This window comes from Nocardia sp. NPDC050697 (assembly GCF_040654395.1).
Taxonomy (GTDB): Bacteria; Actinomycetota; Actinomycetes; order Mycobacteriales; family Mycobacteriaceae; genus Nocardia.
The window spans coordinates 1-57,276 of the sequence record NZ_JBFAHY010000005.1 but is presented as its reverse complement, the minus strand read 5'-3'; the positions used below and the strand labels follow the sequence as shown (position 1 = coordinate 57,276).

53 protein-coding genes and 1 pseudogene are annotated in these 57,276 nt (G+C 70.8%); 39 read left to right on the top strand and 15 right to left on the bottom strand.

Annotated features, from left to right (window positions below; genetic code table 11):
- Nucleotides 1–146 precede the first annotated feature (146 nt).
- From AB0H71_RS18815 to AB0H71_RS18780, 8 genes are all read left to right on the top strand, one after another.
- Nucleotides 147–1,016: an alpha/beta fold hydrolase gene (locus tag AB0H71_RS18815; protein WP_357022151.1), complete on the top strand. Its 870-nt coding sequence runs from the start codon at nt 147–149 to the stop codon at nt 1,014–1,016.
- Nucleotides 1,013–2,041, top strand: a complete 1,029-nt coding sequence (locus AB0H71_RS18810; RefSeq protein ID WP_357022148.1) for a VOC family protein — start codon at nt 1,013–1,015, stop codon at nt 2,039–2,041. Before AB0H71_RS18815 ends, AB0H71_RS18810 begins: the two co-directional genes overlap by 4 nt.
- Entirely contained in the window at nt 2,038–3,792 is a 1,755-nt protein-coding gene (locus AB0H71_RS18805; protein ID WP_357022145.1) for a bifunctional 3-(3-hydroxy-phenyl)propionate/3-hydroxycinnamic acid hydroxylase, read from the top strand. The genes AB0H71_RS18810 and AB0H71_RS18805 overlap by 4 nt, the downstream gene beginning before the upstream one ends.
- 9 nt (nt 3,793–3,801) lie before the next feature.
- Nucleotides 3,802–4,620 carry a fumarylacetoacetate hydrolase family protein gene (locus tag AB0H71_RS18800; RefSeq protein ID WP_357022142.1) on the top strand — a complete coding sequence of 273 codons (819 nt, stop codon included), beginning with the start codon at nt 3,802–3,804 and terminating at the stop codon, nt 4,618–4,620.
- The gene (locus tag AB0H71_RS18795) at nt 4,617–5,558 is read left to right on the top strand and encodes an acetaldehyde dehydrogenase (acetylating) (RefSeq protein ID WP_357022139.1); all 942 of its coding nucleotides are present in this window, start codon (nt 4,617–4,619) and stop codon (nt 5,556–5,558) included. The genes AB0H71_RS18800 and AB0H71_RS18795 overlap by 4 nt, the downstream gene beginning before the upstream one ends.
- Nucleotides 5,555–6,565, top strand: a complete 1,011-nt coding sequence (gene dmpG, locus AB0H71_RS18790; protein ID WP_357022136.1) for a 4-hydroxy-2-oxovalerate aldolase — start codon at nt 5,555–5,557, stop codon at nt 6,563–6,565. The genes AB0H71_RS18795 and dmpG overlap by 4 nt, the downstream gene beginning before the upstream one ends.
- A 42-nt stretch (nt 6,566–6,607) precedes the next feature.
- The gene (locus tag AB0H71_RS18785) at nt 6,608–7,738 is read left to right on the top strand and encodes an amidohydrolase family protein (protein ID WP_357022134.1); all 1,131 of its coding nucleotides are present in this window, start codon (nt 6,608–6,610) and stop codon (nt 7,736–7,738) included.
- A gap of 126 nt (nt 7,739–7,864) precedes the next feature.
- Nucleotides 7,865–8,023 (top strand): hypothetical protein, encoded by a 159-nt coding sequence (locus tag AB0H71_RS18780; protein ID WP_357022131.1) that lies wholly within the window; start codon nt 7,865–7,867, stop codon nt 8,021–8,023.
- A gap of 129 nt (nt 8,024–8,152) precedes the next feature.
- On the opposite strand, the gene AB0H71_RS18775 is transcribed toward AB0H71_RS18780, so the two are convergent.
- On the bottom strand, nt 8,153–8,719 hold the full coding sequence (locus AB0H71_RS18775; RefSeq protein WP_357023249.1) for a TetR/AcrR family transcriptional regulator: 567 nt from the start codon (nt 8,717–8,719) through the stop codon (nt 8,153–8,155).
- Here AB0H71_RS18775 and AB0H71_RS18770 point away from each other — a divergent pair.
- The 3 genes from AB0H71_RS18770 to AB0H71_RS18760 all read left to right on the top strand — a co-directional run bounded on the left by AB0H71_RS18770 (nt 8,628) and on the right by AB0H71_RS18760 (nt 11,463).
- The gene (locus tag AB0H71_RS18770; RefSeq protein WP_357023325.1) at nt 8,628–8,849 is read left to right on the top strand and encodes a hypothetical protein; all 222 of its coding nucleotides are present in this window, start codon (nt 8,628–8,630) and stop codon (nt 8,847–8,849) included. The genes AB0H71_RS18775 and AB0H71_RS18770 overlap by 92 nt on opposite strands.
- A gap of 66 nt (nt 8,850–8,915) precedes the next feature.
- Nucleotides 8,916–10,748 (top strand): FAD-dependent monooxygenase, encoded by a 1,833-nt coding sequence (locus AB0H71_RS18765; RefSeq protein ID WP_357023246.1) that lies wholly within the window; start codon nt 8,916–8,918, stop codon nt 10,746–10,748.
- Nucleotides 10,705–11,463: a flavin reductase family protein gene (locus AB0H71_RS18760; RefSeq protein ID WP_357022128.1), complete on the top strand. Its 759-nt coding sequence runs from the start codon at nt 10,705–10,707 to the stop codon at nt 11,461–11,463. The genes AB0H71_RS18765 and AB0H71_RS18760 overlap by 44 nt, the downstream gene beginning before the upstream one ends.
- Nucleotides 11,464–11,470: 7 nt before the next feature.
- Here AB0H71_RS18760 and AB0H71_RS18755 read toward each other — a convergent pair whose 3' ends face one another.
- Nucleotides 11,471–11,818, bottom strand: coding sequence for a helix-turn-helix domain-containing protein (locus AB0H71_RS18755; protein WP_357023243.1), 348 nt, complete (start codon nt 11,816–11,818; stop codon nt 11,471–11,473).
- Between the two features lie 116 nt (nt 11,819–11,934).
- Here AB0H71_RS18755 and AB0H71_RS18750 point away from each other — a divergent pair, with 116 nt between their 5' ends.
- The 4 genes and pseudogenes from AB0H71_RS18750 to AB0H71_RS18735 all read left to right on the top strand — a co-directional run bounded on the left by AB0H71_RS18750 (nt 11,935) and on the right by AB0H71_RS18735 (nt 14,646).
- Entirely contained in the window at nt 11,935–12,234 is a 300-nt protein-coding gene (locus AB0H71_RS18750; protein WP_357022125.1) for a transposase, read from the top strand.
- Between the two features lie 20 nt (nt 12,235–12,254).
- Complete coding sequence (locus tag AB0H71_RS18745; RefSeq protein ID WP_357022122.1) at nt 12,255–13,091, top strand: IS3 family transposase; 837 nt, start codon at nt 12,255–12,257, stop codon at nt 13,089–13,091.
- Between the two features lie 190 nt (nt 13,092–13,281).
- Nucleotides 13,282–13,720: pseudogene (locus AB0H71_RS18740) on the top strand (DDE-type integrase/transposase/recombinase); the annotation flags it as partial.
- Nucleotides 13,721–14,046: 326 nt separating this feature from the next.
- The gene (locus AB0H71_RS18735; RefSeq protein ID WP_357022119.1) at nt 14,047–14,646 is read left to right on the top strand and encodes a hypothetical protein; all 600 of its coding nucleotides are present in this window, start codon (nt 14,047–14,049) and stop codon (nt 14,644–14,646) included.
- Nucleotides 14,647–15,420: 774 nt separating this feature from the next.
- On the opposite strand, the gene AB0H71_RS18730 is transcribed toward AB0H71_RS18735, so the two are convergent.
- Both AB0H71_RS18730 and AB0H71_RS18725 read right to left on the bottom strand, forming a co-directional pair.
- Nucleotides 15,421–15,618 (bottom strand): hypothetical protein, encoded by a 198-nt coding sequence (locus AB0H71_RS18730; RefSeq protein WP_357022117.1) that lies wholly within the window; start codon nt 15,616–15,618, stop codon nt 15,421–15,423.
- A 370-nt stretch (nt 15,619–15,988) separates the two neighbouring features.
- Nucleotides 15,989–16,186 (bottom strand): hypothetical protein, encoded by a 198-nt coding sequence (locus AB0H71_RS18725; protein WP_357022114.1) that lies wholly within the window; start codon nt 16,184–16,186, stop codon nt 15,989–15,991.
- A 462-nt stretch (nt 16,187–16,648) separates the two neighbouring features.
- Here AB0H71_RS18725 and AB0H71_RS18720 point away from each other — a divergent pair, with 462 nt between their 5' ends.
- A complete protein-coding gene (locus tag AB0H71_RS18720) occupies nt 16,649–16,999 on the top strand; it encodes an Lsr2 family protein (protein ID WP_357022111.1) in 351 nt (116 codons plus the stop codon).
- 28 nt (nt 17,000–17,027) lie between these two features.
- On the opposite strand, the gene AB0H71_RS18715 is transcribed toward AB0H71_RS18720, so the two are convergent.
- Nucleotides 17,028–17,471, bottom strand: a complete 444-nt coding sequence (locus AB0H71_RS18715) for an XRE family transcriptional regulator (RefSeq protein WP_357022109.1) — start codon at nt 17,469–17,471, stop codon at nt 17,028–17,030.
- A gap of 492 nt (nt 17,472–17,963) precedes the next feature.
- Here AB0H71_RS18715 and AB0H71_RS18710 point away from each other — a divergent pair, with 492 nt between their 5' ends.
- From AB0H71_RS18710 to AB0H71_RS18650, 13 genes are all read left to right on the top strand, one after another.
- On the top strand, nt 17,964–19,058 hold the full coding sequence (locus AB0H71_RS18710) for a ParB/RepB/Spo0J family partition protein (RefSeq protein WP_357022106.1): 1,095 nt from the start codon (nt 17,964–17,966) through the stop codon (nt 19,056–19,058).
- A 114-nt stretch (nt 19,059–19,172) separates the two neighbouring features.
- Nucleotides 19,173–19,466 carry an acyl carrier protein gene (locus tag AB0H71_RS18705; RefSeq protein ID WP_357023241.1) on the top strand — a complete coding sequence of 98 codons (294 nt, stop codon included), beginning with the start codon at nt 19,173–19,175 and terminating at the stop codon, nt 19,464–19,466.
- A 46-nt stretch (nt 19,467–19,512) separates the two neighbouring features.
- Nucleotides 19,513–20,670 (top strand): acyl-CoA dehydrogenase, encoded by a 1,158-nt coding sequence (locus AB0H71_RS18700; protein ID WP_357022103.1) that lies wholly within the window; start codon nt 19,513–19,515, stop codon nt 20,668–20,670.
- Nucleotides 20,667–21,953: a wax ester/triacylglycerol synthase domain-containing protein gene (locus AB0H71_RS18695; protein ID WP_357022100.1), complete on the top strand. Its 1,287-nt coding sequence runs from the start codon at nt 20,667–20,669 to the stop codon at nt 21,951–21,953. The genes AB0H71_RS18700 and AB0H71_RS18695 overlap by 4 nt, the downstream gene beginning before the upstream one ends.
- Nucleotides 21,950–22,243 (top strand): phosphopantetheine-binding protein, encoded by a 294-nt coding sequence (locus AB0H71_RS18690; protein WP_357022097.1) that lies wholly within the window; start codon nt 21,950–21,952, stop codon nt 22,241–22,243. Before AB0H71_RS18695 ends, AB0H71_RS18690 begins: the two co-directional genes overlap by 4 nt.
- Nucleotides 22,240–23,883, top strand: coding sequence for a long-chain-fatty-acid--CoA ligase (locus AB0H71_RS18685; RefSeq protein ID WP_357022094.1), 1,644 nt, complete (start codon nt 22,240–22,242; stop codon nt 23,881–23,883). The genes AB0H71_RS18690 and AB0H71_RS18685 overlap by 4 nt, the downstream gene beginning before the upstream one ends.
- A gap of 59 nt (nt 23,884–23,942) precedes the next feature.
- Nucleotides 23,943–25,433, top strand: coding sequence for a class I adenylate-forming enzyme family protein (locus tag AB0H71_RS18680; RefSeq protein ID WP_357022091.1), 1,491 nt, complete (start codon nt 23,943–23,945; stop codon nt 25,431–25,433).
- Nucleotides 25,434–25,453: 20 nt separating this feature from the next.
- Nucleotides 25,454–25,714 carry a hypothetical protein gene (locus AB0H71_RS18675; protein ID WP_357022088.1) on the top strand — a complete coding sequence of 87 codons (261 nt, stop codon included), beginning with the start codon at nt 25,454–25,456 and terminating at the stop codon, nt 25,712–25,714.
- Between the two features lie 33 nt (nt 25,715–25,747).
- Nucleotides 25,748–26,869, top strand: a complete 1,122-nt coding sequence (locus AB0H71_RS18670; RefSeq protein ID WP_357022085.1) for an SDR family oxidoreductase — start codon at nt 25,748–25,750, stop codon at nt 26,867–26,869.
- Nucleotides 26,866–27,819, top strand: coding sequence for a 2OG-Fe dioxygenase family protein (locus AB0H71_RS18665; RefSeq protein ID WP_357022082.1), 954 nt, complete (start codon nt 26,866–26,868; stop codon nt 27,817–27,819). The genes AB0H71_RS18670 and AB0H71_RS18665 overlap by 4 nt, the downstream gene beginning before the upstream one ends.
- On the top strand, nt 27,816–29,180 hold the full coding sequence (locus AB0H71_RS18660) for a cytochrome P450 (protein ID WP_357022079.1): 1,365 nt from the start codon (nt 27,816–27,818) through the stop codon (nt 29,178–29,180). Before AB0H71_RS18665 ends, AB0H71_RS18660 begins: the two co-directional genes overlap by 4 nt.
- 189 nt (nt 29,181–29,369) lie before the next feature.
- Nucleotides 29,370–31,445, top strand: coding sequence for an MMPL family transporter (locus AB0H71_RS18655; protein ID WP_357022077.1), 2,076 nt, complete (start codon nt 29,370–29,372; stop codon nt 31,443–31,445).
- Between the two features lie 50 nt (nt 31,446–31,495).
- Complete coding sequence (locus AB0H71_RS18650) at nt 31,496–31,954, top strand: SRPBCC family protein (RefSeq protein WP_357022074.1); 459 nt, start codon at nt 31,496–31,498, stop codon at nt 31,952–31,954.
- Nucleotides 31,955–32,014: 60 nt separating this feature from the next.
- Here AB0H71_RS18650 and AB0H71_RS18645 read toward each other — a convergent pair whose 3' ends face one another.
- Both AB0H71_RS18645 and AB0H71_RS18640 read right to left on the bottom strand, forming a co-directional pair.
- Nucleotides 32,015–34,939 carry an RND family transporter gene (locus AB0H71_RS18645; protein ID WP_357022072.1) on the bottom strand — a complete coding sequence of 975 codons (2,925 nt, stop codon included), beginning with the start codon at nt 34,937–34,939 and terminating at the stop codon, nt 32,015–32,017.
- 69 nt (nt 34,940–35,008) lie between these two features.
- Nucleotides 35,009–35,875, bottom strand: coding sequence for an alpha/beta hydrolase (locus AB0H71_RS18640; protein ID WP_357022069.1), 867 nt, complete (start codon nt 35,873–35,875; stop codon nt 35,009–35,011).
- A gap of 161 nt (nt 35,876–36,036) precedes the next feature.
- Between AB0H71_RS18640 and AB0H71_RS18635 the strand changes: the two genes are divergently transcribed.
- Nucleotides 36,037–37,320, top strand: a complete 1,284-nt coding sequence (locus AB0H71_RS18635; protein WP_357023239.1) for a cytochrome P450 — start codon at nt 36,037–36,039, stop codon at nt 37,318–37,320.
- Here AB0H71_RS18635 and AB0H71_RS18630 read toward each other — a convergent pair.
- The 5 genes from AB0H71_RS18630 to AB0H71_RS18610 all read right to left on the bottom strand — a co-directional run bounded on the left by AB0H71_RS18630 (nt 37,260) and on the right by AB0H71_RS18610 (nt 42,010).
- Nucleotides 37,260–38,345, bottom strand: coding sequence for a hypothetical protein (locus tag AB0H71_RS18630; protein ID WP_357022066.1), 1,086 nt, complete (start codon nt 38,343–38,345; stop codon nt 37,260–37,262). The two genes, AB0H71_RS18635 and AB0H71_RS18630, sit on opposite strands and share 61 nt — an antisense overlap.
- Complete coding sequence (locus tag AB0H71_RS18625; RefSeq protein WP_357022063.1) at nt 38,345–38,776, bottom strand: hypothetical protein; 432 nt, start codon at nt 38,774–38,776, stop codon at nt 38,345–38,347. Before AB0H71_RS18625 ends, AB0H71_RS18630 begins: the two co-directional genes overlap by 1 nt.
- 359 nt (nt 38,777–39,135) lie before the next feature.
- Nucleotides 39,136–39,651 carry a nitroreductase/quinone reductase family protein gene (locus tag AB0H71_RS18620; RefSeq protein ID WP_357022060.1) on the bottom strand — a complete coding sequence of 172 codons (516 nt, stop codon included), beginning with the start codon at nt 39,649–39,651 and terminating at the stop codon, nt 39,136–39,138.
- Nucleotides 39,652–39,709: 58 nt separating this feature from the next.
- Nucleotides 39,710–40,306, bottom strand: coding sequence for an MspA family porin (locus AB0H71_RS18615; RefSeq protein ID WP_357022057.1), 597 nt, complete (start codon nt 40,304–40,306; stop codon nt 39,710–39,712).
- 150 nt (nt 40,307–40,456) lie between these two features.
- On the bottom strand, nt 40,457–42,010 hold the full coding sequence (locus tag AB0H71_RS18610) for a hypothetical protein (RefSeq protein ID WP_357022054.1): 1,554 nt from the start codon (nt 42,008–42,010) through the stop codon (nt 40,457–40,459).
- Between the two features lie 53 nt (nt 42,011–42,063).
- Here AB0H71_RS18610 and AB0H71_RS18605 point away from each other — a divergent pair, with 53 nt between their 5' ends.
- On the top strand, nt 42,064–42,990 hold the full coding sequence (locus AB0H71_RS18605; RefSeq protein ID WP_357022051.1) for an alpha/beta hydrolase: 927 nt from the start codon (nt 42,064–42,066) through the stop codon (nt 42,988–42,990).
- Nucleotides 42,991–43,021: 31 nt separating this feature from the next.
- Nucleotides 43,022–43,570, top strand: a complete 549-nt coding sequence (locus AB0H71_RS18600; RefSeq protein WP_357022048.1) for a hypothetical protein — start codon at nt 43,022–43,024, stop codon at nt 43,568–43,570.
- Here the strand turns inward: AB0H71_RS18600 and AB0H71_RS18595 are convergent.
- The gene (locus AB0H71_RS18595; RefSeq protein ID WP_357022045.1) at nt 43,558–43,740 is read right to left on the bottom strand and encodes a hypothetical protein; all 183 of its coding nucleotides are present in this window, start codon (nt 43,738–43,740) and stop codon (nt 43,558–43,560) included. The two genes, AB0H71_RS18600 and AB0H71_RS18595, sit on opposite strands and share 13 nt — an antisense overlap.
- 446 nt (nt 43,741–44,186) lie before the next feature.
- Here AB0H71_RS18595 and AB0H71_RS18590 point away from each other — a divergent pair, with 446 nt between their 5' ends.
- The gene (locus AB0H71_RS18590; RefSeq protein ID WP_357022042.1) at nt 44,187–46,049 is read left to right on the top strand and encodes an exonuclease domain-containing protein; all 1,863 of its coding nucleotides are present in this window, start codon (nt 44,187–44,189) and stop codon (nt 46,047–46,049) included.
- A gap of 134 nt (nt 46,050–46,183) precedes the next feature.
- Nucleotides 46,184–47,521, top strand: coding sequence for a lipase family protein (locus AB0H71_RS18585; protein ID WP_357022039.1), 1,338 nt, complete (start codon nt 46,184–46,186; stop codon nt 47,519–47,521).
- A gap of 3 nt (nt 47,522–47,524) precedes the next feature.
- On the opposite strand, the gene car is transcribed toward AB0H71_RS18585, so the two are convergent.
- Nucleotides 47,525–50,956: a carboxylic acid reductase gene (gene car / locus AB0H71_RS18580; RefSeq protein ID WP_357022036.1), complete on the bottom strand. Its 3,432-nt coding sequence runs from the start codon at nt 50,954–50,956 to the stop codon at nt 47,525–47,527.
- A gap of 116 nt (nt 50,957–51,072) precedes the next feature.
- Here car and AB0H71_RS18575 point away from each other — a divergent pair, with 116 nt between their 5' ends.
- Nucleotides 51,073–52,608, top strand: a complete 1,536-nt coding sequence (locus tag AB0H71_RS18575) for a DHA2 family efflux MFS transporter permease subunit (RefSeq protein WP_357022033.1) — start codon at nt 51,073–51,075, stop codon at nt 52,606–52,608.
- A gap of 45 nt (nt 52,609–52,653) precedes the next feature.
- Here AB0H71_RS18575 and AB0H71_RS18570 read toward each other — a convergent pair whose 3' ends face one another.
- Nucleotides 52,654–53,085, bottom strand: a complete 432-nt coding sequence (locus tag AB0H71_RS18570) for an SRPBCC family protein (protein WP_357022030.1) — start codon at nt 53,083–53,085, stop codon at nt 52,654–52,656.
- 88 nt (nt 53,086–53,173) lie between these two features.
- On the opposite strand from AB0H71_RS18570, the gene AB0H71_RS18565 reads away from it, so the two are divergent.
- The 4 genes from AB0H71_RS18565 to AB0H71_RS18550 form a co-directional block, all read left to right on the top strand.
- Nucleotides 53,174–53,548 (top strand): VOC family protein, encoded by a 375-nt coding sequence (locus AB0H71_RS18565; protein WP_357022027.1) that lies wholly within the window; start codon nt 53,174–53,176, stop codon nt 53,546–53,548.
- 84 nt (nt 53,549–53,632) lie between these two features.
- Nucleotides 53,633–54,718, top strand: a complete 1,086-nt coding sequence (locus tag AB0H71_RS18560) for an LLM class flavin-dependent oxidoreductase (protein WP_357022024.1) — start codon at nt 53,633–53,635, stop codon at nt 54,716–54,718.
- A gap of 50 nt (nt 54,719–54,768) precedes the next feature.
- Nucleotides 54,769–55,320 (top strand): YceI family protein, encoded by a 552-nt coding sequence (locus tag AB0H71_RS18555; RefSeq protein WP_357022021.1) that lies wholly within the window; start codon nt 54,769–54,771, stop codon nt 55,318–55,320.
- 421 nt (nt 55,321–55,741) lie between these two features.
- On the top strand, nt 55,742–57,276 hold a 1,535-nt coding region (locus tag AB0H71_RS18550), incomplete at its 3' end, for an ATP-binding protein (protein ID WP_357022018.1).

Below are 57,276 nucleotides of genomic sequence, written 5' to 3'. Positions count from 1 at the left end.
ACGATGGATCGGAGAAATCATAACTGACAAATCACTCAATAACGATTCGTGCGATCGGGCAAACTTTTGATCGAATCATCAGAATCACCTTGACAGCAGACTCCATCCTGTCTGATGATTTCATCATCAACGCTGTGGAGGTAGCCGTGACAAGCACTGACAACGGAGTCGAGACCGGGCGAACGGTCCGCGTCGGCGACCGCGACATCTTCTTCACCGAGGCCGGCAGCGGCCCGGCCGTCGTGCTGCTGCACGGCGGCGGGCCCGGCGCCTCGGGGCTGTCGAACTACTCGCGCAATATCGACGCCCTGGCCGGGAGATTCCGGGTCATCGTGCCCGACATGCCGGGCTACGGGCGCTCGACCAAGCGCATCGACCAGTCCGACCCCTTCGGCGACCTCGCCGCGGCGGTGGGCGGGCTGCTCGATGTCCTCGGCATCGAGCGCGCGCATCTGATCGGCAATTCCTACGGCGGCGCGGCCGCGCTGCGGCTTGCCCTGGACCGGCCCGAGAAGGCCGACCGGCTCGTCCTCATGGGGCCCGGCGGGATCGGCACCACGCGCGCCCTCCCCACCAAGGGCCTGCAAGCCCTGCTCTCCTACTACACCGGCGAGGGCCCCACGCGAGAAAAAGTCGCCGCCTTCGTCCGTGAGCACCTCGTCTACGACGCGAGCGCCATCAGCGAGGAGCTGATCGACAGCCGCTACCAGGCCAGCCTCGACCCCGAGGTCATCGCGAATCCGCCGCTGCGGCGCCCCTCGGGCCCCGCCGCTCTGCGGACTCTGTGGCGCATGGACTTCACCAGGGACGACAGGCTCGGCAAGCTCGCCCATCCGACGCTGGTCGTGTGGGGCGCCGAGGATCAGGTCAATCGGGCCCGGGGCGCCCGGTTGCTGGCCGAGCGCATGCCGAACTGCGATGTCCATATCGCCGCCCGTACCGGCCACTGGGTGCAGTGGGAGCGCGCCGAGCTGTTCAACTCCCTGGCCACGACCTTCCTGCTGGAGTCACGATGACCGATTCCCTGCGTCCGGGCGGCGACGGCTCGGTTTACGGCGCGGTCCACCTCGGTTACCTGGCGGTGCAGTCGGAGCGGCTCGCCGACTGGGAACGCTTCGGCGCTCTGGCCATCGGCCTGCACGCCGACCGCCTCGACAGCGACACCCTGCGCTTCCGCCTCGACGACCGCGCCTGCCGGTTCCTGATCCGGCGCGGCCCCGCCGAGGACGTCACCGCGCTGGGCTGGCACATCGACGACCACGAGACCTTCGACCGGATCCTGGCCCGGGTCAGCGACCGCGGCGTCCCCATCGAGGAAGGCAGCGCCGAGGAGACCGCGCTGCGCGGTGTGGAGCGGCTGTGGCGCTTCCCGGGTCCGAAGGGCATCGCCACCGAGATCTTCACCACCCCGGTCACCACCGCCGAGCCACTGCGCATGCTCGGCTCGGGCTGGGTCACCGGGGAGGCCGGGATGGGGCACGTGGCGATCGTCTCCCGGGAGCCGGAGTCGATGCACGCCTACTACCGCACCCTGTTCGACTCCAGGCTCTCGGACTTCATCGACGAGAACATCTCCGGGCTGAGGATGAAGATCCGCTTCCTGCGGGTCAACGAACGCCACCACTCGATCGCGGTCGCCAATATCCGCGGGATCAAAATCGACCCCATCCGCACCCGCGTGCAGCACGTCAACATCCAGGCCGCATCGCTCGAGGACATGCTCGCCGCCTACGGCCGGGTCACCGATCTCGGTTTCCGGATGGCGTGGTCGGTCGGGCAGCACACCAACGACCGCGAGCTGTCGTTCTACTGCGTCACCCCGTCGGGCTTCGAGCTCGAGGTGGGCTGGAACCCCGTCGTCATCACCCCCGAACTCGACGCCGCCTGGACCGCGACCACCTACCAGGGCATCAGCATCTGGGGCCACCACACGGCCTCGGAGACCCCGCTGGACAAACTCACCCAGCTGCGCACCGCCGCCTCCCGCCTGCGCACCCCCGAGATCACCGTCCCCGCCCTCACCGGAAGCGTTGCGCTATGACCGAGTTCGACCACGAAGTAGTGATCGTCGGGCTCGGCCCGACCGGGCTCACGCTGGCCAACCTGCTGGCCCGGCGCGGTGTCGACGTGCTCGTGCTCGAACGCGAACCCGAGTACTACGGGCTGGCGCGCGCGGTCTACACCGACGACGAGGGCATGCGGATCTTCCAGACCGCGGGCGTCGCCGACGAACTCGCTGCCGACATGAACATCGACTCCACGGTGCAGTGGGTGCGCGGGGACGGCAAGGTCCTGGCCCAGTTCAACCAGATCGAGCGTCCGCTGGGCTGGCCGGTCTCGAACTTCCTCTACCAGCCCTACCTGGAGAACAGCCTCGAAAGCGCGCTGGACCGGTATCCGCATGTCACCGTGCGCCGGGGCCGTGCGGTCACCGGCTTCGACCAGGATGGGGCCGGTGTCACCGTCGAGCACGCCGCCTGCACCGGTACCGGCTACGGCAAGCGCGAGGCCGAGATCGATGCGCACAGCACCGAACGGGTGCGCGCGAGGTTCCTCGTCGGCGCCGACGGCGGGCGCAGCATCGTGCGCACCGAGCTGGGCATCGACATGTCGGGCACCAGCTTCCCCGAGCGCTGGCTGGTGGTCGACCTGAAGGCGGCCGATGGCATCGATGCCTTCCGGCACCTGCCCTACTTCGACTTCGTCTGCGATCCCGAGCTGCCGATCGTCTCGTGCCCGCAACCCGACGGGCACCACCGCTTCGAGTTCATGCTGCGCGAGGAGCAGACCAGGGAGGAGATGGAGGACCCGGCCACCGTGCGCCGCCACATCTCCCGCTTCGTCGACCCCGACGAGTGCGTGGTGCTGCGCAAGCTCGTCTACACCTTCAACGCCGTGGTCGCCGTCCGCTGGCGCGCGGGTCGGATCCTGCTCGCCGGCGACGCCGCGCACATGACTCCGCAGTTCATCGGCCAGGGCATGAACTCCGGCGTGCGTGACGCCGACAACCTGTCCTGGAAGCTCACCGCCATCCTGCGCCACGGCGCCGACCCGGCGATCCTGGACAGCTACGAGACCGAGCGGCGCCCGCACGCCAAGGCCATGATCGACCTGTCGGTGTTCAACAAGAACATCGTCTCGCTGAGCAACCCGGTCCTGGCCGCGGCCCGCGACATCGGGCTCTCCACCGCGGTCCGCGTACCCGGGCTCGGCGGCTGGATCCGCACCGCGAAGGTCAAGCCCGCGCCGCGCTTCCGCCGCGGCGCCTACCTGGGACAGCCGCGGCCGCTGCTGCGCGGGGTGCAGGGCAGGCTCGCGCCGCAGCCCGAGGTCCGCACCTACGACGGCAGGCACCGCAAACTCGACGACACCCTCGGGCTCGGCTTCGCCGTGCTCGGCTACGGCGCCGACCCGCGCCGCGCCTTCTCCGAAGCCGACCTGGAGGCGCTGCGCGCCCTCGATACCCGGTTCGTGACCGTGTACCCGCTGGGCGGGCGCCCGCAGGGAAAGCCGGGCGAGGGCCGCGACGATATCGCCGACATCGAGGACCACACCGGTGTGCTCACCCGCTGGTTCCGCCGGGCCCGGTTACGTCCGGGCGGGGTCGTGGTCCTGCGCCCGGACCGGTTCGTCTTCGGCACCGCGACACCGCAGGACAGCGCGGCGCTGGTCGCCGCGCTCAACCGCCAGCTGCGGCTCTCACCCCGGGGCAACAAGCCCGGACCAGCCCCCTGCCCGGTACCTGCGGGCACGGCCGACGGCGGCGCTGCCCGGCACCTCCATCCCCTCTGAGGAGACAACGTGACCTCCACCGTGACCGGCGACCACACCGTGCTCGCCGCCGCCCACCGGCTGCTGACCGCCTCCACGACCGGAATCCCGGCCGAACCGGTGCGCGAGCTGATCGGCCGCGACGACGTGATCGCCGCCTACGCCGTGCAGCGCATCGGGACAGTGCGCCGCTGCAATGCCGGTGCCCGGGTGGTGGGCCGCAAGATCGGCCTGACCTCGCCTGCGGTCCAGCAGCAGCTCGGGGTCGACCAGCCCGACTTCGGCGTGCTCTTCGCCGACATGCAGGTCCCCCAGACCCCGCTCGCGCAGCGGCCCCCGCTGCTGCAGCCCAAGGTGGAGGCCGAACTCGCCTTCGTCCTCGCCTCGGACCTGGACCACGACCGGCTCGACGCGGAGCGGGTTCGAGGCGCGATCGCCTACGCGGTGGCAACCCTGGAGATCGTCGACAGCCGCATCGCCGACTGGGACATCTCCTTCGCCGACACCGTCGCCGACAACGCCTCGAGCGGCTGGTTCACCCTCGGCGAACGGCAGCTCACAGTCGCCGAATTCGAGCCGCGCGAGATCGCCATGCGGATGACCATCGACGGCGAGCTCGTCTCCGAGGGCACCGGCGCCGCCTGCCTCGGTGACCCCCTCGAGGCGCTGGCCTGGCTCGCCCGCACCGCCCGCGAGTTCGGCGACCCGCTGCGCGCCGGCGACATCGTGCTCTCCGGCGCACTGGGCCCGATGGCCCCGCTCACGCCCGCAACCGCCGTGCACGCCGAACTGACCCTCGGCACCGACGTCCTGAGCACCGTCGATTTCACCTGGGAGAAGAACATATGAGCCGCACCAAGGTCGCCGTCATCGGCTCGGGCAACATCGGCACCGACCTGATGATCAAGGTGCTGCGCGTCTCCGAGCACCTGGAGATGGCCGCCATGGTCGGCATCGACCCCGGATCCGACGGGCTGGCCCGTGCCGAGCGCCTCGGCGTGCCCACCACCGCCGAGGGCGTGCAGGGGCTGATCGCCATGCCCGGCTTCGACGAGATCGACATCGTCTTCGACGCCACCTCCGCCAAGGCCCACCAGGCCAATGCCGCGGCCCTGGCCCCTTACGGCAAACGGCTGATCGACTTGACCCCCGCGGCGATCGGCCCCTTCGTCGTCCCACCGGTCAACCTCGCCGAGCATCTGGACGCGGGCAACGTCAACATGGTCACCTGCGGCGGACAGGCCACCATCCCGATCGTGGCCGCCATCGCGCGGGTCACGCCAGTGCCCTACGCCGAGATCGTCGCCTCCATCGCCTCGAAATCGGCAGGTCCCGGCACTCGCGCCAACATCGACGAGTTCACCGAGACCACCAGCGAAGCCATCCACGCCGTCGGCGGGGCACGGCGCGGGCGGGCGATCATCGTGCTGAACCCGGCCGAACCGCCGCTGATCATGCGCGACACCGTGCTGGCACTGATCGACGACCCGCAAGCCGATGCGGCGCAACGTATCCGGGAGTCCATCCAGGAGATGGTCGGGTCGGTCGCCGCCTACGTGCCCGGCTACCGGCTCAAACAGCAAGTCCAGATCACCGAGCTGGCACCGGACGAACCGCTGAGCACCCTCGTCGGTGACGACCCGGTGACCCATCAGGTGACGGTCTTCCTCGAAGTCGAAGGAGCCGCCCACTACCTGCCCGCCTACGCCGGCAACCTCGACATCATGACCTCCGCGGCGCTGCGAGTCGCCGAACAGATCGCCACGATCCCGGAGCCGACCCGATGACGACCGTATTCCTCCAGGACGTCACGCTGCGCGACGGCATGCACGCCCTGCACCACCGCATCACCCCCGACCACCTCGCCGCGATCGCCGCCGCCCTCGACGCCGCCGGCGTCGACGCGATCGAGGTCGCGCACGGCGACGGGCTCTCCGGAACCAGCCTCACCTACGGCCCCGGCAGCAACACCGACTGGGAGTGGCTCGAAACCGCTGCCGCCGCGCTGACCCACGCCCGGCTGACGACCCTGCTGCTGCCCGGCATCGGCACCATCGCCGACCTGCGCCGCGCCTACGACCTGGGCGTGCGCTCGGTCCGGGTGGCCACCCACTGCACCGAAGCCGATATCGCCGCCCAGCACATCGGCTGCGCCCGCGAACTCGGCATGGACGTCTCGGGCTTCCTGATGATGAGCCACATGAACACCCCGGCCGGCCTCGCCGAACAGGCGAAGCTGATGGAATCCTATGGCGCGCACTGCGTCTACGTCACCGACTCCGGGGGGCGGCTGACCCTGGACGGGGTCCGCGAGCGAGTCCGCGCCTACCGCGACGTACTCGATCCCGGCACCGAGATCGGGATCCACGCCCACCAGAACCTCTCGTTGTCGGTGGCCAACAGCGTCGTCGCTGTCGAGGAGGGGGTCACCCGTGTGGACGCCTCACTGGCCGGCCTGGGCGCGGGCGCGGGCAACACACCGCTCGAGGCATTCGTCGCCGTGGCCGATCTGACCGGCTGGAAACACCGCGCGGATCTGAACGCGCTCACCGACGCCGCCGACGATCTCATCCGCCCGCTCATGGACCGCCCCGTCCAGGTCGACCGGGAGACGCTGACCCTGGGCTTTGCCGGGGTGTACTCCAGCTTCCTGCGCCACGCCGAGAACGCCTCCGCGACATACGGCGTCGACGTCCGCACCCTGCTCACCGAAGCCGGGCGCCGCGGGCTGGTCGGCGGACAGGAGGACATGCTCGTCGACATCGCCCTGGACATAGGCTCCGCGCGCCGCTAACCAGCCCGCTCCTTTCCCCCCACACACAGTGAATGAGACCCGATGACCCTCCGCCCCTTCGCCGGCCGGCCCACCAGCCGCCGTCGCCTGCTCGGCGGCAGTGCCGCCGCCCTCGGCGCCGCCGCCCTGAGCACCACGCTGCCCACAGCCCAGGCCGCACCGCTACGTCGTCAGCCCCCTCCCACCGGGAACTACCGCATCGACCTGCATGCCCACTTCCTGCCCCCGGACTATCGGGCCTCCCTGCTCGAGCACGGCCACCTGACAATCGGCGGCTACCCGACTCCGCAGTGGTCACCAGAGGAAGCCCTCGGATTCATGGACTACTACGGCATCCAGGCCCAGGCCCTGTCGGTCTCCGACCCCGGTGTGTCCTATCTGCGCGGGCCCGAAGCCAACGACATGGCCCGCTACTGCAATACCTACGCCGCCGACCTGTTCCGCGCCCACCCCACCCGCTTCGGTGCTTTCGCGGTGCTACCCATGCCCGATATCGCGGCCTCGATCACCGAAGCGATCTTCGCCCTGGACACCCTGCGGTTGGACGGTGTGGTGCTGCTGACCGCCTACGACGGGGTCTACCTCGGCGACCCGCGCTTCGAACCGCTGATGATCGCGCTCAACCAGCGCAACGCGTTCGTGTTCGTGCACCCCGCCGCCATCCCCGCCGACGCGAAACCCGAACTGCCGCTTCCGGACTTCCTCGAAGAATTCACCTTCGACACCACCCGCGCCGCCACCCTCATGATGGTCACCGGCCTCACCCAGCGCTACCCGAACATCCGGTTCCAGCTCGCCCACGCCGGCGGCACTGTGCCGTTCCTGTCACACCGGATCAGCGTCGCCTCCCAGACCGTGCTCGGCGACCTGTGGCCCGACAATTTGCCCAAACCATCGGTGCTCGACATCAAGAACCAGATCTCGCGTTTCTACTACGACACCGCGCTCAGCGGCTCACCCGCCGCCATGGCCGCCACGCTGGCCGTCACCAGCCGTGACCACATCGTCTTCGGCTCCGACTGGCCCTTCAGTGCCGCCACCCTGCCGCAAACCGGAAGCCACGACCCGGCCCCCGGGCTGAGCGAGATCTTCGACGCCGAGCAGCGCATGGACGTCGAGCACCACAACCCCCTGCGTCAGCTCCCCCGCCTCGCCGACGCCGTCAGCGGCTGAGAACCGGCATTCTCCCCGCGACGGATCAGCCCGACAGGCCCACCCCGACCTCCGGTCGGTGCGGGCCTGTCGTCGGGGCTGTCGGACGGGCTCTGCGACGTCTTCGGGCAGCGCGCGATCGACGTGGTGAACGAGGGACTGAATCGCTGGGAGACGATCAAGCAGTTCCGCATCCTGCCGCGCGAGCTCACGGTGGAGTCGGGCGAGCTCACGCCAAGCATGAAGATCAAGCGCGCCGTGGTCGTGCGCAACCACGCCGAGCTGATCGACAGCATCTACGCCTGATCGCATCCGCTCCGGTCGCTTTCCGTTTCGCAGAACGGATTCCCCCGTGCGCACAGTCCTGTGGGTCTCGCAGGCCCGCCTAAAGCCCGGCCCGGATCGGCCCCCACCCGTTCTGACGCCTGCCGGCGATCAGCCAGCGGGCAGCCGCGGCAGCTCGATCCGGCTGATCGCGCGCGCGTCGGCTGGTTCGATGCCGAGGGAGCGCAGCACCAACTCCGCGGTGGCCGAACCCGCCTCGCGCCATGTCTGGTGGCCTTCGAGCACAATCCACATCGCGCTGATCGTCGCGCCGAGCACCAACGACACGACGCCGGTCACATCGCAGTCGCCGAGGTTGTACCGGCCCGTCTCGATCCCGAGATCCAGATCGAGCTTCGGCGGGCCCGTCATCATCGTGCGGAGCGACTCCGCGGTGAGCCCGAAGCGCACCGCGAACCGCCCCATCAGCGGGTTCTCGAACGCGTACCGCACCCACAACCGCATACCGGTCGCCAGGCGAGCCGCCGGATCGTCGATGACGGCGAAGGCGGCCGAGACCCGCAGGTGCATGTCCGCGCTGAGTTCGGCCACCACCCGGTCGAAGAGCTCGTCCACGGATCCGACGTTGCGATACAGCGTCCCGCGCGCGACATTCGCCTCCTGGGCGAGTTCGCTGACGGTGATCTGCGTCGACCCCTTCTCGGTGAACAACCGCACCGCGGCCGCACTGATTCGCCGATCCGTCGAATTCATCGACCTGGCCTTCCACTCCGCCGCAGAGCCTGCAGCCAACCGATATCGATCGGAACTCTATCAAGGACATATAGACATACTTGATTCGATTTGAACAGTAGTGTTCAATAGCGGAAGAGGTGAGCCGAGACTCGCACCACAGCGAGGAGAGGGCGTGGCCATGGGCGCAAGTTCCGACCACAGAGCAACGGACGCGGCCCCGGTCGAGGTACCGGTTCTGATCGCGGGCGGCGGTCCGGTTGGGCTCACACTGGCGCTGACCCTCGCACGCCACGGCGTCGCGGCGATGCTCGTGGAACGCAACCCGACGACCACCTCGCATCCCAAGATGGACATCACCAACGGCCGCAGCATGGAGCTGTTCCGGCATCTCGGCGTGGCCGACGACCTCCGCGAGGTCGCGGTAGGCGAGGACCATCCCTTCGACGTCTCGTGGGTCACGAAACTGGGAGGGTGGGAGCTGGCCCGGTTCCGCTACCCGAGTGTGGCCGAGCGTCGCGCCGGATTCCGGGCAGCCAACGACGGCACCGCCGCCCTGGAGCCGCCGATGCGGGTCTCCCAGGCAATTCTCGAGCCCGCACTGAAGGAGATCCTCGAAACCCGCGCCGAGGGCATCGAAGTCCGTTACGGCTGGGGCCTGGTCTCGTTCCGGCAGGACAGCTCCGGTGTCGACGCCGTCATCCGGTGCACCGCCACCGGCCGGACGCAGACCGTCCGGGCCCGTTACCTGGCCGGCTGCGACGGCGCAGGCAGCGTCGTGCGCAGAGAGCTGGGCATCGCGCTCCACGACATCGATCTGCAACGCCTCGCCGCCCGTGAGCTCGGGCTGCAACGCCTGGTCCCCGCGGCGCTGCGCGCGTACCGGGAAGATCGCGAGATGCCGATGGACGGCCGGGTCTACATGGTGCACTTCACCTCTCCGGCACGCGCGCTGCTCGAACGCTTCGGCACCAGCTGGCACACCCAGTCGCCGGAGGGGTGGACCCTCATCTCACAGAACGACCGCGACACCTGGACGCTGCACTGTCCGATCGGTTGTGGCGTCGACGCGGAGTCGATCGACCCCGAGCAGTTCCTGTTCGATCACCTCGGCCTCGAATTCGAGTGTGACATCCTGGTCGCCAACGCCTGGCGCCCGCGGCTGTCGCTCGCGGACAAGTTCGGCAGCGGGCGGGTGTGGCTGGCCGGGGACTCGGCGCACCAGGTGGTGCCGGCCGGCGGCTACGGCATGAACACCGGCGTCGGGGACGCCGTCGGGCTCGGCTGGATGCTCGCGGCCAATGTCAGGGGCTGGGGCGGACCGGGGTTGCTGCACGCCTACGAGACGGAGCGACGGCAGGTCGCTGTGCGCAATCGGAAGGCGTCGGCCCGGCACACCTTGGTCCGGCTCGCCATCAAGGCGATGCACTCCAGGCGCCTGCACAGCCAGGGTTGGGACGGCGACCGGGAACGGTCGAGAATCGGCCGCGAGATACTCGATCTCGGCAACCTGGAGAACGAGGCCGACGGTATCGAGCACGGATACCGCTACGACACGTCACCGGTCATCGAGCACGAGCATCGGCCCCGGCCCGACGGCGGAATGCATGTCTACCATCCCGGTACCGACCCGGGCTGCCGGCCGCCCAGCGTGTTCCTCGCCGATGGCACGGCGCTGTTCGACCTGTTCGGGCAGGGTTTGACGCTACTGCGCTTCACCGAGACCGACGTGCGTCCCTTCGTCGCCGCCGCTGCGGAGAGCGGAACCCCGCTGCACGTCGTCGACATCCGCGACGACCACGCCCGCGCGCTGTACGAGCGCGATCTCGTGCTGGTCCGGCCCGACCAGCACGTCGCCTGGCGCGGGAACACCGCGCCCGCGAGCGCCGCGGCCGTGCTCGACCGGATTCGCGGCCGCACACCGGTTCCGGTCGCTGTGCCGGAGCCGGAATCCCATCCGCCCACCGGCCGTGGGCCGCTGCGCCGGCTGCTGCACGCCGGCGCCGAGAACTGACCGAGGAGGTACAGCCGAGAAAGCCGCACACGAGGACCTGCACAGCGAGCAGGGCTCACTACCGGGCGAGCACGCGGGACGATTCCTGCGTGGTGCCCCGCCCGATCGGCTGGATCTCCACCCGCGACCGCACGGGCCGGGACAACCTGGCGCCGTCAGTCAGTTCACCAATGTCAGCTTCGACCCCGCCATGGTGGTGTTCTCGGCCAATCAGACGGTGGACGGCGTGCGCAAGGACACCGTGGTGAACACCGAGGCCACCGGCGCCTTCGTCTGGAACATGGCGACCTGGGCGCTGCGCAACGCAGTGAACGAGACGGCCGAGGCGCTCCCGGCAGGTGTCGACGAATTCGAACGCGCAGGCCTGCACAAGCAGCAGGCCGTCCGAGTGAACGCGCCGATGGTCGCCGATTCGCCGGTGCGCTTCGAATGCGAGTACATGCAGACCGTCCGGCTCCCCGGCGGGGGCGCCATGGGCGCCGTGGACGTGGTGTTCGGGCGGGTGATCGCCGTGCACATCGACGACGACGCGCTCACCCCCGACGGCCGGATCGATGTGCTGCGCCTGCGCCCGATCGCCCGCATGGGCTATTTCGACTACACCTCGGTCGAGTCGGCCTTCGAGATGGTCATCCCCGGCGACGAGCGCCTCCTCGCCGGGCTGGAGGGTTCGGCTGCCGGCAACCGGCAGTTGCCCAGGGAACCGAGCAGGTAGCCGACGGTCATCGGGCCGATCGCGCCGGTCGGCTCCCGGCCTCGGCGGTATGGTCGAAAGCTGCCCGCGCGCCGCGAATCTCGGCATCGTGGTCGGTGGCCCACTGCGCCAGCGCGGTCACCACCGTGCGCAGGCTGTCGCCGAGTCCGGTGAGTTCGTACTCGATCCGCGGCGGGAACTCCGCGTAGGCGGTGCGGGTCAGCAGGCCGTCGCGCTCGAGATGGCGCACGGTCGTGGTCAGCATCCGCTGCGAGATGCCGGGCACCCGCTGGTGCAGCTCGCCGAAACGCAGCGGCTCCGAGACCGCCAGGATCCCGATGACCAGCACCGACCACTTGTCGCCGACCCGGTCCAGTGTCTCTCGAATGGTGCGCCCGTTGTCCGGCCATGCCGCACGGATGATGTTCCCCCGGTTCCTCGGAGTTGGTTTGCTTGACTCTTGGTCACGGACTCATCGAAGGAGAGTTGTTCGTGCCGAGGCGTTACCCCGAAGAGTTCCGTCGCAAAGTCCTGGACCTGGTCGCCGCAGGGCGACCGGTCGCCCAGGTAGCCGTGGACCTGGGCATCAGCGATCAGACGATCTACACCTGGCGCAAGCAGGAACTGATCGACACCGGCCAGTTACCGGGCGCGACCAGCGTCGAGCAGTCCGAGCTGACCGCGGCCAGACGCCGCATCCGCGAGCTCGAGCACGAGGTCGCAATCCTGAAAAGGTCTCGTGAGCTGCTCAAAGAGCAGGGCAACAGCCCAAAAGGCGGTACGCGGCCATAGCCACCATCGCCAGCGAGGGGTTGCCGGTGCAGGTCGCGTGCCGGCTGCTGGATGTCTCGGTGTCGGGCTTCTACCACTGGAGATCCCGCCCGCCGTCGCAGCGATCGATCCGCCACGCCTGGCTGACCGAGCAGATCCGGGCCGTGCACAGCGCCTCCCGCGGCACCTACGGCGCACCACGTGTACACGCCGAGCTCACCCTCGGTCTCGGGATCGGTGTCGGCTACAACCAGGTCGAGCTGCTGATGGCCCGAGCCGGGATCAAGGGCCTGCTCGGGGTCAAGCGCTCCCGCCCCCGCCAGCAGACACCGAGTGCTGGTGACCTGGTCAACCGGGCATTCACTCGCACGGCGCCGGACCAGTTGTGGGTCACCGACATCACCGAGCACTACACCCGGGAAGGCAAGATCTACTGCGCTGTCGTGCTCGATACCTACTCCCGGCGGGTGGTCGGCTGGTCGATCGACTCGACCCAGACCGCGGCGCTGGTCACCAATGCCCTGGGCATGGCGATATCGAACCGCTCACCTCGGCCGGGAGCCACGATCATCCATTCCGACCACGGCGTTCAATTCACGTCGTGGGCGTTCACTGAGCGGGCACGCAGGTCCGGGTTGGTGCCGTCGATGGGGTCGATCGGCGACTGCTACGACAACGCCGTCATCGAATCCTTCTGGGGCAGAATGCAAACCGAACTCCTGAACCGGCGACGATGGCGGACCCGGATCGAGCTGGCGAACGCGATGTTCGAATACCTCGAGATCTTCCACAACCGGCGCCGCCGCCACTCCGCCCTTGGCATGCGGACCCCGATCGAGTGCGAGATGATTCCACCACCGGTCCAACCCGTGGCTTGAAGTCCAGCATCGCGACTCCACGAAACCGGGGGAACATCAAGCCCTCCAGAGAACCGGGGGAACCTCAATTGCGGGCGCTTCGCCTCGAATAGCGGCACCAACGCGCCAGTCGGCAGAAGGCAATGAGCACTCATTTCCGCGACAATCGCACGACGTAGCTGACTGTATGCCCACATCGGTGTGCTGTACGACGGGCAAGGGTCGACTGTTCGATCGACACTCGGGCCGGATCGTCGGCTCTTCTATGGACTCCCGGATGACTTCACGACTGGCGGTGACCGCTTCACGCAACGCAGTCGCCCGCCGCGGTGAGGTGGTCGCCAGCGTCGTTCACACCGACAGAGGATCGCAATTGCGCGCCCGGCGCTGTGTGCACACGCTGAACCGATTTCACATGGTGGGGGTTGGTTCAGCCGGTGACACCGCAGCGATGGAGAGCTCCTTCAGTCTGCTGCAACGCAACGTCCTGGACGGCGAGCCTGGCAGACGCGCGAACAGCTGCAGATCGCAATCGTGTCCTGCATCGAAAGCACTTTACCGCCGGCAGCGCCGTCAGGACCGGCTCGGCCAGTTGACCTCCGATCGAGTACGAAGCGATCACGACCCCGGCAGGCCGCCGTGCTGCCTAACCGCCATCACCTATTTGTGCACCGGCCCCGGGTGCTTCGGCACCTCCATTCGAGTCGGATCAGTCGTCGCGGGGGACAGGCGCGCCGCTGCCGGGCGTTGCGGTCGAGGTCGGGCTCACCCGTAGGCGGTGACCCGGCGGCGGTACGATGGTCAGGGCGTCGGGGGGCGAGGCGACGCTGCCGACGTCTGAGCGCCACCACGGGCACGAAGCTGAACTCGGGCAGAGGGATTCGCTTGTCGGTCCTCGCTGCAATCGAGCGCTTCCTCAGGTCTACCCTGCTATCCGGGATATCTCGGCGTGGCGGCAGAAAGTGCAGGAATGCGCGTGACAGCGAAAATGGGTCGATTTGCCCTCCGATGGGTGGTATCGGCATCGGTGGTGATGGTACTGACGGGTTGTGGAGAGTTCGACGGCACCACGGGGATGGCGAGCAGCGTTCCGACGGCCGTCACTACACAGCCGCGTGGCATTGAATTCATGGCCGAGCCGTGTTCGCCGCGGCAGGGCTTCTATCCGGCGGCGGACGCGTACGCCGGTCCCGCGCCGCATCCGGTCGCTGTGTTCGCCGGGTACACCGCGATCTGGAGTTTTATGGATCAGCAGCCGGAGTGGATGAGTCAGTCGGATCCGCTCAGGTATCAGCTCGTCGTCTGTCTGGGAATTAGTCAGGAAGGCGGTGAGCTGATCGAGGAGTGTGAATTCGTCGGTGGCAAGCGGCTGCCGCAGTTCCGTGGGCGGTACCTCGCCAAGATCTACGAAGCGAAGTCGGCACGGTTGCTGGGCACCGAGGAGATTCTCGGTAGTGCATCCGGCGGGTGCCCGACGGCGTCAGTGCGGTTCGCGCCGGGCGAGCGGCATTGGCTGTTCTCGAATCCGGACCTTTACGAATTACGAAAGGGGCTGAGCAAGTACGTCTATAGCTGAACAGCGCGAACCGGCAGTTCAGGACCCGCTGCAACGTTGCGACGCCAAACGTCGCGCGTGGAGTGTCTGGCCGGCTTCGGCGACCACGCGAACTCGGAGATGTTCGCCGGGTTCGCCCGCCGCGAGCAGCGAGATAGTCGGTTGTCCCACGTGGGCTGCTTGCCGACAAACGCAAGTGGATGCAACCGATGGCGGCCCGGCCGGGAGCCGATCACCGGCAGTTGCAGCAGCCTCCGCCCGCTCGATGTACCTTCCCCCGCTCGGTCCGATAGCCAATTGTTCGCTGTGGTGAGGAGTTCTCGGTGTGGCGGCAGTTCGACACGCCGTCGACGTAGCTCTACCGTTAGTAAGTGAACGCAAGCCGGTTGTACCTCCGCCATGGACCGCCCGTCCCTTGGAGGCAGGTCCGCGTGTGGCGGCCTATCGAAGAAGCCGCCGGATCGTCTCACCAAAATCTCATACTTTTGGTGGGATTCAGTCGGCGTTCTTGGGATGTGTCGGGATCGATTGGAGTTCGAGGTTTTATTTCGCGACACGCCGCGAGGCTCGGCCCGAGCCGGTCTAAATCGCCTACTTTCGGCACCTCGCCCGCGCCTCCGGAACAGCTTGGCTGTCGGGCACCGTTTCGGGCCGGTCGATGTCGTGGTTGCCGTGAACTCACGGGAATTGCCGAGCTGGCGGCCGACGCGCTCGGGGGCCTTCGTCGGCATGGTCGGCAGCGGTCGCCACGCCTTTGCGGAGGGTCCGCGGGGTGCCCCAGGGGGGGTTTTTCCTTCAGACCGCACGCCGGATCCGGCCGGAGTTGTTCGGGTTGCGCACCGACCAGTGCGAGCCGGAAACAGCAGCCCCCATCGGGTACGGCCCTTCCGCGATCTCGAGGTTCTTGATCACCGCGCGCGAAGACTCCACGGAGTAGTCGGGCAGCCGGACGCGTGGCCACCCGTTGTCGGTCTCGGGCGCGGACTTGCGCACTCGGCCCGCGGCTCCTGCACCTTTGCCTTCGACCAGCGGTGCCGGTGACGTCGAGATCGGAGTAGCACCGCCAGAGCCTCGAGGGGGTTGCATCCCCGTGCGGGTGACCAGGTCGATCACCCACACCACCGGCCGGGCCCGCGCCGATCTCCGCCGCGTCATCGAAACGGCCGCCGATCAGTCGAGCGCATCATGGGCCGGGACGACCTGGTCGGCCCTCGGCCCCTCGCTGCCGCCGGAAGCACCAGCGGACTTCGATCGTCTGCCGTGCACCGCGTCCGATTCAGCGTGCCAGCGAAGTGCGCTCGCGCATCCGCTGCCGCACTCGGCCTCCCCGACGGATCGCGTCACCGGATCACCGGGGTCGTCTTCATCGAACGCCGGGGGTGCCGTCAATCGTGTAGACCGTCTGCGCCTCGTCCTGCCAGCCGCATGGCAATGCGCAGCCGATCCGCCTTGTGGCATCGGTTCGCCCGTCGGCCCGCTCGCGCTCGACGGCGGTGGCCTGTGCGGCGTACCCGCAGGCGGGGCAGCGGGCGAAGAAGTCGAGCACGTCGGTGACCCGCACGGCGACGATCTCATCCCCTGGATCGGGTACCGGTGTCAGGCGTGCGGGGGTGATGGGACGGCTGCGCGGCGCGCCCCGTCGAGGCGGGGTTTCCGGATCATCCCCGGCTCGACGATGTCGAGGACCGGTAGCCAGCGGGGGAATCCGGCTCGGTGTCATGTCGAAGGGCCGCCGATCGGGTAGGGAAGCCGCCGCCGGGAGCTGCGCGGACGGCTGCACTCGGGACCGGGGACCCTGGTGGCCGGGCGCGCTCCGACGGAGCGGGCGCGGTGTGCGGTGGCCGGTTCTACTCGGACCGAGTGAGCATACGGTCTCAGGCAGTCTGTGCGCCGACGACAACCAGCGATCGCTCCAGTGTTATTGCGTAGGAACCTGTTTGGACAGTGGACTTCATCGGGTGACCGCCGGTAAGTGTATGAGCATTCTAGGGCGATGCACCGGCGAACCGGAAGATGACCACCGATGGGAAAGAAGGTCGACATCCAGTGGATCGACGATTTCGACGGCCGATCACCGGCGGCGGAGACCGTCCGCTTCTCGGTGGACGGCGCGGAATTCGAGATCGATCTGAGCGCCGCGAACGCGGACCTCTTCCGGGGGATGCTCCAGCTGTGGAAGAGCCGCGCTCGCCGGGTGCGGGAGGTCCGGTCGGGTCCGCCCGAGACGGTGCGCGAGTGGGCCCACCGGAACGGCTACCGGGTGGAGCCGAACGGCCGGGTCTCCGCGAAGATCTTGCGCGCCTACCGCGACGCGGCGGATTCCGAAGGGCGTGGGGACGAGGCTGGGGCGAATTCGGCTCCGACACCACTGTGAGCTGGCGGACCTGTTCGGTGCTGGGTGATCACAACGCCGGCTCGGGCAGCTCCGGCGGATCGGGGGGCAGCCCCTCCTGCACGCGCAGGAATTTCAGGTAGTCGATGAGCGAGGCGATCGACTGCTGGGACAGGTCGACGGCGCGGAAGGCGACGGCCTCCAGGCCGGGGGCGGTGCGCAGCCGCAGGTATTCGATCTCCTGGCGGCCCCGCTGCCAGGCTTCGTCATCGGTGAAGAAGCGGATGTCGACGCCGAAGGCGGCGGCGAGGCCGGTGGCGTGCTTGAGCGACGGATTCTGCTTCAACCCCGAACGCAGCTGCGCGACGTATACCGCGGAGATCGGGTAGCCGATGTCGGCCGCGCGGCGGGCTATCTCCTCCGCGGTGTAGCGGCGACCCTGCGTGTTCGGCACCGTCCGGAACAGGTACTCGAGTCGATCGGAGAAGGCGTTACCACCCTTCTCGTCCTCCATGTCGGCACGCCCACTTCCTCAGATGTTGCGATCATGCTACAGCATAGATGCTGATAGCCCTGCGGTAGCTGCTGTGCGCTGCCGGCACGCCGGGCAGTGTCGATGCCTGTAGCCGGGCGCCGCGACGGTGCCGAAGCGGTTGTCACACAACGGTATCGGTCACAGACGCAGCCGGAGGGCGCGCCGGGCGAGAGCGAGACCGTTCGGCTTGGGATCTGTGTCACAGACGGGCGTCGGCTCGGCATGCCGGAGCATCCTCAATTATGCTTTGGCATAATCGGCCGCTCGGTGGGACGGCCCGATGAAGCAGCCTCGCCTCGATGCCGTGGCGGTGATCGTGGAGTGCGATCGGATCGGCGGGGAGGAGACCGGTGCAAGTCGGTCCCGAGCCGAGAATTGGCGGCACCGGCGAGATCGGTGGAATGGCGGCGTGCCGGAGCGAAAGAATTCCGAATATCGCGGGAGCGATTGGTCTGTGAGATGTGGGTGTGCATGATTCCGGATCGAGAGAGAAATTCGCAGAACTCTGCCGGCGGCGGCTCGCCGATCCAGCACTGGTTGTCCGAGTGGGAATCTATTCCGGCGGAGCTCGTTCTCGTCGACTCCATTCGTGACAGCGTCGCGGTGCGCGAAGAGTCGAGCCGGAGCGCCGAGCACGTCCGCCTGCTGGCGGAGTGCTCGGCACCGCTGCCGCCGATCATCGTGCATCGCCCGACAATGCGGCTGATCGACGGCGCGCATCGCCTCGCGGCCGCGCGATCGCGCGGGTGTGAGCGGGTGCCGGTCCGGTTCTTCGACGGCAGCGAGGCGGATGCCTTCGCACTGGCCGTGCAGGCGAACGTCGCGCACGGTCTGCCCCTCACGCTGGCCGAGCGCAAGGCCGCCTCGACGCGGCTGATGGTCTCGCATCCACACTGGTCGGATCGGCTCATCGCGAAGACGACCGGGCTCTCCCACCACACCGTGGGCAAACTGCGGAAGCGCGCAACTGGGCAAGATGCCCAGCTGCACAGGCGAATCGGAATCGACGGCAAGCAGCGGTCCCTGGCGACGGCGGAGGGCCGCAGGGCCGCCGCCCGGATCATTCGCGACAACCCCACCGCGTCCCTGCGGCAGATCTCGAAACTGACCGATGTCTCGCCCGGCACGGTCCGGGACGTGCGGGCGCGGATCGAGCGCGGTGAGGACCCGGTGCCCGCACCGCGCGAGCCGCAGCTGCCGGGCGCCGCCGAGCCGGCGCCGCCACCGCCGGGGAGCGGGCGCACGCCCGGCCCCGCCGCGCCGCCGCCCGCGGGCGACCGGGCGGCCACGCCGATCCAGCAGGGGATCCTGCGCAGCCTCCAGAACGACCCGGCCCTGCGATTCAACGAGAAGGGGCGCGCGCTGTTGCGTGCGGTCGCCGCGTCGGTCAGTGAGATCGCGCTGCGGAAGCAGGCGTTCCTGGATTCGTCGAGCCACTGCCACGGAGCGCTGGCCAAACTGGCGCGGGCGAATGCCCAGACCTGGACCGATCTGGCGCGCCGGCTGGAAAGTCAGAGTGCGCAGCACGATTTCACGCCCATTGATGCGGAGACCCGCCGGGGTTAGGGTCGGAAACAGAACGGCTCGAACAGATGGAAAGAGCGGTTCGGCATTTTTCTCGTCCGCGGCCTGTTGCCGCGATTTCCGGGTCGAGTTTCGGGGCCGGTCGAATGCTGTCCAATTCCGGACGCGTCAGGGAGGTTTCTCATGTCTGCACAGGCGACCGATATCGAGACGGTGCTGCTCGATATCGTCCGGAACGATCTCGCGGTTGAGTCGGCGGCGATGGACGGCTCGTCCCGGCTGATCGCCGACCTCGGCCTCGATTCGGTGGCCTTCGCGGTAGCGCTCGTCGCGATCGAGGAGCGGCTCGCGGTGCGGGTCTCGGAGCAGGAGCTCATCGAGTGCGAGACGGTGGGCGACGTCGAGCGGATGGTGTGCCGCCACCGCGGAATCTCCGGGCCGGCGGCCTGAGCACCACGAACCAGGGCAGTGATCTCGACCGAGAAGCGGGGTTTTCATGACAACCAGCACGGCCGCCGAGCCGAGAACCTTCGACCGGATACTCGACGCGGCCTTCGACGAGGCGCTGCTCGACGTGATCGAGCAGGCCGAACGCGGTGAGCAGAGCGGGCGCTTTCCGCGTGAGCTCATCGAAAGGCTCGGTGCGGCCGATGTTTTCGAGGGTATCTGGTCCGGCGGCGCGCACGCCGACATCGCAAGCGTCGTGCGGCTGTCCGAGCGCCTGGGCGGACTCGGGTCGGCGAGCGCGGCGGCGGGCGTCAGCGCGCACAACACCGCGCTGGCGATCCTGCGCCGCTTCGGCCGCTCGAAGTACCTGCGCGAGCTCGCCGACCGGGCCACCCACGGAACCGCGGTGGTCGGCCTCGGCGCCACGGAGGCCGGTGGCGGGTCGGATTTCGCCCTGCTCACCACCACCGCGGAGCCGACGGCGGGCGGATACCGGGTGCGCGGTGCCAAGAAGTTCGTCTCACTGAGTACCGTGGCGGACGCGATCGTCGTGGTCGCGCGCGCCGCGGGCGACCACCGCGACGGCGGCGTCACCCTCTTCGCGCTGCGCTCCGACCAGATCAGGGTCGGGCGTCCCTACGCCAAGCTCGGCAACGGCTACCTCGACACCGCGCCGATCGAATTCGATGTCGAGGTGCCCCCGGAGGCGATGATCGCGCGCCCCGGCACCGGTCTCGCCGCCGCGAGCGTCGGCCTGGTCGTGGAGCGGATGTCGGTGGCCGGACTGGTGGTCGGTGCCTGCGATCTCGCCATCGGCCTCTCGGTCGCGCAGATGATGCGGCGCAGCCAGTTCGGGCGGACCCTGTTCGAACACCAGGCGCCGCGGCTGCGCTTCGCCGACCTCCAGGCGCGCGTGGACACCATGCGCTATGCCCTGCGGGGTCTCGCCGCCGCGGGGCCGGTGCCCTTCCGAGCCGCCGCGGGCATGAAGGTGACCGCCGCGCGGCTCGGCGAGGAGGTGATGTCGGAGTGTCTGCACATCTTCGGTGGCGACGGCTATCTGACCGGCCCTTCGCCGGTCGAGAAGTGGTGGCGAGACATGAAATTGGCGCGGGTGGCGGCCGGCGGTGACGAGGTGCTCTGGGAGACCGTCGCCGCGGGGATGCGCCCCGACCTCGAGGCCCACGAACGGTGGGTGCTGTCGTGACGCTCCGCTTCAGTGCACTCGACGAGTTCTTCCTGCAGATCGAGACCGAGCATCGCCCCACCCACTGGACCGTGGTGATCGAGCTGGCTCCCGAGGCGGAGCGGGCCGCCGATATCGAGCCGATCGCGCTCGGGCCGCTGAGCGCGCGGATGCGCGAGCGCATCGAGCGCTACCGGTTGTTCCGGCTCGGCGCGGGCGACGGGCGGTTCGGCGGTGCGGTGCTGCGCGAATACGACGTTCCGACGGCGATGACGTGCGTGGACTCGGCTGCCGTCGCCGACGACGCGGAGTGGCACGAGCTGATGAGCGCCCTGCTGGCGCGGCCGCTGCCGCGCAACCGCCCGGCCTGGCGGGCCGTGCTGGTCGACCAGGCTCGCCCGGCGCGGCAGCGGCTGGTGATCCTCGGCAGCCACGCCGTGTCCGACGGCATCGCCGCGGCCGCCTTCGCGGCCCTGTTCGCCGACGGCGACGAGGAGCGGCTGCGCCAGCTCGACCGCTACCTCGATGCCCCGCGCTATCCGGGCCCCAGGGTGACCGCCCGCGAATTCGTGCGATCCGCCACGGCTTTCGGCGGTGCGTGGAGCAAAGCGACGCGATCACGGCGGCTGCCGCGGCTGACGGCGAACGCGCGGCGCGCGATGGCGGCGGTGGAGTTGCCGACGGCCCGGGTGCGCAGGGCGGCCGTCGGCCACGGCGCCGGGACGGCGGAGTTCCTGATCGCGGCCGTCGGCGCCGCGGTCGCGGACGCCGCGCGGACGGTTCTGCCCGCGGACGAGATGCCGCGGACCCTGCGCGCCTTCCTCCCCGCCACCTTCGACCGGGACCTGCGCCACTCGGGCAACGCGGTCTCGATGGTGCTGATCAACGCCGCGGGGCCGGAGGCCGCGCTGGCCGACCGGGTCGAGGCGACCCGAGCCCAGCTCGGCGCGGTGCTCGACGCCCGCGCCGAGGTGGCGCTGCCGGTGCTCGCCCGCTTCGGGCGATGGCTGCCGTGGCGGGCTCGCGGGGCCGCCGCGCGCGCGGCGCTGGCGGCGCTGGCGCCGGACCTGCACGTCGGGGTGAGCCCGGCCTACGTGAACCTGAAGACGGTGCTCGGCAACGAATTCACCGCCATCCACACGCTGTCGCCGCTGCTCGGGAACGCGCTGTCGTTCACCTGCCTCGTCCTCGGCGGGACCGTCTACATTGGCATCGTCTGGGATCCCGACGCCTGCGGCGACAAGATCGGCGTGACCGCCGCCCAGCTGCTCACGGACTACGTGGAGGCGGGTGTGGTGTCGTGAACGATCCGATCCGGACCGCGGTGGCCGAGATCTTCAACCGCGAGCTGTTCACCGACGACCTGTTCGCGGTCGATCGGGAATACGACGACGGCGATGAACTCGTCGCCGACCTCGGGCTCGATTCGACGCGCTTCGCCATCGGCATCGTCGCGTGCCAGGACGAGTTCGGCGTCCCCCTCGATCGCGAGGAATTCATGCGCTGTACGACCTTCGGCGACGTCGTTCGCCTCGTCCGTGCGGCCACCGGCGGTGCCCCCGCGCCCGCCGTGACGAAGGGAGAACGACGATGAGCGAATTCATGGACCAGCTGCTCGGCCCGGCGCTCGACACCGGGCGGGGGCTCTGGAGCGGCCCGAGCACCGAGCTGACCGAGACCAGCTGGAAGGAGGTCAGCAGGCGCGCCTCGATCATGGCGGGCCGGTTGCAGAGCCTCGGCGTCGGTCCGGGAACACGCGTGGCCGCGCTGGCGATCGACCCCGCCGAGGTCGCCCCGCTCGCCCAGGCCGTCTGGATGCGGGGCGCGGCGCTGACCATGCTGCAGCAGCCGACGCCGCAGGCCGACCTCGCCGAATGGCAGGCCGGGTGCGACGGCGTCATCGGGATGCTCGGCATCGAGCACCTCGTACTGGGCTCGCCGTTCCTCGCGGCGGCGGGCGGCTTCACGGAGCGCGGCCTGACCGTCGTCCGGCTCGACCACGACTGGGGCACGACCCCCGGCGACCTCGTCGACTGTGCCGAGGACGACATCGCGGTCTACCAGCTGACCTCGGGCTCGACCGGCGCACCCAAGGCGGTCGCCATCTCGCACCGCAACCTGTATGCCAACGGCAACGCCATGTACGGGGGCTCGCTCGGCACCCCGGAGAACGACGTGATGGTGAGCTGGCTGCCGCTCTCGCACGACATGGGCATGATCGGCTTCCTGGTGACACCGATGGCGTTCGGGATCAAGGCCGTGTGCGTGTCGCCGCTGGAATTCCTGCGGTCGCCGCTGAACTGGCTGCGCATCATCACCGACCATCGCGGCACCATCACGGCGGCACCGAACTTCGCGTACTCGATCATCCAGCGCAGGCTCGCGCGGGTCGAGCAGGAGGGCCACTACGACCTCTCCACGCTGCGCTTCGCGCTCTGCGGCGCGGAGCCGATCGACCCCGCCGCCATGCGCGGATTCGCCGCGGCCGCGGCGCGCTTCGGGTTCGACCCGAGCGCGATCGTCGCCGCCTACGGAATGGCCGAGGCGACGCTGGCGGTGTCCTTCGCCGCGCTCGGCGACGGGATGACGGTCGACGTGGTCGACGGCGAGCAGCTGGCCGCGGGTGGCCGCGCGGTGCCGCGCACGCCGTCCGAGCACGACGGGCCGCACGCGAGCCGCGAAGTGGTGCTGCTCGGCGCGCCGCTGCTCGGGATGGAGGTCCGCGTCGCGGCCGCGGCAGCCCCGCGGACCGTCGGTGAGCTGCTCATCCGCGGCGCGGCGGTGACCTCGCACTACATCACCACCGGTGGCCGGGTCGACGCCGTCGACGGAGACGGCTGGCTGCACACCGGGGATATCGGATACCTGACCGAGGACGGCCAGGTCGCGATCTGCGGCAGGTCGAAGAACGTCGTCATCCTGTCGGGACGCAATATCTATCCGGCCGATGTGGAGCGGGCCGCCGAGGTGGTGGACGGGGTGCGCCAGGGCGGCGTCGTCGCGTTCGGCACCGCCGAGCCGGGCAGGCCCGAGCAGCTCTGGATCGTGGTCGAGGTCGGTGGCGGGGACCTCGACCACCGGGAGATCCAGCGCGCGGTGGCGCGGCGCGTCTTCGACCGGATCGGCGTGAGCCCGAAGGTGCTGACCAGGCCGCGCGGCGCCATCCCGAAGACCCCGTCCGGGAAGGTCAAACACCTCGAGGCCAAGGCGATCTTCGCCGGCGCTCCGGCCTGAGCGACGCCCGGCGATTCCGCCGGTTCGCAATCCACCGATGACGAGAGGGAGGGAACGCCGTGCCGTCGGACCCCGCAGTTCGTGAACTCGCCGCCCGCTATCTGCTGCGCGCCGAGGAGGCCCCCGAGGCCGATGCCATCGTCTATGCCCGCGCGCCCTTCGAGGGGCACAGGCTGACCTGGGCCGATATCGCCGAGCGGAGTGACCGGCTGCTGCGCGGCTACCGGACGCTCGGCATGGGCGAGGGGGCGCGCTGCGCGCTGACCCTCGCCGACCACCTGGACATGATCCCGGCGCTGCTGGCGCTGTGGCGGCTCGACGCCACCGCCGTCCTGATCGACCCGGCGTGGGGTGATCGGTTGCGCGCGAACGTGGTCGAGCACTCCGGGGCGAACTTCGCGCTGGACATGGCGGGCGCGGCCGAGCCGGTGCGGCTGAACGGGGCGGCCGGGTTCGCCGCGCCGCTGCCGAAGGGCACGGCGATGCTCGGTTACACCTCGGGCAGCACCGGTGATCCCAAGGGGATCCCCTTCACGCACAGCAAACTCGCGCTCACCATGCACTATTCGGCAGCCGCGTGCACCTACCGCTACGGGGCGCGGCCGCGCCGGATCGGCTGCAACGCGCGGCTGTCGGGGTCGGGCGTGCTGAACCTCAACTACACCTGGGCGCCGTTCAGCGACGCGGCCACCGTCGTCCTGCCCGAACTCACCCTCGCCACGGCCAGGAACTACTGGCGGGCGGTGGAGGAGTTCGGGGTCGAGCAGGCCTACCTGTTCCCGGCGCAGGTCGAGATGGTGAATCAGGTCGCGCTGCCGCGCTCGCCCGGTGGCACGGCGCCGCTCTGCCTGACCGGCAGCGCGCCGGTCTCGGCGCGGCTGCAGGGCCGCTTCGCCGAGCGCTTCGGCCTCCCGCTGGTGAACTGCTTCGGCATCTCGGAGGCCATGTGCACCATCTTCTTCGGCCACCTCGACCCGAACGGCGACGCCACGACCGACATCGGGGTGCCGTGGCTGCTGCAGGCCCGGCTCGTCGGCGAGAACGGCGAGGTCGTCGCCGGCGCGGGGGAGGGCGAGCTGCAGCTGTCGGGGCCAACCCTGCTCGACTACTACTACAACAACGAGCAGGCCACCGCGCAGGCCTACGACGGCCGCTGGTTCCGCACCGGCGACATCGTCCGGCGCGACGGCGCGGGCGTCTACCGGATCGCGGGCAGGCGCAAGCACGTCGTGATGAAGGGCGGCTTCTCCATCTACCTCAACGAGGTAGAGGAGGCGGCGCTCGCGGTGCCCGGCGTGCTGGAGGCGGCCGCGGTGCCGCTGCTCACCCACGACCTCGAGGACCTCGGGCTGCTCGTGCGGCTCGGCACCGACTCCGCGACGACCACCACCGAGGTGCACGCCGCCCTGCGCGCGAGCCTCGGCGTCCAGCGCGCACCCGGCCGCGTCGTGCGCGTCACCGAGCCGCTGCCGCGGACCGGCCCGGAAAAGCTGGACCGGCGGGGCTGCGAGCAGCGCTGGGAATCCGAGACCACCGTCGGCGCGCGCTGACCGAGAGACCGAGGAGTGCCATGACCACCCTGGACGAAACCGCGTTCATCGACGCCACGGCGGGCTACATCGCCGAACTGCGGGGCCCCGAACACGGCCCGGTGAACCCGGACGACAACCTGGTCACCGAGGCCGGGCTGGAGTCGCTGCAGCTGGTCGCGCTGCTGCGCTTCATCGAGACCCTGCGCGGCGACGAGCTGCTCGAGGTCCCCGAACTCGGTGACCTGACCCTGCGCAGCGCCTACCGATCGCTGTACGCCGGGCTCCCGGCCCCGATCTGACCGGCGCTCCGACCCGACAACCGAGGAGCCGACATGCTCACATCCAGCGACACCGTGTTACTGACCGGCGTCACCGGCTTCGTCGGCGGCGCGCTGGCGGTGGAACTGCTGTGCGGGACCGACGCCGAACTGGTCTGCCTGATCCGATCCCGCGGTGCCGCGACCAGCGCCGACCGGCTGCGCGCGGCGCTGCGCGCGAGCGCCGCCATGTACGGCATCGAGCTCACCGGGGAGCAGCTGTCCCGCTGCCGCGCCGTGACCGGCGACATCACCGCGCCGACCGGCGGGGTGGAGCCGGGTGAGCTGCGCGGGATCACCGAGGTGTGGCACGCGGCGGCCTCGCTCGCGTTCGAGGACGTGCGCGCCGACGAGATCACGCTGCACAACGAGCAGGGCACCGCGAATATCGTGGACCTGGCGCACAAGGCCGACTGCGGCGTCTTCACCTACGTCAGCACCGCCTATGTGGCGGGGCGGCGGCGTGGCCGGGTCGCCGAGACCGCGGTGCCCGAGCCGCCGATGCCGAACAACCACTACGAGCGCACGAAGATCGCCGCCGAGCGCATCGTCGCCGGCGCCGGATTCGACACCACCCGCGTCTTCCGCCCGAGCATCGTCATCGGGCACAGCCGGACCCGGGTGGCGACCACCTTCAGCGGGCTGTACGGCTTCATCCAGGGCTTGCAGCGCACGCGCGCCACGGTGCGCCGATCGCTCGGCGACCTGCTGAACTTCCGCCCGCTGCGGCTGCTCGCCGACGGGCAGACGCCGGTCAACTTCATCCCCGTCGACCTGGTCGCGAGCGCCGCGGTGCGGATCGCGGCGCGGGGCGCGGGCAGCGGGATCTACCACCTCGCCAACAGCACCCCACCCCGGCTCGCCGACTGCTGGGACAGCGCGACGACGGCGCTCGGCATGATGCGTCCGATCTTCGTCGACGACGTCGGTGACTTCACCCTCGTCGACCAGAAGCTCGACGACCAGCTGGACTTCTACCGCCCGTACCTGAACGACGAGAAGCACTTCGACGTCACGAATTCCGAGGCCGTGCTGGGAGCGGGCGCGCTGTCCTGCCCGCTGAGCGCGGACGAGATGTCCCGGTACGTCGAGTGGTTCATCGAATACCAGAAATCCGCCATGGAGACCCCATCATGACTGTTCGTCAGCAGAATTTCGTGGACGGCGTACTCGCGACACCGGGCGCCGCGGCCGCGGACGTGGTCGCCGAACTGACCGAGATCAAGGCCGAGTACGAGCGCCACCGCGCGATCTTCGTCGGGGGTGAGCGAATGTCCCGGCTGCTCCGTGGCCTCGGCGCCAGCGACTCCGACTTGGCGGCGCTGCAGCGGGCCAGCACCGACCTGCCCGACGACCCGACGCTGCCGTTCCGGAAAGCCAGGAACGGGCGGTACTTCTTCGACAACCGGGCGGGACGGATCGATCGGCTGGAGTTCCAGCCCTTCGTGCTCTCCGCCGACGAGGATTTCGTTCGCTACGACTCGGGCCAGATCCGGCAATTCGCGGAGATCGGTGCCGATCTGCAGTCCAATCGCGCCCTGCAGGGCCTGCTGCGCTTCAAGGCGTTCGTGGTGGACGGCCTCGACATCGCGCACCGGCCGAAGCTCGACTACGGCAGCGCGAACTGGGTCTGCACGCTGTTCCACCTGCGGACCGTGACCACCCCCGCGCTCACGGGTGAGCCCGCGCTGGAGGGGGTGCACAGCGACGGCGTCGACCACACCATGACCACCATGCTCGGTGCGGAGAACATGACCGACGACAGCGCCCGCACCTTCATCCACGACATGCGCGAGACCAATGCCATCGGCTGGGACGAGGTGGATCCGGCGCTGCGCATCGGCCAGTACCAGCACCGCCGATTCCTGGACACCCTGCTCGTGGTCGACCACGAGTTCAAACACAGCCTCTCGCCGGTGCTGGCGGCCGACACCTCGCGGGTCGCCACCCGCGACATGCTCGTCTTCTTCACCAGGAAGCCGACGGTTCCGGGGCATGTCTCCCATCGCCACGATTCACTGCGCAGGCACGCCACCCTGCCACTGTCCGTGCCGCCGGTGCGCGGCGCGCTCTCGGAGGAGCCATGACCTCGACCGATTCGACGCCGGCCGAACTCACGCCGACCGCGACACCGGGGCCGCGGATGTGGGTGTGGCCCGCCCTGCTGTGGGGCATGATGCGCCGGGGCGACGACGTGATCGACGAACAGTTCGATCGCTACGGGGACGTGGTGTGGCTGCGGCTGCCGCGCTTCCCGCACTTCCTGCCCGACGGCGCGCAGCTGGTGCTGCTGCGTGATCCGGCGCTGATCAAGCCGCTGTTCACCGCCGCCGACGACCTGGTCGATTCGGCCGGCGCCAACCGCGCGCTGGAACTGCTCTACGGCGACCGGTCGCTGTTCCTGCTCAACGGCCCCGAGCACCGGCGGTTGCGCAAGGTGCTGCTGCCGGGGCTGCGCGGCGACGCGCTCGCCGCCTGGGGTGAGTTCATCGCGGGCAGCGCCGAACGGGAGGCGCGCACCTGGTTCGGCCGGGATCGGGTCCTGGTGCACTCGTCCATGCTGGACCTGTCGCTGGAGCTGATCCTGAAGATGTCGCTGTCGATCTCCGATGCCGACATGCCGCGGTGGATGCCACCCATGCGCGAGCTGCTCGCCACGGCCACCTCACCGCAGGCGACATTCCGGTACGGGCTGCGGCAACTCGGCGCGTTGCGGCTGTGGCGCAGCTTCCAGCGGGTGCGCGCCCACTGCAACGAGCTTGTCTACGCCGAGATCGCCCGCAGACGGGCGCAGCCGGGCGTCGAGCACAGCGATCTGCTCGATCTGCTGATGCGCGCCGAGGGGGAGCCGCTGACCGACCGGGAACTGCGCGATCAGCTCTTCACGATCCTGATCGGCGGGCACGAGACCTCGGCCACCCTCGCCAGCTGGGTGCTGGAGCGGCTGGTGCACAACCCCGATGTCTACGCCAGGGCCAGCGCGGAGGCCCGTGCCGGCGCCGGGCACGAGTACATGGACGCGGTCGTGCAGGAGACGCTGCGGCTGCGGCCGCCGCTGGCCTTCGTCGGCCGCGTCACCCGCAGGAATTTCGCGCTCGGCGAGCACGTGTTCCCGCCGAACACGCTGATCCTGCCGGTGATCCGCGCGGTGCACCGGAAGGCCGAGCTCTACGAGGACCCGGAACTCTTCCGGCCGGAGCGCTTCCTGGAGACCCGGCGAACCCCGTTCGGGCACATCCCCTTCGGCGGCGGCCCGCACCGGTGCCTCGGCGATCACATGGGCGCGTTCCAGACCCGCTTGGTCGCGCAGGCCATCCTCCGGGTCGCGGAGCTCTCCGGCGGTGTGCCGGGGGGCGGTGAGCAGATCCGGCGCAAGGCGCTGGTCCTGGTCCCGGCGCGGGGCGGAGTCCTGCGCGCGACACCGCGCGAGCCGGCGCCGACCGGGTGAGACCGGCGCGTGGGTGCGCAAAACTGTTCGGCGCGAGAGTGATTGACAGCGCGTGACGCGCCGACACATTGTTGTCGAGGCAGCCGCGGCGCGAGCGACCATCGACGCCGCTCGACGACCGAGGGGTTGGTTATGCAGCGGTGGGCACGGTTCGCGACGACGCGTCCGCGATGGGTCGTCGGCGTCACGGTGGTACTGATTCTGCTCGCCGGCGCCTGGGGGGCCGGAGTGGTCGACCGCCTCGATCTGGCGGGGTACGAGGATCCGGCCAGCGAGTCCGCCGTCACCGACCGGCTGGTGGCCGCGGCGTTCGGCAAGCAGACGCCGGATGTCGTGGCGATCTACACCGCTCCGGAGGGCAAGACCCTCGACGACATCCGGCCACAGGTGCTGCCGCGGTTCGACGCCGTGCCCGGCGAACTGCTGGCGAAGCCGATCGAGTCGTATTGGACCGCGGGCGGGCTGCGGCAGGCGGCGATGATCTCCGCCGACCGCCGCCACGCGATCGCCGGTGTCAGCCTCAACGGTTCTATGAGCGACCAGCTGAAGAACTACGCCGAGCTGCGCGCCACCCTGACGGTGCCCGGCGTCGGCACCGAGTTCGCCGGGTTCATTCCGGTCCTCGACGCCTTCAACCAGAAGTCGCTGATCAGCGTCGTCATCGCCGAATCGGTCGCGATCCCGCTCATGTTGATCCTGCTCGTCGTGGTCTTCGGCGGTTTCGTCGCGGCGTCGGTGCCGGTGGTGGTCGGCGGGCTGGCCATGATCGGTGCGCTCGGCGCGCTGCGCGCCCTGAGCACCGTCACCGGGGTGAGTGCCTTCGCGGTGAATATCGCCTCCATCCTCGGGCTCGGGCTGGCCATCGACTACGGCCTGTTCATGGTGAGCCGGTTCCGTGAGGAGCTCCGCGCCGGCCGGACGCCCGCCGCGGCGGCCGCGCACTCCGTGCGCACCGCGGGGCGGACCATCGCCTTCTCGGCGCTGCTGCTCGTGTGCGCCTTCGCGGGCACCATGGTCTTCCCGCCGTCGATGCTGCGCTCGCTCGGCTTCGGGGCCATCGCCGCGATCGTGATCGCCGCCTTCGTCTCGGTCACCGCGCTGCCCGCCGCGCTGTCGATGATGGGGGAGCGGATCAACGCCCTGCCCTGGCGACATGGCGCCGTCCGCCGCGGGGAAGAGCGTGCCGAGCGGCGCTGGGCCGGGCTGGCGACCTCGGTCATGCGCAGGCCCGTCCTGGTGACGGTGCTCGTGGCCGGGCTCCTGCTCGTGCTGAGCGCGCCGTTCCTCGGGGTGCGGATGGGCGGGATCACCCCGAACGTGCTGCCCGCCGACGACTCCGTGCGGGTCGCGCAGGCCCACCTGTCCGCCGAGTTCCCCAATGCGAGCGAGGGCGCGACCGTGCTGGTGCGGGGAGCGGACGGGGCCGCACCGGCCGCCGACGCCGTCTCCAGGGTGGCCGGTGAGATCCAGCGCGTCGACGGTGTCCGCACGGTGGTCCGGTTGGCCGAGGAGCGCGACGGCGTCCTGCTGCGGGCGCTCTCGACGAGCCCCGATTTCACGCCGGGCGCCGAGGAGATGGTGGCCGCGATCCGGGCGCTCCCGGTGCCGGCGGGGGCGACCGTTCAGGTGGGCGGCATGAACGCGCTCCGGGCCGACAGCAATGCCTCGATGGTGGGCGCGGTTCCGCTCGCCCTCACCATCGTGATCGCCGCGACACTGCTGGTCATGACGGTCGCGTTCCGGTCGATCGTGCTGCCGCTGAAGGCGGTCGCCATGGCCGTGATCAGCCTGACCGCCACCTTCGGCGTGCTCACCTGGATCTTCGTCGACGGGCACGGCGCCGGCCTGCTCGGGGCGGAGCCGGCGCCGCTGCCGACACCCGCGCTGATCGTGGTGGTGGTCGCCGTCTTCGGGCTCTCCACCGACTACGAGGTCTTCCTGATGTCCCGCATGCTCGAGGCGCGCGAGCGCGGCGCGGAGACCGAGGAGGCCGTGCGCGAGGGGGTGTCGAAGACCGGACGCATCATCACCACCGCGGCGGCGCTGTTCGTGATCGTGACCGGCGCGGCCGCGCTCTCCGACGTCACGCTGATCAAGGTGGCCGCGCTCGGCATGGCGCTGGCCATCCTGATCGACGCCACCGTCGTGCGCATGCTGCTGGTCCCCGCGCTCGTCACGCTGATGGGCGCCGCGAACTGGTGGAGCCCGTTTCCGCGCACCGCGCCCCCGACCGGGGCGCGGCAGCCGGTGCCATTGCCCGAGTAGTCCGATCAGGCCGCGGCTGCGGCCGGTGAGCGAGAGATATGTTGGCCTCCGTGGATCGCCGCGCCGAGGTGGCGGCTCCCAGCGATTTCGCCTTCGGCTTCGTGACCGACCATCGCACCGTGCCGAGCTGGATGTTCGGCATCTCGCGGTTCGAGCCGAGCGGTGACCGGACCGCGGGCGCCGGCGCCCGGTTCGCCGCCACCTTCTCCGGGGTGCTGTCGTACACCTTCGAGCTGGTGGCGACGGAGTGGGAGGACGGAGCGGCGATCGTGCTGGAATCCGCGGAGCCGCCGCAGGTGCGGGCCCGCGTGGAGTTCCGGCCGCGCGGTGCGCGGGTCACCGAGATTCGCATCCGGGTGGAGTACCGGATTCCCGGCGGTCTCGCCGCCGCCGCGCTGCGGCGGATGAACGACGTGGTCGCGGGCCGCGCGGCCCGGTACGTGGAGTCGAACCTCCGCCGCGAACTGGAGTCCGCCTACGCCGCCGCGCACCGGGGTGCGGCCGGCTGACCGGCGTCCACGCACACGAAAGGCGGCACCCCGCTTCGGGTGCCGCCTTCGTCGTCCGGGTCAGCGGATACCGGGGCGCACCGGCACTCGCCGCGGTTCGGAGGCCGGCGCCGCTCCTTCGCTCGGCGACGGTGCTGCGTTCGGCGGCTGCGCGGCACGCGCCGGTCGGTGCCGGATCAGCCCGCGCACCAGGGGCGCCGGCGTCCACCAGAACCACCGGCCGAGCAGCCCCGCCATGCCGGGCACCACGAACGTGCGCACGATGAGCGTGTCGATCAGGAGCCCGATGCCGACCGAGGTGCCCACCTGCATGATGCTCAGGACCGTGCCGGTGAGCAGCGCGAACATGGTGAGGCCGAAGACCAGCCCCGCCACGGTGACCACCGCGCCGGTGCCGGCGAAGGCGCGGATCATGCCGGTGCGCAGCCCCGCGCCGCGCTCGAACACCTCCTCGCGGAGCCGCATGGTCAGCATCAGGTTGTAATCCGCGCCGACCGCCACCAGCGCGATGAGCGCGATCGTCGGGACCGGCCAGTGCAGGTCCTTGCCGATCAGGTCCTGCCAGATCACCGTGCTGATCCCGATCGCCGAGATGTAGGAGAGCACCACCGTGCCGATGACGACCGCCGCCGCGATCGGGCTGCGCAGCATGACCAGCACGATGAGGAACACCATCGCCAGCGCCGCGATGGCGAGCAGCAGGAAGTCGTCGATGACGAACTCGCGCAGCTCCGCGGTGCCGGTGCCGAATCCCGTCGTGTTCGCGGTACTTCCGGCGAGGGTGCCCTCCTTGGTGGCCTCGTGCACCGCGAGCAGGATCTCGGCGGCGCGTTCGGCGCCGTCGGCGCCGAACATCTTGCCCTCGCCGAACACCATCAACCGCGCGGAACGGCCGTCCGGGGAGAAGTACAGCTGCGCGGCCCGCTGGAAACGCGGGTCGCTCCACGCCTGCTGGGGCAGGTAGAAGCCGCCCTCACCGCTGTTCCGGAAGTCCGCGCGCATGGCCCGCAGGTACTCGACGAGCCCGGAGAACATGGTCCTGGTCTCGGCGACGGCCGCGGTGAGCTGCGCGGTGACCGAGCCGAGCCGGGCAACCGTGGCGCGCATCGTCTCGACCGAGGCATTGGTGGTGGCGAACACCCGCGCCAGATCCTGCGCGCCCCCGCCGAGCGTTTCGGCACCGCTGGTCATCGACTCGGTGGCGGCCACGACGGCGTCCATCGGTTCGACCGCGTCCAGCACCAGGGCGCAGAGCCCGTCGCGCGCGCAGCCGGGGTTGGCGCCGGTGAAGGCGCGCAGCGGGGCCATGTACTCCGACACCCTGCCGACATTGTCGCGCAGCGTCCGCATCCCGGACTGCATGACCCCGACGCCCTGGTCGAGCGCGCCGATACCGTCGGCGGCGCCGGAGAGCCCGAGCTGGAGCTGCCCGATGGCGGTCTCGAGTTGCCGGAGCGAGGCCGCCACCTCGTCGATGGCGCCGAGACGCTCGGCCATCTGCGACGTTCCGCTGTCCAGCTGATCGGCGACGAGCCCGGCCTGCGCGGTGAGCGCGGCCTGCTCCGGAATGGCGCCCGACGGCCGGGAGGCGGACTGCACCATGCGAATCCCGGGGATCTCCATGATGCCGCGGGTGACCCGCTCGATCGCGATGACGCCCGCCGGATCGCGCAGGTCGTGGTCGGAGCGGATGAAGACGATCTCGGGGAGCAGGCTGTTCTCCGGGAAGTGCCGGTCCATCGCCTGGAATCCGGCGGTGGCCTCGGTGGTGTCCGGGATCGCCGCCAGTTCGTCGAAACCGAGCCGGGTCTGCGCGGCGGGCAGCGCGCAGAGCACCAGCACCAGCACCGAACCGACCAGGGCGGGGCCGGGCCACCGGGCGACGAGCGTGCCGATCGGCCGCCAGCGCCCGCCGGCGCCGGCCACCCGGGCCCGCGGCCGCAGGTAGCCGCGCTTGCCGGCGACGGCGATGATCGCGGGCAGCAGGGTCAGCGCCGCCAGCATGCCGGTGAGCACGCCGATGGCGCAGGGCAATCCGGCACTGCTGAGCATGCCGATGTCGGCCAGGATCAGGAACGCGAGTGCCGCGGCCACGGTGAGCCCGGAACCCAGGATGACCGGTGCGACGCTGCGATAGGCGAGCAGCAGCGCCGCGTCGTGCGGCACCCCCGAGCGCCGGATCTCGTGATAGCGGCCGAGCACGAAGATGGCGTAGTCGGTGGCCGCGCCGAGGACGAGGGCACCGAGCAGCGACACCGAGAAGATCGACACCTCGATGAGGTCGCGTTCACCGAGGAAGGCGATGATCGGTCTGGTCACCGCGAGCGCGAGCCCGACGGTCAGCAGCGGGATGTGCGCGGTGACCAGGTTCCGGTAGACGAGCAGCAGCAGCAGTGCGATGAGCACCACCGTGGCGCCGGTGATCACCAGCATCTGTTCGTCGATCGCCGTGATCTGGTCGGAGATGACCGCACCGGGCCCGGAGACGAGGACGCGCAGCCCCGACGGCGCCGCGTGGCCTGCCACGATCTCGCGGACCGCCGCCACCGACTCGTTGGCCTGCGCGGCGCCCAGTTCGCCGCGCAGCCGCAGCATCGTGTAGGCGGCTTTGCCGTCGGCGCTCTCGGCCCCCTCGGCGGTGATCGGGTCGGACCACAGATCCATCACCGACTCCACGTGGGCGGTGTCCGCGCGTAGCCGCGCGAGCAGGTCGTCGTGGTAGGCCCGCTCGGCCGGGCCGAGCGGGCGGTCGCCCTCGAGAACCAGGTAATTGAGGTTGGCGCCGCCGCCGTCGCCGAACTCCCTCGCCATGATCGCGCCGACGGCATTCACCTGCGCCTCGTGCGGCAGAAATCCCTGTGCGTGCGTCCGTGCGGTGTGCTCCACCTGGGGAACGAGCAGATTCCCGGCGGCGGCAACGAGAACCCACAGGCCGATCACGAGAAATGCGTATCGGCTGGAGAATTTGGCGACGGCGTCCCACATGGAAATAAAACTATGGAGACGATTACCCGGCGGTCAACCGCTGTTCAAGGGACGCCGCGGAGCGAAATATCAAGCGGCGCGCTGTCGTTCTTCGATCGATTCGACGAATGCGCACAGCGACCGCTCGAACCGTTCGGTGGTCTCGAAGAACGGCAGGTGCCCGCAGTCGTCGAATACCTCGGCGCGCGCGTCCGGCATCAGGCCGGCCAGCGCCCGCAGCCCCGAGGGGCTGATGCAGAAATCGTCGTCGCCCGCCAGCAACAGCGCGGGCGCGGCCACCCGCGGGAGCATCTCGGCGTCCGCGGTGGTCTCCAGCGCGTCGGTCAGATTCGCCCGCAGCTGTGCCGCCGAGTTGATCGCCAGGAACCGTTCGCGCAGTGCCAGGTAGGCCGCTCCGCCGCCCATGCCCTGCGCGCGATCACCGAAGACCAGGGGGTACATCGCGTCGAAGAGCTGGCGAGGACCGCTCGCTTCGAGCGTGGTCAGCCACGATTTCATGATCCGGGTCCGCCGCTTGGAGCCCCACGGGCTGAAGGTCGGGCCGACGAGCACGAGGCCGGCGACGCGGTCGGGGTGGCGAACGGCGAAGTCGCGGCAGATCACCGTGGAGAGCGACGACCCCACGAGGTAGGTGCGCTCGATCCCGAGGTGGTCGAGCAGCCGCACCAGGTCGGTGGTGTGCTGGTCGAAGCCGGCGGGCGCGCCGGACGAGGCGCCCTGGTTGCGCAGGTCGTAGGTGAGCAGGCGATTGTTCCGCACCAGGCTCCGCGTGAAATTGCGCCACGATGTACTGACGACGTAGATCGTGGACACGAATGTCACGCAGGGGCCCGCACCCTCCAGCTCGTAATACAGCTCGCAATCGTCGGAGACCCGGAGGCGCTCGTTGATCCCGTGGTAGGTCAGGTCGAAGGATTTGATCGTCTGTACATCCATCAATTCTTCCCGATTTTCTCGAAGGCCGGTGTGTACGACCCCATCATTGCTGTGTACCGTTCACGATGGAAGTGCGCATCTCGTTGTGCGGTGCGCGATTCCGAGGTCGTGAACCGGGGGGAAGGGGAGTTTCCGTGAGTGCGTCCCTGTGGCTGCGATGGATGGCGATGCAGGGTGTGCCCCGCGCCTTTCTCTCGGCGCGGGCGCTGCGCGGTGATCCGCTCGCGCGGCTGCTGCTCGGCCGCGCCGGGCCGATGGAGCGCTATCGGCTCTTCGACCGGCTGCGCGAGCGGGGCGGCCTGGTTCGGACGCCCTTCGTGTGGGTGAGCGCCGACTACGAGATCTGCCGCAGCGTGCTGCGGGACAGCCGCTTCGGCGTCACGAACCCGGTCGGAACCGGCCTTCCGCAGCCGCTGCCCGCCGTGATGAACTGGGCGGATCCCCGGATCCCCAATCCGGTCGAGCCGCCGTCCATGCTCATGGTCGACGAGCCGGAGCATGCCGGGTACCGCAGAGCGGTCGCGCGCGGTTTCACCCCGCGCGCCATCGAGCGGCTCGGTGACCGGGTCGAGGCGATCACCGAGGAGCTGCTGGCCGAGCTGGCCGGCCGTGGCCGCGTCGACCTGGTGACCGGCTACGCGGCCCGGCTGCCGGTGATGGTCATGGCCGACCTGCTCGGCCTGCCCGAAGACCGGCATGCAGACCTGCTCGAGTGGGGCGGGTCAGCGGCGGTGCTGCTCGACATCGGCATCACCTGGCCCGCGTTCCGCCGTGCGGTCGCGAGCCTTGGCCATCTCGATCGCTTCCTGCGCGAGCACATTCCGCGGATCCGCCGCGGCGAACTCGGCGAGACCGTCCTCGATCCGCTGGTCGCCGACGCCACGCTGAGCCACCGCGAGATCGCGGCGAACGCGGCGCTGCTGATCGATGCGGGCTTCGAGACCACGGTCAACCTCATCGGCAACGGCATCGTCCTGCTCCTCGGCAATCCCGCCGCGCTCGAGCGGCTGCGCGCCGAGCCGGCGCTGTGGCCCGCCGCGATCGAGGAGATCCTGCGGATGGAGAGCCCGGTCCAGATGACCGTGCGCACCGCCCATCGCGATGCGGAGCTCGGCGGTGCCCGCGTGGCGGCAGGCGAGATGATCGTCCTGCTGCTCGCCGGAGCCAACCGCGATCCCGAGATCTTCCCCGAGCCGCACCGCTTCGACATCACCCGCCCCAACGCGCGCGAGCACCTCGGGTTCGGCGCGGGGGCGCATGTGTGCCTCGGTGCCGCGCTGGCCAGGATCGAGGGGACCGCCGCGCTGCGCGGGCTGTTCGAGCGCTTTCCCGGCCTCGGGCTCGCCGCGGCGCCCGAGCGCCGCGGCCTGGTCACCCTGCACGGTTACCGCAGGGTCTCCGCCGAACCGGGGCCGCCTGCGCGATCGTCCGCCCCCGGCCGGTGACCCGGTGCCGTCGCCAGCGCGTCCGGCGGGTGGGCAGAGCCGAAGAGCTGCGCCGCGGTCAACTCGTAGGCGGCGGGATGCGGGCCGTTCTCCGCCGCGGCGCGGATCGTGCGGTCGTCGAGCCGGTAGTCCGCGGCGAGCGCCGGATCATCGGACTGCAGCATGCGGAGAGCGTCGCTGATCTCGATCAGCATATCGGTGACCCTGGTCTCCGCGCGCGTGGCCGGCTGCGCACGGAATCGCACCTGCGGATAGCGCTCGGTGAGCCACGCGTGCAGCGGCGTCAGCCGTCCGAGATAGAACCGCGCCAACCGGGCATCCCGGTAGGTGCCCAGCGCCGCGGGGCCGATGACGCTCATGACCAGCAGCGCGCCGGCCACGAGCTGGAGCGTGTACGCGAAACACTGCGCCCACAGCGGCGGCCCGGAGGGCCAGGCCGTGGCGATCACGATCACCCAGACCTCGTACCCGGCGAACACGAGCGTGACCGCGGCGAGGACGCTCAGCAGTGCCCTGCGCCGCCCGCGTTCCCGTGCTCGTGCGCGCAGAATCACCCTGGCCATCAGGCCCGTGGCGTGCAGGAGGACGACAGCCTGTGCCAGCCAATAGATCTGCATGCGCGGGGGGCTCGCCGCCGCGAACCCGAAGCCGGCGCCCGCCTGCTGTTCCGGGGCGGTCAGGAACAGGTACATCAGCAGCGCGCCGACGCTCGCGTAGGCCGCCGCGGTCACGACCATCTCGCGCCGGCGCAGCGGGGTGGCCGACAGGTGGCAGCGCGTGTACAGCAGGGCGGGGACCATCGCGCCGAGCGAGCACAGATGGCTGAGCGGGAAGGCCAGATTGATCCGAATCTGATCGAACAGCCGCACCGCGACGGGGACCACGAGGACGTAGCCGGTCGCGAGCAGCACCAGGGCCAGGATGGGGGTCAGCCTGCCCCTCGGTCCCTGCGGGCCCCGCTGCCAGAGCAGGGTGCAGACGCCGATCAGGATCAGCAGCCCGACCGCCGCGTTGACCGCCGTCATCACGGCTGATCCGGCCGCGGGCGCAGCAGGTTCAGCGCCGCGCAGAGCCGGGTGCGCCGCAGCCCGAGCGCGGAGATGATCTCGGCGGACTGGGTGGTGTCGGCGTCGCTCCACAGAATGGTGCGCAGCGTCTCCCTGGCGAAGGTCTCGGCCTCGCGTTCACCGGCGCTGTCGTAGGCCGAGCGGTAGCGGACCTGCGCGTAGTTCGCGACGGCGGCGGGGCTCAGGATCGAGCAGAGCGCCAGCCCGGTCTCGACGAGGTGCTCGTCGCTGTCGTGACCGTGCAGGATGTGGCCCGCTTCGTGCAGGACGGTATTGATCCGGGCGATCTCCGGCAGGTCGGCGGCGTACTCGATGATGTCTCCGGCCTCGGTGCGGAGCCATTGACCCGCGACGGAGCGCGGCAGGTTCGCGTTCGCGCCGATCCGCACCGGAATCCCGCTGGAGTCGGACAGTATGCGGCCGAACTCGGCCAGGGAGAACGGCTGGAGGCGTGCGGTGTGGTGCTGTACCGCTGTCAGCGTTCGGCGTCGGGTGCGTCGGGTCGGATTCAAGGTTCGGGTTTTCGCCTGTCCTACGGTGGATTCGGGTACCGACGAACTCTAGAACATGTCGCACCGCGCAGGAAGTGAATGGTAATTCACGCCAGCGTCGAGGGAAATCGGCTGTGGCACATGGCGATGACGCCTTTATGTAACTTCCTATGAACTGGTAATAACCCCGATTTCTGAAATGCGTTCCGATCACAATCCCGGGCGCTTGAATTGTTTCCCGTGACCGCCTGCCGACGCTATCGGGCGGGGTCGATGCGGAAGACCGGGTACCGGGGTGCGACGCGCTCGAACTCGGTGAGCGGGGCCCGGCGGTCGATCGGGAAGTGCGGCCGCGCGCCGGGAGCGACCGCGAGGTACCGGCGCAGGATGGGGGCCCGGTCCTCGGCCGCGACCTCGGTCAGCTGAATCGCCTCGCGGCCGCGCCGGTGCAGCGCGGCCCGGCCGCGGGCGGCGGCCACATTGCGCACCCACCCGGCGTCGGGGCCGAGCATGGACACCAGGTATCGCTCTCCGTCGTGGTGGGCGACCGCGATCGGCAGCGTCACCGGGCGTCCGGTCCGCCGTCCGGTGACCTCGAGGGTCATGGCGTGGCTCGGTGAGAGGACGCCCGCGGTGAAGATCCGCTCCGCGAAGCGGTTCAGCACGCGCGCCGCGCTGCCCGGCCGGTCACCCCGGTACATGCGGCGGTGCGCCCGATGCAGCTGATCACGGACAGCGCACTGCCGCGGCGGGTCGACGCTGGTGTGGTGCACACTCATCCTCCGGTTCGGGTGGCGGTCTCGTCCATTGTCCGCCCTCCGCTCCCCGGCGTCAGATCCAGAGCGGATCGCCGTACACCACACCCATGTCGCTGATCTGGTCGGTGTAGACCTGCATCAGCGTGTACTGCCGAATGACCGCGGGCCCGACGCACCCGTTGATGACCAGGTGGATGTCGCGCATATTGATGCGCGCCGAGGCGCCGGGGACCACGTCCTTCTTGGCGAGCTGCACCTCGGCGACCTTGCCGGGGGTGACCGAGACCGAGGCGTTGAAGCCGAGGTCGGTGATGTCGGGGTTGCCGTCGTCGTCGGGGCCGATGCCGAAGCCGAGGCCCTGCAGGTCCACCGCGCACCCGACGTGGTACCCGACGCTCAGCGACCCCGAGGCCGGCGACTGCGTATACGACGATCCGCTGATGTACACCTCGCGCACCGTGCCCGCGGCATTGAGCGGCGGCACCTTGTCGATGCTCTCGCCGGTCGACCCGACGACGAAGGTCGGGCCGTCCGGCGATTCGAAGGTCAGTTCGTGCGGGGCCAGGTTCACCACCTCGGCGGTGGCCGCGGGCGCGAACGCGATGGCGAGCCCGGCGGCCACGGCGGGCACCGAGCAAGACAGGACAAGCTTGGCGAGGATGGAGGGCATGGCGGGATGGTAGCCGGGGTGCGGTCTGGCAAACATGGACGCGGCCGGTGGGGCGGGGTATAAAACCGCTAGTAGGCCGTAGTTTCCCGAGTATGTGACGCGGGTCGGAAAACGGGCCAGCAAACATAGCGCGTGGTCTGTGTCCGGGACTCACGCTTCCCGCAGGACGGCCCTTCCCTCGCGCAGCCACTGCGCCGCCGTGCCCTCGTCGAGGTAGCCGTTCTCGAGGACGCCGGGGACGAAGACCTCGTCCGCGCGGTCCGGCGGGAAGCTCGCCTCGCCGTAGACGTCGCCGATGAGGAACGCGTCGAACTCGGCGTCGGGGCGCGGGAAGTACAGCGAGTAGGAGAGCACCTGTGCGCTGATCGCGCCGGCCCACAGGGTGCCGCCGTCGTCGCCGTGATCGCACAGGACCACGGTGGCGACCTCGAGGGTTCCGGCGATGGAGGCGGCGATGCCGTAGCGGAACAGGGCGGCCCGCGCCCACACGTCGCCGCCGACGACCAGCAGGCTGCCGTAGCCGTCGCCGCCCGCGGTGGCGTCGAGGGTGCCGTCGACGGTGAGGTCGCCGCGGATCGCCACCGCGTAGCCGGCGTCGTCGTGCTCCTCGAGCAGCGCGACGGTGTCGGCGACGTGGACATCGCCGTCGTAGAACCGGACCTCGTCGAGCGCGCAGTCCGGCCAGGAGACCTCGGGGAGGAGCCGGGTCGCCTCGGCGAGCGGGAGCACGGTGTAGTCGCCGGCGCCGAGCGCGGTCGGCGCGGGTTCGGCGACCGTGCGGCTGCGCGGCGGCCCGAAGTCCTGCCGCGGCGCCTGGTATACGGCTTCGGGGGCGGCCGTGCCGTCGTGGTAGAGCGCGCCGCGGAACTCGAAGGGCGGGCCCTGTTCGGTCCAGCCGGAGTACAGGTGGCCGTCGCCCCACTCGGTGACGCCGGTGAGGCGGTATGGCGGGGTCGCGGGCGGCGCCGCGCGGAAACCGGTGTCGTCGAGCACGCCGACGAAGCCGCGGTCGCCGACGACGAGGAAACGGTCGCGGCCGGCGTCGTAGTGCACGTGCTCCAGGTCGAGCGGCGGGGCGTCGGGGCAGGGCCGGAAGGGGCCGCCGGGGGCCGCGTGGGACAGCTGGCCCTTGTCGCCGCCGACGACGGCGCGGCCGTCGGGGGCGAAGGCGACGCCGCACAGCGGGGCGTTGCCGCGGAACAGCTCGGTTACGGAGCCGTCCGGGGCACGGGTGAGCAGGGTCTCGCCCGCCGCGAAGACGGTGCCGCCGCCGGGCGCCGCCGCGGCGGCGACGATGCTGTCGGCGGTGAACGCCGGGTGGACGCGCAGCTCGGAGGTCCGCGGGTCGAGGACCGCCGCGAACCCGTCGTCACCGGTCACCCAGAGCGATTCGCCCGCGGTGGTCAGGGCGTAGAGGCAGCCCGGGGTGCCGGTCGGGATGGTCCGGTGCTCGTCCCCGTCGATGATCGCGAGGTAGCCGTGCTCACCGGCGACGACGGCGGTGCTGCTGCTCAGCGGCAGGATCGCGCGCAGGCCGTGCGCGCCGAGCGGGCGCGACCGCCAGCCGCGGTCGTCGTACCGCAGTACGGCGCTGAAACCGCGCCCGCCGCCGGCGGCCCACAGCGTCGTCCCGAATCGGGCCGTCGTGAGGGGCCCCGGAATCGATCCCAGCAGGGGATGACCGTCGACCATGAACGCGCGCACGGGTATTCAACCTACCGGTCGGCTACCGGGGTGGGGCTCCTAGGCTGGGTGCCATGCGCTTCGCCCTCGACGCTCTCATCGATCCCCGCCTGCACCTGCTCACCGCGGAGTCGAGCGTCTTCTACGCCGGCCGAACGCCGGGGCGGGGGCCGGGCACGCCGGACGAGCTCCGCGCGGCCAGGGCCGCCGCCGCGCCGGTGCCCGCGGATCCGCCCGCCGTCGAGGAGACCGTGACGGCAGGCGGCCGAACCGTGACGCTGCGCATTCTCCTTCCGGTGCGCCGGGCTGTCCGCGGGGTGTTCCTGCAGCTCCACGGGGGCGGCTTCTACCTGGGGTCGGCCGCGACGGACGATGTCGCCAATCGCAGGCTCGCCGATGCGCTCGGCCTCGCGGTGGTGAGCGTCGACTATCGGCTCGCGCCCGAGCAGCCGTGGCCCGCCGCTCCCGACGACTGCGAGACCGCCGCGCTCTGGCTCGCCGAGCACGCCGAGCGGCGCTTCGGCACCGCGCGGCTCGCGATCGGCGGCTTCTCGGCGGGCGCGACGCTCGCCATGACGACGCTGCTGCGCCTGCGCGATCGGAGCCTGCCGGTGTTCGATTGCGCGGTGCTGCAATTCGGCACCTACGACCTGAGTGCCCGCACCCCGGCCGGGCGGCTGATCGCCGACGAGTACTTCCTCCGGGCCTACTGCGGCGCGGCCGCGGACCGCACCCACCCGGATATCTCCCCGATCTACGCCGACCTCGCCGGTCTGCCGCCCGCCCTCGTGGTCGTCGGCGCCGCCGATATCCTGCTCGAGGACAACCTGGCCATGGCGGCGCGGCTGTCGGCCGCGGGGAACGAGGTGGACCTGCGGGTCTATCCCGGGGCGCCGCACGGTTTCACCGGGCATCCGACGCCGATGGCGCGAGCCGCGCACGCCGATATCGACGGCTGGCTGGAGAGCCACCTCAGCGCTGCCCGGTTTCTCGGGGCGTAATGGGCAATGGAAACCGCCCGATCAAGGAACCATGACGATCGCACGAGGACTCACTTCGACGACGGCCGCCGGACTCCTGGGAGCGGCCATGGCCCTGGCGGCCCCCGGCGTCGCGAGCGCCGCCGACCCCTGCCAGCTCGGGGCGTCGAATGTCGGCCCCCGCAGCTGCGTCTCCACCGAACTGCGGACGGCGCCCGCGTGGACGCTGGGCAATGGGTTCTGCGTCGGCATGCTCACCGCCGCCGGGGTCGCCTACGACGGGCCGCTGGCCGACTACCACGTCTTCCCGGGGACCGCGCACTCCATCGAGCTCCGGATCACCCAGGGGTTCTCCCCGCTCGGCGACTACGCGCCGACCGTGCTCGCGTGCGATGTCACCGCCGTCGTCGACTGGCGCAACCTCGATACCGGCGGCAGCGGTTCGGTGAGCCGGTTCGTCCCGGCGGGCAGCACGGGAGCCCGGCCGTTCTTCGTGCACGTGGACTCGGGGCCGGGGCGGGTCGCGCTGACGCTGCGGACCGACCGTCCCGGTATTCCGGCGAGCACCGAGGTCTTCGTTCCCCTGAGTCAGAGTTCGTAGCGGTACCAGCGGCGCGGGTTGCCGTCCTCGTGCAGCCAGAGCGTGCCGTCCCGGCCGACCCGGCCTCGCACCCAGGCCACCGGGAACCGGCCGTCCGGCAGGGTGAGTATCTCCGTGCCGGTCTCGGTGATGACGCCGTCCGCGCGGTGGGCGCGGCGGACCGTCCACATCGGTATGTCGTTGCGGCGGTGCTGCTCCAGGAACGCCAGTTCGGAATCCGCGACCGCCAGGCCGAAGCACCTCCCGAGGGGGTTGGGGGTGATGGAGCTGACGCCGTTCGCATCGGCCGCGACCAGGGGGTCGGAGCGGGATTCGGTGCTCGGCGTTCCCGTCGCGGATGACGACGAGCGCGTCGAACGGTGGTGCCGGCGGCTTCCACGGTCTGGTGCGGTGCCAGGGCAGATCTGCCGCGGCGGGGTCTACGAGGAGGGCCAGGAGGCGGCCGCGGTGGTCGATCGTGGCGGCGAGGACGTCGAAGCGTGCGTAGCGCTGCGGGAGGGTGGCGTGCAGCGCGAGGGTGCGGTTATCGGCCATCGGCCTTTCCGGTGGGCATGCGGTCGATCTTCGCACGGGAGCCGGGTGCCTGCTCGATTTCGCGGTCGGGCATGGTGTTTCGGTGGAGCTGGGGTCTTACGCGCTGGTGGATGTGGAGACGACGGGGTTGCGGCCGGGGCAGCACCGGGTGCTGTCGGTGGCGGCGCTGCTGCTGGACGCGGCGGGGGCGGTGGTGCGGGAGTTCCACACGCTGGTCGATCCGGGCGGTGATCCGGGGCCGGTGCACATTCACGGGCTGACGCGGGAGATCCTGCGCGGGGCACCGGATTTCGCACGGGTCGCGGGGGAGCTGGCGGGGGTGCTCAGCGGGCGGGTGCTGGTGGCGCACAACGCACGGTTCGACCACGGGTTCCTGGCGGCGGAGTTCCGCCGGGCCGGGGTGCGGCTGCCGGTGCGGAGCCGGATGTGCACGCTGGCGCTGGCCCGCCGGATCGCCCTGCCGACAGCGGATTTCAAACTGGCGACGCTGGCGGCGCACTACGGGGTGGTGCAGCGGCGGGCGCACGACGCGCTGGACGACACCCGGGTGCTGGCCGGGGTGCTGCGCGGGCTCGCTGGGGACGCGGCGCGGCTCGGTATCGCGGCGCCGGTGCTGGACTGCGCCGATGAACCGGCGCGCTGGCCCCGCAGCCGGGCCGGGGCGAAGCCGGTGTGCGGGTACCGGTATCCGGGGCGGCTGGTCGCGGGGGAGCGGCTGGTGCAGGGGATGAAGGTGGCGATCACCGGGGACACCGCGCTGGAGCGCGAGGTGCTGGTGGCGCGGGCCGAGGCGGCCGGGCTCGATGTCACCGGGGCGGTGAGCGGGCGGACCAGTGTGCTGGTCTGCAACGAGCACGGTTCGAGCTCCGCGAAGGCGCGGCGGGCCAGGGAGCTGGGGACGGTCGTGGTGCGGGAGGGGGAGTTCCTGCGGTTGCTCGGGGAGGTGCGGGCGGGGGAGGTGCTGGGGGCGCAGCCGGGAACCGTGGGGGTGGGTGCGGGCGGGGCCGAGGTGATGGTTCCCGAGTATGCCGCGGCTCCCGACGGTGCCAGGGCTCCCGATGGTGTGGCGGCTCCCGATGGTGTGGCGGCCCCTGACGATGCGGCGGCATCCGATGGTTCGGTGGCACGCAATAGCGTGGTGGCTCTCGGCCCTGCGGTAACCCCCGGCAGCGCCATTGCTCCCGTCCGCCCGGTGGCTGCCGAGAGGGCAGGAATCCCCGGCTCCCTCGCCGGACGCCGCGTCCTCGTTCTCGGCGGCACCCACGCGGAGGCCGCCCGGCTCCGCGCGGCGGTGATCACCGCAGGCGGTTCGGCGGCGGTGAACCTCTCCGCCCGGGTCACCGACGTCGTCGCGCTGCCCGGTGGCCGCCCCGACCCCCGGCTCGACCGCGCACGCGCACTCGGCCTCCCCGTGCACGGCCCGGAACTCGTGGCCGACAGCGTCCCCGCCCCGGCCACCGCGACCCTCGCCCGCGGCCAGGTCACCGACCTCCCGGACCGCGCGACCTGGACCATCCGCGCCGCCTGGCACACCCACACCGTCGACCTCGTCGCCTTCCTCCTCGACGACACCGAGACCGTCGCCGAGGACGCCGACTTCGTCTTCTACAACCAGCCGGAGACCGCGGGCGCCGCGCTGCTCTGCGACGGCCCGGCCGAACAGGCCATCCAGCTCGACCTGGACGAACTCCGCCCCGGCCGCACCAGGGTCGTGATCGCCGCCGCGCTGGAACAGCCGGGCGTCACCTTCGGCGATATCGGCCCCGTCGAGCTCGATATCGACGGCTTCGCCCAGGCCACCCTGGACGCCGCCACCGAGGAGCGCACCCTGCTGCTCGCCGAGGTGTACCGGCGCGGCGCGCGCTGGCGGCTGCGGGCCGTCGGGCAGGGCTACCCGACGGGGCTGGCGGAGCTGGCCGCCGGGTACGGGGTGCAGCTCCGGTAGCGGCTCTTTGGCACATGTCACAGCGCGGGCCGCGCTCATGGTGAGGTGCCAACCACCTCGCGATTCCGCTCGAAACCCGGAGCGGCAGAACCCTATTCTCGGCCGGAATCGGTTCGAGTGGAGGGTGAGGGTCTGTGAAAGCGTCTCTGTCGGTCGTGGTTACCGTGCTCGTCGGGTGCGCCCTGCTGGCCGCCCCGGCCTCCGCCGACCCGCCCTATCCGGTGGAGCCATCGATCCCCGCCGCCCCGCCCGCCCCGCTGCAGCAGTGGATCGACGACACCATCCCCGCCCCGGCCGCCGCGGCCGACGAGCAGACGCTGTGGCGCGCGGTGCTGCCGACGCCGTCCGGCGACCCGATCTTCGACACCTGGCCCGACGGCCTCCCCGCGCTCGCCCCGGGCGCGATCATCGAGACCAGGGACGTGACGGCCACGACCGCGCTGCGCTCGACGGTGCCGATCGCCCGGGCCACGCTGCTGAAGTTCCGCTCCACCTCGGCCACCGGCGCGCCGTCGTTCGGCACCGCCACCCTGATCGAGCCCGCGACCCCGTGGGCGGGGCCGGGCGCCAGGCCGGTCGAGGTCAACGCGCTGCCGATCAACTCGCTCGGCACGCACTGCACCCCTGGCTACCAGATGTCGCACGACCTGCTGCAGAAGCCGAACGGCAGCCTGCCGGTCTTCCTGCCCGCCGTCTGGACGGCGCTCGGCAAGGGCCACGCGGTGCTGCTGCCCGACCACGAGGGCCCGTTCATGGCCTACGCCGAGCCGAATGTCGCGGCGCACGTCATGCTCGACGCGATCCGCGCGGCGCGTGGCTTCCGGCCGGGCGAACTCGGCGACAGCCGGTACGTGGCCGTCGGCTACTCGGGCGGCGCCATCGCCGCCTACGCCACGGCCATGAAGCTGGACGAGTACGCGCCGGAGCTGGCCGGGGTGCTGACGGGCGTGGCGGCGGGCGGCGTCGTCACCGATTTCGCGAATGTGGCGCACCAGTTCAACGGCAAGATCTCCTCGGGCATCCTGCTCACGGTGACGCTGGCGATCGCGCGCGAGCACCCGGAGATCCTGCGCCACACCAATACCCTCGCCCAGTGGGTGGCCACCTCCCCGCTGCGCGACATCTGCGGCGAGACCTCGGGCCCGCTCGGCATCATCGGCATCCCGGTCGACGTCGGCGCCGACACCCCCGCCCCGCTGGACAGCGAGTTCGCGCGGGCGCTCTTCGCCCGGTTCGACCTCAGCGACCGCACCTCCGCGGTGCCGCTGTACATCTACCACGGCCTGCACGACCCGTGGATCCCGCTCGGCGACGCCGAGCGGGTCGTCCGCCGGCAGTGCGCGCGCGGCGTGCCCAGCGTGTTCCGGATCGTCGCAGGCGAGCACCTCATCGGCTACGTCACCGGCGCGCCGGAGCTGGAGGGGTGGATCGACGGCAGGCTGCGCGGGGACGCCGCGCCGAGCGAGTGCTGACGGCTACTCGAGCAGGCCGAGGGCGCGCAGGTCGCGGAGGTACTTGCGGACCAGCTCCGCGGTGAGGTGCGGGATGTCGTGGCCGGGCCCGATCTTCGCCTGCCGCACCGCCTCCCGGAACCGGTCCGCGCGCAGCCCGGGACCGCCGGGGGCGGGGCGCCGGTAGGCGTGCAGCAGCGGCAGCACCGAGTGCCGCCGCTGCGGTTCGGGCAGCGCGCGCAGGGCGGTCTCGAAGCGGTGCAGCCAGTCGTCGTAGCCGTCCACCCGGGTGATCGGCACGCCGTCGGCGGCGAGCCAGTCCACCACGGTGTCCAGGGAGATGCCGTCGTCGTGCGGGTTCAGCACGTGGAAGGTGCGGAAGCCGGCCTGGTGCGCGCCGAGCGTGGTGACCGCCTCGGCGGTGAAATCCGCGGGCAGCCCGTCGTAGTGGCCGCGCGCGCCGCGGTAGAAGGAGGCGGGGGCGAGGCCGGTGGCGGCCAGGCTCAGCACGGTGCGGGTGAAGAGGTCGGGCACATTGAGCTGGCCGGCGTAGCGGCTGTGCGCCAGGATCATGTCCGAGCGCAGCACCGTGGCGGGCAGCCCGCACCGGTCGTTCGCCTCGCGCAGCAGCACCTCGCCCGCCCACTTGCTGGTGCCGTAGCCGCTCGCGTAGCGGTCGTCGAGCACCCGCTCGGCGCTGATCTCCCGGATATCGGCGTCCTCGTCGAACCGGGCCGGGTCCACCTGCAGCGCGACGCCGACGGTGGAGAGGTAGGCGACCGGCTTGAGCCGGGTGGCCAGCGCCAGCCGGAGCACCTCGGCGGTGCCGAGCACATTCGGGCCGAACAGCTCGTGGTACGGCAGCACGTGGTTGACCAGCGCGGCGGAGTGCACGATGTGGTCGACGCTGCCCGCGAGGCGGTCCCAGGTGGCGCGGTCCAGCCCCAGGTACGGCTCGCCGACATTGCCGGGCAGTACCTCAAGGGCCCGCTCGGCGAGTTCCCGGTAGCGGCGGGTGAGCTCGGCGTCGCCGGTGTCGAAGGCGGCGTCCAGCCGGGCCCGCGCCGCGGCGGGGTCCGCGGCGCGGATCACGCAGATCACGGTGCCGCCGGCCGCGCTCGCGCGCTCCAGCCACTCCAGGCAGAGGAAGCGGCCGAGGTAGCCGTTGGCGCCGGTGAGCAGCACGGTGGCGGGGGAGCCGGCCGGGCGCGGGAGCGCGGCCGCGGCGGTGAGCAGGGCGGGGTCGAGGAAGCGGTCCAGCCGCAGGTCGGCGGCGCGGGCGAGCCCGGGATCGGGGTGGATCGAGGCGGCGGTGGGGCGGCCGGTGCCGCCGTTCCTGGCCCGCTCCAGGTAGCGGGCGATGGCGCCGAGGCCGTGCGCGGGGTCGAGCAGCACGTTCACCGGCACCTCGACGTCGTAGATCTCGCGCAGCAGCGAGCCGTAGGCCAGCGCGCTCAGCGAATCGCCGCCCAGCTCGCCGAACCGGGTCTCCGGGCCGGGATCACCCGCGGCGGCGCCGAGCAGGGCGCGGGCGGCGCCGGTGACCACGTCGAGCACCGGCAGGTGCGCGGCATCGCGGCGCAGCGCGGAGACCCGGTCGGCCTCCTCCCGGGCGAGCTCGGCGTAGAGCGCGTCCAGCCGGGGGCCGTAGCGCTCGTCCAGCTTCGGACGCAACAGCTTTCCGATGCCGGAGAGCAACCCGTTGGCGGTGCTGAAGGGCTCCGGCTCGACGATGATGTCGCGCGGGATCTCGTAGGGGGCGAGCCCGGCCGCCGCGGCCACGGCGTGCAGCGAGGCCAGGATCTCGGCCTTGGCCGGGGCGCCGCTCGGCACCACCACGGCGAGCAGGTGGTCCCGCTCGCTGCGGCCGTAGACGAAGATCTGCCGCACCAGCGGGCTGGCGCCGAAGGCCGCCTCCAGGTTCGCCACCGTCACGAACTCGCCCTGCGCGAGCTTGAGCACATTGTTGCGCCGGTCCACGTAGACCAGCCGGTCCGGCGCGGTCTCGGCGACGATGTCGCCGGTGCGGTAGAAGCCGTCGGCGTCGAAGATCTGCGCGGAGAGCTCCGGCCGCTTGTAGTACCCCGGAATCATGGTGGTGGTCTTGACCAGCAGCTCGCCGCGCGGGTGCGGGCGGTCGGTGCCGAAGTAGCCGAGCTCGGGGACATCGGCGAGCCGGTACTCGAGCACCGGCGGGCGGCGCACCACGGTGTCGATCACCAGGCCGCCGCCGGCCTCGGTGGAGCCGTAGCCGTCGTGCAGCTCCAGATCCAGGAACTCCTCGAGGAAGGTCTTGGTCTCCGGCGCGATCGGCGCGCTGCCGGAGATCACCGAGAGCGCGCGGTCGCCGAAGAGCGCGGTGCGCAGCTCGGCGCTGACCGCGGCCCGCTGCTCGGCGGTGGGCGTGGAGTCCGGGTAGCGGGAGTCGAGTTCGCCGCGGAAGCGCTGGAAGACCAGCTCGGCGATGCGCGGGACCAGCACCAGCTCGGTGGGGCGCACCGCGGCGAAATCCTCGAAGAGGGTGGAGAGGTCGGCGCGGCCGGTGAAGTAGGCGGTGCCGCCGCGGGCCAGCGTGGAGGCGATCGCGATCCGGCCGAGCACGTGGCTGGTGGGCAGGTAGTGCAGCGTCACGGCGGCCACCTCGGGCAGGCCGCGCCACAGCGGCCGCACCAGGCTCTGCGGGTACATGGCGCCCTTGGGCGTTCCGGTGCTGCCCGAGGTGTAGACCAGCAGGGCCAGCGGGTCGTCGCCGGGCGCGGGCCGGTACGGCTCGGGGGCGGGCAGCTCGGCGCCGCGGGCGAGCACCTCGGCCAGCGTGCTGACCGGGATCGGCGCGCGGGCGACGGCGTCGCGGTGCGCGTCGTCGTCGGCGTGGTGATCGAAGACCACCACCCGGGCCGCGATCCCGGTGCGGCGCAGGCACTCCACCGCCGCCGGCAGCTGCTCCACGGTGACCGCGAAGAGCCGCGGCTGCACCTCGCCGACCACCGCGGCGAGCCGCTCCGCGCCCGCGCCGGCCTGCAGCGGCACCACCACCGCGCCGAGGTACGTCGCGGCCAGATCCAGCACGGTCTGGTCGACGCCGGTGAAGCCGAGCAGCGCCACCACGTCGCCGGGCCGCACCGGCAGCTCCGGATCGCCCGACCACTCCGCCGCCACCGCGCGCAGCCGCGCGCCGAGCTCGGCGTAGCTCACCGTGTCGAAGCCGGGGCGCGGCTCCCGCGCGGTGCGGCCGGTGGCCGGGTCGGTGACCGGCGCGCTCCGGCGGGCGCCGAGCGCGGGGCGGTCGGCATAGCCGCTGATCAGGGTGGTAAGCAGCACGGCGAGCGGCAGCCCCGGCTCCCGGATGGCGGCGCCGACCTCGGGTCGCGGCACGGCCGCCCGCACCTGCGGATCCGCCTCGAACAGCGCGGCGATCCGGCGGCTGAGCCGCGCGCGGCGGGAGTCCTCGGTCATGGTGGCTCTTTCCCTTCGGCGGTGAACGGCTCGGCTCAGATTAGCGGTGCTAACGACCTGAGGAAACCATCGTTTCCCGTTTGGTGTTCGTCGGATCCCGGTGGCACTCTTAAGCGGTGACGCAACCTCCGGATATCCAGGCGACCGGGACCGACCCGGCCGGCGACAAATTGGACGGCGCGGTCTTCCGCGTCGCGGGCGTGGTGGTGCTCGGCGCCATCATGTCCATCCTCGACATCACCGTCGTGACGGTGGCACTGCCGACCTTCCAGCTCGAGTTCGGCACCAGCTACGCCGTCGCGGCCTGGACCATGACCGGCTACACGCTGGCCCTGGCGACGGTGATCCCGCTGACGGGCTGGGCCGCCGACCGCTTCGGCACCAAGCGGCTCTACCTCGCCGCGCTCACCTTCTTCGTGCTCGGCTCGGCGCTGTGCAGCCTGGCCTGGAATATCGAGACGCTCATCGCGTTCCGGGTGATCCAGGGCATCGGCGGCGGCATGCTCATGCCGCTCGGCATGACGATCATGACGCACGCCGCGGGCCCGCAGCGGGTCGGGCGGCTGATGGCGGTGCTCGGCGTGCCCATGCTGCTCGGCCCGATCGGCGGCCCGATCCTCGGCGGCTGGCTGATCGAGAGCCTGAGCTGGCACTGGATCTTCCTGATCAATGTGCCGATCGGCGTGGTCGCGCTGATCGCCGCCGTCGTGGTGCTGCCCGCCGACGACCCGCAGCCGTCGCAGTCCTTCGACTTCCTCGGCATGCTGCTCGCCTCGCCGGGGCTCGCGCTCTTCCTCTACGGCGTCTCGACCATTCCGGAGGCGGGCACCGCGCTCACGCCGAAGGTGCTGGTCCCGGCGGTGCTCGGGGTCGCGCTGCTCGGGCTCTTCGTCCGGCACGCACTTCGCACCGAGCACCCGCTGATCGACCTGCACCTGTTCCGCAACCGCGCGCTCACCTTCGCGGTGCTGACCATGGTGCTCTTCGCCATCGCCTTCTTCGGCGCGGGGCTGCTGCTGCCCTCGTACCTGCAGCAGGTGCGCGGCGAGACGGCGCTCTGGGCGGGGCTGCTGATCGCCCCGCAGGGGCTCGGCGCCATGCTGAGCATGCCGATCGCGGGCCGCATCGTCGACCGCAACGGCCCGGGCAAGGTGGTGCTCGCCGGGCTGGTGCTGATCACGCTCGGCACCGTGTACTTCACCCAGCTGGAGGCGGATTCGCCGTACCCGATCCTGCTCGGCTCGCTCTTCGTGATGGGGCTCGGCATGGGCTGCACCATGATGCCGGTCATGACCGCCGCGCTCCAGACGCTGAACCATCAGCAGGTGGCGCGCGGCTCGACGCTGATGAACATCGTGAATCAGACCGCGGGCTCCATCGGCACCGCGCTCATGTCGGTGGTGCTGACCGGGCTCGTCAAGGACCAGCCGCTGGCCGGGACCGCGATCGCCGCGCAGTTCGACCCGGCGGTGGCGGCCGCGCTGCCACCCGCCGCGGTGCAGGAGGGGCTCCACCAGGCCGCGCAGGCGTTCGGCCACACCTACGTGGTGGCGCTGGTGCTGATCGTGCTGACCTTCATCCCGGCGTCCTTCCTGCCGCGCACCAAGCCCAAGGCGCCGGAGGGCGCGGAGGCTCAGATCCTCGTGCACTGACCCGCGCGGAGGGGCCGGTCGCCTGCGCGGCCGGCCCCTCGGTGTTCAGGAGTACTTGGCGACGAAGGAATCCAGCGAGCGCTCGAAATCGCCCTTCACCGCCCGCGCCACCCCGGACCCGATGGGCCCGAAGAGCGGCGCCCCGCCGAGCTCCACATCGATGCTGACCGAGGAGCCGTCGCCCTTCGGCGCGACGGTGAAGCGCAGCCCCACCTTGGTGCCGCCCTTGCCCGCGCCCTTCAGCGCCAGCGTGCGCGGCGGCGTCGCCTCGGTGACCGTCCAGGTGACCCGGTTGCGCATGCCCTTCACGGTGACCACCCCGACCAGCGTGGTACCAGCGGCCAGGTGCTCCGGCACCGGCCCGCGCCAGGCCTCGTGCATGGTCAGCCAGGTGCCGAGCTCGGCCAGATCGGAGGCGTGCGACCACGCCTGTTCCGGGGTGAGCGGCACATCGGCGGAGACCTTCAGCTTTGCCATGCGCGCATGGTATCCCCGCCGCGGCGGCCCGTTTCGCCGCGCTCTCGGCCGGGTACAAGCGGGCGGACCGCGAAAGAGGGGAGCCCCGATGAGCGCCGACCCGGTGGCGACGCTGCGCACCGTCGTCCTGGATTGTCCGGAACCGGCCACCCTGGCCCGGTTCTACGCCGGTCTGCTCGGCGGCGAGATCCAGGACGAGGACGACGACCCGGCCTGGCGGGTGCTGGTGGAGCCGGGCGGGCGGCGGATCGCCTTCCAGCACGCCCCGGAGTACACCCCGCCGGTCTTCCCGGACCCGAAGGCATCCCAGCAGCTGCACCTGGACCTGCTCGTCGAGGATGTCGCGGTGGCGGAGCGGGCGGCGCTCGACCTCGGCGCGGTGCTCATCGAGCCGCACGACGACGATCGCTTCCGGGTCTACCGCGACCCGGTCGGGCACACCTTCTGCTTCGTCTGGATGTGAGCCCGGTCACCCCGGAATACTCCGAGCCCCTCCCCGTGTTCAACTGGTTGCCACATCAACCAATGCACCCGCGAGGAGGGTCTCGTGCAGTTCGGAATCTTCACCGTCGGCGACGTGACCACCGACCCCACCACCGGCCGCACCCCGAGCGAGGCCGAGCGGATCAAGGCGATGGTCGCCATCGCGACCAAGGCGGAGGAGGTCGGGCTCGACGTCTTCGCCACCGGTGAGCACCACAACCCGCCCTTCGTGCCGTCCTCGCCGAGCACCCTGCTCGGCTACATCGCCGCGCGCACCGAGCGCATCCAGCTCTCCACCTCCACCACGCTGATCACCACCAACGACCCGGTGAAGATTGCGGAGGACTTCGCCACGCTGCAGCACCTGGCCGACGGCCGGGTCGACCTCATGCTCGGGCGCGGCAACACCGGCCCGGTGTACCCGTGGTTCGGGCAGGACATCAGGAACGGCATCCCGCTCGCCATCGAGAACTACGCGCTGCTGCACCGGCTGTGGCGGGAGGACGTGGTCGACTGGGAGGGCCGCTTCCGGACCCCGCTGCGCTACTTCACCGCGACGCCGCGGCCGCTGGACGGCGTGCCGCCCTTCGTCTGGCACGGCTCCATCCGCAGCCCGGAGATCGCCGAGCAGGCCGCCTACTACGGCGACGGCTTCTTCGCCAACAACATCTTCTGGCCGCGCGGCCACTTCCAGCGGCTCATCGAGCTCTACCGGCAGCGCTACGAGCACTACGGCCACGGCTCGGCCGACCAGGCGATCGTCGGGCTGGGCGGGCAGGTGTTCATGCGCCGCAACTCGCAGGACGCCGTGCGCGAGTTCCGCCCCTACTTCGACAACGCCCCGGTCTACGGCCACGGCCCGTCGCTGGAGGAGTTCACCGAGCAGACCCCGCTCACCGTCGGCAGCCCGCAGCAGGTGATCGAGGAGACGCTGAGCTTCCGCGAGTCCTTCGGCGACTACCAGCGCCAGCTCTTCCTCATGGACCACGCCGGGCTTCCGCTCAAGACCGTGCTCGAGCAGCTGGACCTGCTCGGCGCTGAGGTGGTGCCGGTGCTCCGCCGCGAGTTCGCGGCGCGCAAGCCCGCGCACGTCCCCGACGCCCCGACCCACGCCTCGCTGCTCGCGGCGAGCGCCCCCGTGACCGCCTGACCCCGTCACGCCCGCTTGACCGATTCATTCGCACCCCAAGGAGTAACGCCATGACCAAGTCCCTCGCCGACCTCGGCCTCACCGCGGGCACCTGGGCCATCGACCCGGTGCACTCCACCGTCGGCTTCGCCGTGCGCCACCTCATGGTGAGCAAGGTGCGCGGCCGCTTCACCGACTTCTCCGGCGCGCTGGAGATCGCCGCGGACGGCACCGCCACCGCGCACGCCGAGATCCGGGTGGACTCGGTGACCACCGACAACCCGCAGCGCGACGCGCACCTGCGCACCGCCGACTTCTTCTCCGCCGAGCAGTTCCCGCTGGCCACCTTCACCGCCACCGGGTTCCGGCCGCAGGGCGACGATTTCGTGGTCGACGGGGAATTCACGCTGCGCGGCGTCACCAAGCCGGTGACCCTGAAGGTGGAATTCCTCGGCGTGAATCCCGGCATGGGCAACGGCCCGGTAGCCGGGTTCGAGGCGGAGACGGTGGTCAGCCGCCGCGATTTCGGGCTGGACATCGATATGCCGCTGCCCGACGGCGGCGCGGTGATCGGCGACAAGATCACCCTGACGCTGGAGATCGAGGCCGGGCTGCAGGGCTGACCCGGTCGCACACCACGATCGGCCGGACCCCGTGCGGGGGCCCGGCCGATCGGCGTTTCCCAGGGATTCGCGGGAACCGTACCGTAGATGCCGTAATTGTTCGGACACGGACCGATCGAGACTTTTTCGTGATACTGCTACTGTGTGCCACATCGTCGGGTTCCGTGTGGCCGGACGGCCCCGTCCCGGCTGGTCGTCATGGGTGAAAAAGACCTGACGGCAAGGGCATTGCACGGTGTGCCCGCTGAGTGTGTTGAAGGCGTTGCTGGCTCGGTGGCAGAAGGCGGTGATCGTGAGACGAGGTAGCCCCTCGCGCGTCGGCCCCACCCCTGGCGAGCCGCCGCCTCCGCCGCCCGCCTCCGGGTAGCTCGCCCGGAACCGTGCGCGTCCGATCCTCGAGTCCCTCAACACGAGAGAACTGATGAATCCAGATTTCGCCCTGGTGCTTCCATGGATCGTCGCCGTCGTCCTGGTCGCGGTGGTGACGATCTACGCGGTGCTGGTGGTACGCCGCAGACAGGCCCGCATCGACGCGCTGATCGCCGAGCAGCGCCTGCACGAGGAGACCCTGGAGCGGCTCGCCGCCACCACGCTGCCCACCGTCGCCGAGGCCGTCCGCCGCTTCGAGCAGTCCCCGCCGCCCGCCGTCGAGGTGCCGCCCGCGCTGGAGAACACCCGGTTCGCCCAGTGCCTGCGCTGGACCGCCGAGCGCTACGCCGACGAGCTCCGGCTGCTGCAGTCCGAGACCCGCGAGCAGGCCGCCCGCGACGGCGAGGAGAAATCCCGGGTCGCCGTGCAGGCCGCCGAGGAGGCGGTGCGGGAGCGGTTGTCGAGTTCGGCGCGGGATGCGACGAGTGGTGCGGTGCGGTCGTTCGGGACGTCGGTGGTGAGTTTGGGTGCCGATGTGAGTCAGGTGGTGTCGGCGGCGTTGCGTGAGCATCGTGACGACGAGGTGTATGCGACGTTGACGCGGATCGATCATTCGGTGCAGCAGATGATCCGGCAGGCACAGTCGTATGTGATCGTGTGTGGTGGGTTGCCTGGTCGTCGGTGGCCGTCGCAGTCGTTGACCGATGTGGTGGGCGGGGCGACGGGGCGGGTGCGGGATTATCTGCGGGTCCGGTCGAATCAGCTGGATCGGATGGTGATCTCGCGTGCGGTGGAGCCGTTGGTGCACACCCTTGCCACGCTGCTGGATAACGCGTTGCGGTATTCCCCGCCGACGTCGTATGTGGATGTGGGGTTCCAGGAGGGGCATCACGGGGTGACCGTGATCGTGGATGATGCGGGTGTTCGGATGAATTCCGAGCAGATGGAGGAGGCGCGTCAGGTTCTGGCGGGGGAGCGGTCGGTGGATATCCATCAGCTGGGTCCGTCGCCGAAGGTGGGGTTCCCTGGTGTGGCGGCGCTTGCTCGCCGGTATGGGTTCACGGTGTATATCGACGGCCCGAACGCCTATGGCGGTATGCGGGCCATGGTCTACATCCCCGAGGCGCTGCTCATCACCCCGCCGCAGGCCGTCGTCGAGCCCGTCGAGGCCGCGCTGGAGCCGGTCGGGGCCGGGGCCGTGCGCTCCGGCAACGGCGTCGCCGAGCGCGCCCCCGACCGGTTCGCCGCGCAGCCCGCCCGCCTGGAGGCCCCGGTCGCCGCCGTGCGCACCGAACCGCCGGTGGCCGCCGTGCGCGCCGAGGCCCCGGTGGCCGCCGTGCGCGCCGAGGCACCGGTCGCGCTGCGCCCCGGCACCGACGAGCCCGCACCCGCCGCCGACGACGAGGAGCACACCTTCTCGGTGCACGAAATCACCAGCGGCGGGCTGCCCAAGCGCCGGAGGCGGGCCGTCGCGCCCGCCGTCGGCGCCGGTGGTCCGCGGACCGATCCCGGGTTGGCGCGGCCGGATATCGCGGCGGCGTGGCAGTCCGGTTCCAAGAGCGGCCGTGCCGCCGCATCCGAACAGAC

Excerpts from the sequence above, each read along its gene's own strand:
- AB0H71_RS18785 (WP_357022134.1), top strand. The coding sequence starts at position 6,608 with ATGACCCTCCGCCCCTTCGCCGGCCGGCCCACCAGCCGCCGTCGCCTG.
- AB0H71_RS18765 (WP_357023246.1), top strand. The coding sequence starts at position 8,916 with ATGGGCGCAAGTTCCGACCACAGAGCAACGGACGCGGCCCCGGTCGAG.
- AB0H71_RS18600 (WP_357022048.1), top strand. The coding sequence starts at position 43,022 with ATGACGATCGCACGAGGACTCACTTCGACGACGGCCGCCGGACTCCTG.
- AB0H71_RS18710 (WP_357022106.1), top strand. The coding sequence starts at position 17,964 with ATGATTCCGGATCGAGAGAGAAATTCGCAGAACTCTGCCGGCGGCGGC.
- AB0H71_RS18630 (WP_357022066.1), bottom strand. The coding sequence starts at position 38,345 with ATGACGGCGGTCAACGCGGCGGTCGGGCTGCTGATCCTGATCGGCGTC.
- AB0H71_RS18700 (WP_357022103.1), top strand. The coding sequence starts at position 19,513 with ATGACAACCAGCACGGCCGCCGAGCCGAGAACCTTCGACCGGATACTC.
- AB0H71_RS18805 (WP_357022145.1), top strand. The coding sequence starts at position 2,038 with ATGACCGAGTTCGACCACGAAGTAGTGATCGTCGGGCTCGGCCCGACC.
- AB0H71_RS18615 (WP_357022057.1), bottom strand. The coding sequence starts at position 40,306 with ATGCCCTCCATCCTCGCCAAGCTTGTCCTGTCTTGCTCGGTGCCCGCC.
- AB0H71_RS18660 (WP_357022079.1), top strand. The coding sequence starts at position 27,816 with ATGACCTCGACCGATTCGACGCCGGCCGAACTCACGCCGACCGCGACA.
- car (WP_357022036.1), bottom strand. The coding sequence starts at position 50,956 with ATGACCGAGGACTCCCGCCGCGCGCGGCTCAGCCGCCGGATCGCCGCG.
- AB0H71_RS18675 (WP_357022088.1), top strand. The coding sequence starts at position 25,454 with ATGACCACCCTGGACGAAACCGCGTTCATCGACGCCACGGCGGGCTAC.
- dmpG (WP_357022136.1), top strand. The coding sequence starts at position 5,555 with ATGACGACCGTATTCCTCCAGGACGTCACGCTGCGCGACGGCATGCAC.
- AB0H71_RS18605 (WP_357022051.1), top strand. The coding sequence starts at position 42,064 with ATGCGCTTCGCCCTCGACGCTCTCATCGATCCCCGCCTGCACCTGCTC.
- AB0H71_RS18795 (WP_357022139.1), top strand. The coding sequence starts at position 4,617 with ATGAGCCGCACCAAGGTCGCCGTCATCGGCTCGGGCAACATCGGCACC.
- AB0H71_RS18645 (WP_357022072.1), bottom strand. The coding sequence starts at position 34,939 with ATGTGGGACGCCGTCGCCAAATTCTCCAGCCGATACGCATTTCTCGTG.
- AB0H71_RS18720 (WP_357022111.1), top strand. The coding sequence starts at position 16,649 with ATGGGAAAGAAGGTCGACATCCAGTGGATCGACGATTTCGACGGCCGA.
- AB0H71_RS18555 (WP_357022021.1), top strand. The coding sequence starts at position 54,769 with ATGACCAAGTCCCTCGCCGACCTCGGCCTCACCGCGGGCACCTGGGCC.
- AB0H71_RS18810 (WP_357022148.1), top strand. The coding sequence starts at position 1,013 with ATGACCGATTCCCTGCGTCCGGGCGGCGACGGCTCGGTTTACGGCGCG.
- AB0H71_RS18670 (WP_357022085.1), top strand. The coding sequence starts at position 25,748 with ATGCTCACATCCAGCGACACCGTGTTACTGACCGGCGTCACCGGCTTC.
- AB0H71_RS18715 (WP_357022109.1), bottom strand. The coding sequence starts at position 17,471 with ATGGAGGACGAGAAGGGTGGTAACGCCTTCTCCGATCGACTCGAGTAC.
- AB0H71_RS18595 (WP_357022045.1), bottom strand. The coding sequence starts at position 43,740 with ATGTGGACGGTCCGCCGCGCCCACCGCGCGGACGGCGTCATCACCGAG.
- AB0H71_RS18570 (WP_357022030.1), bottom strand. The coding sequence starts at position 53,085 with ATGGCAAAGCTGAAGGTCTCCGCCGATGTGCCGCTCACCCCGGAACAG.
- AB0H71_RS18685 (WP_357022094.1), top strand. The coding sequence starts at position 22,240 with ATGAGCGAATTCATGGACCAGCTGCTCGGCCCGGCGCTCGACACCGGG.
- AB0H71_RS18640 (WP_357022069.1), bottom strand. The coding sequence starts at position 35,875 with ATGGATGTACAGACGATCAAATCCTTCGACCTGACCTACCACGGGATC.
- AB0H71_RS18665 (WP_357022082.1), top strand. The coding sequence starts at position 26,866 with ATGACTGTTCGTCAGCAGAATTTCGTGGACGGCGTACTCGCGACACCG.
- AB0H71_RS18565 (WP_357022027.1), top strand. The coding sequence starts at position 53,174 with ATGAGCGCCGACCCGGTGGCGACGCTGCGCACCGTCGTCCTGGATTGT.
- AB0H71_RS18635 (WP_357023239.1), top strand. The coding sequence starts at position 36,037 with ATGGCGATGCAGGGTGTGCCCCGCGCCTTTCTCTCGGCGCGGGCGCTG.